Here is a 51840-nt window from a genome sequence, read left to right as displayed (position 1 = left end):
GATGCCAGCTTGTTGCCCTTGGTTTTCTTTCCACCTTTGGCGGCAGCTTTGCGCTTGGCCACGGCTTCGGGCGACAAGTCGAGCTTGCCGTTGTCAGCCACTTGGGCCGTCACGTCACCCAGCATGCCTGCACTGCGGGGCACCAACAGCGCAGAGCCTGCTTTGATCACCATGCGCGGAGGGATGTTGTTGATGGCGCGGAAATCGGCTTCGCTCATGTTTACGCGCTTGGCGGCATCGGCCACTTTCATGGTGGTGGGTGCAATCCAAGCGGTCCAGCTTGCCATGCGGCCCAAGGTGGAGGCTTCGTAGTTGCGTTGGAATACTTCGGCGTTGTCCCAAGGCAGCAAAATTTTGGGCGAGCCCGCAGCCAGCAACACTGGGCGGTGGGCGGAGGGGTTCAGGGCTTTGAAGTCTTGTTCTGAAATATCGGCTAGCTTGGCTACTACGCTGACGTCCATGTCACGGGGCAGGGGCACGCTCTGAAAATAGGGGTGATTGGGGATACTGGGCAGCACCACGCTGAACTGGGGAGGGTTGCCCACAATGTTTTTCATGGCCTGCAATTTGGGCACATACATGCGTGTTTCCATAGGCATGGTCAGGTCGGTGTAGCCGGTGGGTAGGCCTGCCCGTTTGTTGCGTGCAATGGCTTTGCCCACATTGCCTTCACCCCAGTTGTAGGCGGCCAAGGCCAAATGCCAATCACCAAACATTTTGTGCAGGCGTTCTAGGTAGTCCAGTGCGGCACGGGTGGAGGCTTCCACATCGCGACGGTCATCACGAAAAGCGTTTTGTTTCAGGTCAAAACTCTTGCCGGTGGCGGGCATAAACTGCCACATGCCGCTGGCCCGGGCGCTGGAAACTGCTTGTGGGTTGAAGGCACTTTCGATGAAGGGTAGCAAGGCCAACTCGGTAGGCATCTTGCGGGCTTCAATTTCTTCAACGATGTGATACAGGTATTTGTTCGAGCGCTCGGTCATGCGGCTCAAGTATTCGGGTTTGGCGGCGTACCACTGGGTGCGGTCGGTGACGAGGTTTGTGTCCAAGTCAGGCATTGAATACCCCTTGCGGATGCGCTCCCACAGGTCGTTGGGCAAGCTCAGCGTGGCCACGTTGTCGCGTTTGGCGCTGCCTTTGGCAATGGGGCTTAGATCTTCTGGAGGCGTGGGGTTGGTGCTGGCCTGATTGGGCCCGTTCGTGGATTCAGGCAAATTTGCACAGCCGCTCAGCAATGCAAGGCTGAGGCTGAATACGGTCAATAGAAATCTCATCTGAAATCGTTCTTCCATTCACGAAGGGCAGCAAACACAGCCACATCGTCGGTTTGTTCGAGCGCTGAGAGTCCAGCGTGTTGTGCCACGGCTTGCCGCACAGCGGTAAGTCGAGCCCGTAAAAACGGGTTGATTTGCAATTCGTTGCCCAACTGTGCGGGCAGGGTGGGGGTGCCCTGGGCTCTGAGTTGTTGGCACTGCGCCATGTAGGTTTGCAAGACGGTGTTGCTGGGTTCTACGGCCAAGGCGAATCGCAAATTGGACAGAGTGTACTCGTGGGCGCAGCACACCTGGGTGTTGCTTGGAAGGGCTGCAAGGCGGTCAAGTGAGGCCAGCATTTGCGCAGGTGTTCCCTCAAAAATGCGACCACAGCCCCCCGAAAACAAGGTGTCACCGCAAAACAGCACGGGGTTGGGTTGGGCATTGGGTAAGAAATAAGCCACATGGCCGGCGGTGTGGCCGGGCACGTCCAGCACTTGCACGGTTTGGCCGAGCAAATCAAGTCGGTCGCCGTGCATGACGGGCGTAAAGGGCGCAGGCACCTCTTCGAGGGCGGGGCCAAACACTTGGGCGCCCGTGGCAAGGTGCAATTCGCGCACGCCTCCTACATGGTCGGCATGGTGATGGGTCACTAGAATGGCGGCCAACGTCAGACCTTGGTCGGCCAGCGCCTGCAACACAGGTGCAGCGTCGCCAGGGTCGACCGCCACGGCCATTTGGTCTTGTTGCCACAACCACAGGTAGTTGTCAGAAAACGCGGGCAGTGCAATTAGCTTCATGTCATCCACACCTTTAAAAAACGATAGTTTGCCTGACTGGCTCGCGTCCCCTGCTGGCCAGTATTTGTGCGCATGGGAGCAACGCTATTTAGACTGCGCGGTGGCCGATGTGTTTGGTTTTCACGCGCTGCAACTAGGCTTTCCCGCGCTTAACGCTTTGCAAGCCAACCGCATGCCTCACCAATGGCTGGCCTGTGATGCCCAACCCGAGCCATCGCCCGTGGGCCGCGAAGTGTTGATGACCAATTACGAGGCCTTGCCTTTTCCCGATGCCAGCTTGGACTTGCTGGTATTGCCCCACACCCTAGAGCTGAGCTTCGACCCACACGCCACTCTGCGTGAAGTGGGGCGCGTGCTGGTGCCCGAAGGGCGCGTGGTGATTTGCGGCTTCAACCCCAACAGCCTGTGGGGCGTGAGCAAAAGTTGCAAACGCAATTTTTCTGAAGTGGGCGATTTCATTGGTCAGCGCCGCTTGCGCGATTGGCTTCAGTTGTTGAGCTTTGAAGTGGAGTCCACCAGTTTTGGCTGTTACCGCCCAGACGTAAAAACCCAGCGCTGGCTGCAACGATTGGATTGGATGGACCAAGCGGGCGTGCGTTGGTGGCCCATTTTGGGCGCTGTGTACGGCATGGTGGCTGTCAAGCGGGTTCAAGGCATGCGCCTGATCTCGTCCGCTTGGAAAAAAGCGGTGCCGCGTGCGGCCGTGGTGGCAACCACGGCTTCAAGCACGGCAAACAACAGCGCATCTAAAGGAATGGAATGAACACGGTAGAAATTTATACAGACGGCGCCTGCAAGGGCAACCCAGGCCCCGGCGGCTGGGGCGCCTTGCTGCGCTCGCCCTCGGGTCAAGAAAAAGAGTTGTTTGGTGGGGAGTTAGACACCACCAACAACCGCATGGAATTAATGGCGGTGATTGAGGCTTTGCGAGCGCTTAAACGCCCTTGCAATGTGGCTTTGTATTTGGACAGCGAGTACGTGCGCAAGGGCATCACCGAATGGATTCACGGATGGAAAGCCCGCAGCTGGCGAACGGCAGCCAAGCAGCCCGTGAAGAACGCCGACCTTTGGCAGCAGTTAGATGCGCTTACGCATCAAGGCGATCACGACATCGCGTGGCATTGGGTGAAAGGCCATGCCGGCCATGTGGACAATGAGCGCGCTGATGGCTTGGCGAATCGCGGCGTTGAGCAGGTGTTGTCCGCTAGGTGACAGATTTTGCAAAGCCAAGCTAAGTTTGGTGTTTTCTAGATGTCTCACTGGTACATTGCAAAATTGATTCAATCGTAACTAAAAGAATCTCATTCATGGCCTCCAATAAGATGTATTCCGTTGTGGCAGTGGTAGGCATTGTGGTTGCCTCAACCTTGGCTTGGTGGTTGCAAAACCCCAAAACAGATGCAGTTCCTGCTGCCCCAGGTGCGCGTCCAGCGGGCGTGGAAATTAGCCAAGTTAAAAAGCAAACGTTGCGTGACGACGTCGAGGCTGTGGGTACATTGAGGTCATCACAAAACGTCATACTTCGTCCTGAAGTGGCAGGCCGTGTGTTGTCGTTAGGTTTTACCGATGGTGCGCGTGTGCGAGCGGGCCAAGTGTTGGTGCAGATGGACGACACCTTGCAACGCGCTGAGGTGCAGCAATCGCTGGCCCAAATGTCGATTGCCCGCGCCAACCACAAACGCAACCAAGAATTGGTGGCTCAAAACTTCATCGCCCAGCGCTCGCTAGATGAAAGTGCAGCTGCCCTGCAAGTAGCCGATGCGCAGCTGGGTTTGTCATGTGCCCGTTTGGACCGCATGCGTTTGATTGCACCTTTCAATGGTGTGGTGGGTATTCGCAGCATCAACGTGGGTGACTATGTGAAAGATGGCGCAGACTTGATTAACCTAGAAAACATTGGTAGTCTGTATGTGGACTATCGTTTGCCTGAGCGTTATCAAGCCAAGGTGAAACCAGGTCAAACCATTGAGGTGAAACTGGATGCCTTTAGTGGCCGTTTGTTCAAAGCCAGTGTTGAGGCGGTAGACCCACTCATTGATGCCAATGGCCGTTCGATTGGTGTGCGTGCCGTTTTGGCCAATACAGCGGGCGAGCCAATCGTGGTGGGTGGTAGAGGCCCAGGCCCAGGTGCTGGGTCACAAGCAGCTGCTGCGGCGCCAACTGCTTCTTCTGCCTCCGCATCTGCATCCTCTTCGCAAGTCAAAGTTGCTGTGCCTGCTGCTTCAGCACCGGCTGCCAAGAAACCCGATCCTATTAGCCGAGGTGTGGCCTTGCCATCGCCCCAAAGCTTGGGTTGCCCGCCCAATACCTTTGACCGCACGCGGACCAGCGCGGGGGGCGATCAAACAGGCCCCTTGCGTCCTGGCATGTTTGCGCGCGTGACCGCTGTGTTTGCCATCAAGCCCAATGCCTTGGTGGTGCCTGAAGAAGCTATCGTGCCGCAGGCCGGCAAACAGTTTGTCATCAAGGCTATCCCACCCAGTGAGTTGCCTGCGCCTGCTGCTAGCGCGGCGAGTGGCGTTGCCAGTGCGCCTGTTGTGCCGCCAGACACCAAGTTTGTGTCTCTGCGTACCGAGGTGAAGCTGGGTATGCGTCGTGGCGGTCAAGTGGAAATTACCGAGGGCTTGGCGGAGGGTGACACCATCGTGGTGGCAGGTCAGCAACGTCTGCAAAAAGATGGCTCACCCTTGCGTGTCGTCGAGCTTGGTCGTGGTCCGGCCGCAGCTGCATCGGCGTCAGCATCTGGCGCATCGGCTGCCGCCTCTGGGGCTGCTCCCGCAGCTAGCCGATAAACCACAAAGCAAAGAGCTCACATGCAGTTGCCTGAGATATCCATTCGCCGTCCGGTGTTTGCCACCGTGTTGTCCTTGCTCATTGTGTTGGTGGGCGTGGTGTCATACACCCGCTTGAACGTGCGCGAGTACCCCAAGATTGACAACCCCGTGGTGACGGTGGAAACCAAGTACACCGGCGCGTCTAGTGCGGTGGTGGAATCGCAAGTCACCAAGGTGCTGGAAGACTCCCTTTCTGGCATTGAGGGGGTAGACGTCATCACCTCTATCAGCCGCCAAGAGCAGAGCCAAATTACGGTGAACTTTGTGTTGTCACGCGATGCCGACTCGGCCGCTGCCGATGTGCGCGACAAAGTGAGCCGAGTGCGCCAGCGCTTGCCCCAAGGCATTGATGAGCCCGTGATTGCCAAGGTGGAGGCTGATGCTTTTCCGGTCATTTGGTTGTCCTTCAGCTCTGACACTTTGAATGCGCTGCAGCTCACCGACTATGCCAATCGCATTGCCAAGCCCATGTTGCAAACCGCACCCGGCGCCTCGGATGTGCGCGTGTTTGGGGAGCGTAAATACGCCATGCGTATTTGGCTTGACCCCGATCGCTTGGCCGCCTACAAGCTCACCACCCAAGATGTTGAAGATGCCCTGCGTCGCTCCAATGTGGAAGTGCCAGCTGGACGGATTGAAAGCAAGCTGCGTGAATTCAACGTCACGGCATCGACTGACCTGCAAACGCCGCGAGAGTTTGGTAACGTGGTCATCAAGTCTGTCAATGGCACCTTAGTGCGCATGAGCGATGTGGCGCGTGTCGAGCAAGGCCCGCAAGCTGAACGCACCGCCACACGATTTAATGGCAAAGATGCCATTACTTTGGGTGTGATTCGCAACGCCACCGCTAACCCGCTGGACCTCAGTGCGGCGGTGCGCAACATGATCCCGAAAATCAAAGAAAACTTGCCGCCGGGCGTGGAAATTGAAGTTGCCAACGACAACTCTATCTTCATCGAACAATCCATCAAGGCGGTTTATCAAACCATTGTGGAAGCCGCCATTTTGGTGGCCTTGGTTATCTTTTTGTTCTTGCGCACCTTTCGCGCATCCATCATTCCGCTGGTGACCATTCCTGTGTGTTTGATTGGTACGTTCGCTTTGATGGCCATGTTTGGTTTTACGGTCAACACGCTCACCATGCTGGCCTTGGTGTTGGCCATTGGTTTGGTGGTGGACGACGCCATCGTGGTGTTAGAAAATATTTACAGACACATAGAAGAAGGCATGTCGCCCTTTCACGCGGCGATCAAAGGCGCCAAAGAAGTGGGCTTTGCGGTGGTGGCCATGACCATGACCTTGGCGGCGGTGTATGCGCCCTTGGCGTTCACGCCGGGGCGAACTGGAAAACTGTTTACTGAGTTTGCGTTGGCCTTGGCGGGCTCGGTGGTGGTGTCGGGCTTTGTGGCCTTGACGCTCACGCCCATGATGTGTTCCATCATGCTCAAGCACAACCACAAGCCCAGCTGGTTTGACCGCACCATGGAGCATCAGTTGCAGCGCATGTCCAACGCGTATGGACGTTTACTGAAATGGACGCTATCACCCGGCCAATTTTTTGGCCGTTCAATCTCGCGTCGTTGGTTGGTGGTGGCTGTGATGGTGTCGGCTGGTATGGGGACGTGGTCCTTGCTCAAATCGACCAAGAGCGAATTGGCCCCCTTGGAAGACCGTGGCGTGATTTTGACGGTCATCAACGGGCCAGATGGCGCCACCATGGACTACACCCTGCGTTACAGCTTGGCACTCGAAAAAATGGCAGAGAAATACACTGAGTTTGACCGCATCTTCACCGTGGTGGGTAACCCCACCGTGGCTCAAGGTAACGTGTTTTACCGCGCCAAGCCTTGGGAAGATAGAAGTAAAAGCACGCTCGAAATTGCCCGCGAGATGACGCCTATGGTGTCGGGCTTGCCAGGCGTGACGGCGTTTCCCATCACGCCACCATCGCTTGGGCAGCCGTTTCGTGAGCGCCCTATCAACTTCGTTATCTTGACATCGGACAGTTACCAAAACTTGGCGCAAGTGGTGCGTAGCTTTCAAGAAGAAATTGCCAAGAACCCTGGCATCGTGAGTGTGGACACAGACCTGCGTTTGAATAAACCCGAAATCAGTATGGAAGTAGACCGCGAACGAGCCGCCGACATGGGCGTGCCCGTGGATCAAATTGCCCGTGCTGTAGAAACCATGATGGGGGGTCGTCAAGTCACACGCTATAAGCGTGAGGGTGACCAATATGACGTGATTGTGCAAACCGCACCCACTGGCCGCGACACCCCCGACGACATCGAACGCGTGTTTGTTCGCGGCAAAGGTGATGTCATGATTCCTTTGTCTGCCTTGGTCAAAACAAAAGAGGTGGTGGTACCGCGTGAGCTGAACCACTTCAGCCAACGACGCAGCGCAACCATCACCGCCAACTTGGCCCCCACCTATTCGCTGGGCGAGGCCATCACTTTCATGAATGCCACAGCGCAAAAGGTGCTCAAACCCGGTTACTCCACCGACCTCAATGGCACCTCGCGTGAGTTTGTCAAATCATCGGGATCGCTGGTGATCGTATTTGTGCTCGCGCTGTTGTTTATTTTCTTGGTGTTGGCTGCGCAGTTTGAAAGCTTCGTAGATCCGCTGGTCATCATGTTGTCCGTGCCGTTGTCGATGGTGGGCGCTCTGTTGGCACTTCAGTTCAGTGGCGGCACACTCAATGTGTTCAGCCAAATTGGCCTAATCACTCTAGTAGGCTTGATCACCAAACACGGCATTTTGATTGTGGAGTTTGCCAACCAACTGCGTGAAGAGGGCATGGAGTTGTTTGAGGCAGTCACAAAGTCTGCCACCTTGCGATTGCGTCCGATTTTGATGACCACCGGCGCGATGGTGCTGGGCGCGATTCCGTTGGCTTTGGCCAGTGGTGCGGGTGCAGAAAGCCGCAAGCAAATTGGTTGGGTCATTGTGGGAGGTATGAGCTTGGGCACCTTGCTCACCATCTTTGTGGTGCCCACCATGTATACCTTGCTGGCTCGAAAGTCAGTTCCTGGGGCGATCACCATTCGCCATGAAGATGCGGACGTAGGCGCGTAATTACACAGCGCCCTCAAACATCATCACGTCCACCTCGTCCCCTACCACGACATTGCCTTGGCTGTGATGTAGCACGATGAGGCCATTGCCTTGCACCATCGAGCTCAGCACGCCTGAGCCTTGGTTGCCGGTGGTACGTACTTGCAGTGTGCCGTCGGCGGCGCTGCTGACAAAGCCTCGTTGGTACTCGGTGCGGCCTGCTTTTTTTCGCAGAGGTTCTAAACACTTAGCTCGCAGAAGCGGTGCAGGCTGTGCGGTGCTGCCCATCATTTGCAGCAGAGCAGGGCGCACAAAAGCAAGGAAGGTGACCATCACAGCCACGGGGTTGCCAGGCAAACCAAACAACACCGACTTGCCAATGCGGCCCACGGCCATAGGACGGCCTGGGCGCATGGCTATTTTCCAAAAGGCCACATCGCCCAGCTTTTTCATCATGGCTTTGGTGAAGTCGGCTTCGCCTACGCTCACACCACCACTGGTGATGATGGCGTCGGCCTTCAGTGCCGCTTGGGCGAATGCTGCTTCTAAGAGCGCTGGTTCATCACGCACCACGCCCATGTCAATCACTTCGCACCCCATGCGGGTGAGCAGGCCAAACAAGGTGTAGCGGTTGCTGTCGTAAACCGCGCCTTCGCGGGGCGCTTCGCCCAAGCTGAGGACTTCGTCGCCGGTGGAGAAATAGGCCACACGCAATCGGCGATGCACACGCACATCGGGCAGACCTAGGCTGGCAACCAAGCCTAAGGCAGCAGGCGTGAGGTGCTGGCCTGCTTTTAACGCAGACTGGCCTTGCATCAGGTCTTCGCCCATCAAGCGGCGGTTGTCACCGGCTTTCAATAAATTGGGTGGAATGGTGACGGTGCTCACATCGTGTGTGTTGGTCACTTGGCAAAACTCTTGGGGCACCACAGTATCTAGGTTGTCTGGCAGTATGGCGCCTGTCATGATCTTCAAACATTCGCCGGCATTCACCTTGCCTTGCCATGCTTTGCCAGCCAGTGCCGTACCCACCACGCGCAGGATGAGGGGCTGGTCGGCTTGCAGCTGAGTGGCATCGAACGCAAAACCGTCCATGGCCGAGTTGTTGTGCGCGGGCACGTTGATGGTTGAGACCACGTCTTGCGCCAACACGCGACCCAATGCGTCAAACAAAAACACGTCTTGCGATTCGTTGGCAGACAAGGGCTGCACCAACTCAGCCAAAAATGCGTTGACTTGGTCCACGCTCAAGGCTTGTGGGTCATAGCCTTGCAGGGCGGCGGCAATCTCGTCCAAGCTTTTCATGGTGCGGCGTTTTCTAGGGCTTGCAGTTCTGTCAAGGTGTTGACGTTGGCAAAGGCCAGAGGGTCATCGCTGGGGGCGTCAAACGGCACTTCAACCGTTTTGTGTTGCGAGGTCCAAGCATCAATCTTGCGACCACCGGCGTGGGTGAATCTCACCAAACTTTCAGATAGTTCAATCTTCATCAGGCAAAACACAGGCTGCGTGCGCAGCTGGGTTTGGCCGTGCTCATCAGTTTCAGGTGCTGCAGCCATGGCGATATCGGCGTCTTCGCGCACCAAAGCTTCAGCGAGGCGCTGTGCCAAGTCGAGGGGCAGGCGTGGTGTGTCGCAGGGAACGGTCAGCATGTAGGGAGTTTCGGCGCGCTCTAAGCCCACCAAAAAGCCAGACAAGGGGCCCGAAAAGTCGGCAGATGCATCGGGCCACACTGAGGATCCAAACGACTCATACGCCGAGAGGTTGCGGTTGGCATTGACCATCACGCTTTCCACTTGGGGGCCAAGGCGCATAAGGGTGTGCAAGGCGAGCGGGATGCCGTTGAAGTTTTGCAAGCCTTTGTCCACACCGCCCATGCGGCTGCCTCGGCCGCCGGCCAAGATAAGGCCGGTAATGTCTTGAGGCGCGATGGTGTCAGTCATGTCGGTGTATGTTGGTTTCTGTGAGGTGTGTTGCGGTTTAACCGCCGATGTAGCTCATCTCGACGCGGCGCGCAGTGGATGAACCGTTGGGCGCACTGTCAGCAGGCATAGAGGCTCTGAGCTCTGAATATCGGTCGTCGCGGCCTTGCCAAATATGTCCGATGGCCGAGGCAAGGTCTGCATCGGTGGCCTGCGCGCCACGCATGAGGCTGCGCAAGTCGTAGCCTTTTGTGGCAAAAAGGCAGAGGTAGAGTTTGCCCTCTGTGGAGAGGCGGGCGCGGTTGCAGTCTTGGCAGAAAGCTTGGGTCACGCTGCTGATGACGCCAACTTCACCCAAGGTGGGGTCAAACACACCTGCGGCGTTGGCATAGCCCCAACGCTGGGCGGTTTCGCCCAGGGCGCTCGCGTCAAGCGTCACGAGTGGAAATTCTTGTTGGATGTGTTTGATGACCTCGGCCGAGGGCAGCACATCGTCCATGCACCAGCCGTTGGTGGCGCCCACATCCATGTACTCGATGAAGCGCAGGGTGATGCCGCTGCCACGGAAGTGGCGGGCCATGGGCAAGATTTGGTTGACGTTGGTGCGGCGCTTGACCACCATATTGACTTTGAGGCCCGTAAACAACCCGTTGGCATCCAGTCCCAAGCCTGCGTCTTTGGCCGCTGCAATGCCTTCCAACACATCGGCCACCGGAAAGTCCACATCGTTCATTTCGCGAAACACGGCATCGTCCAGACCGTCCAAGCTCACCGTCACGCGGTTCAAGCCCGCGTCTTTGAGCGACTTGGCTTTGCGTGCCAAAAGTGAGCCGTTGGTGGTGAGGGTCAGGTCCAGTGGCGTGCCATCAGGCGTTTTGATATTGGCCAGTTGGTCTACCAAGATTTCAAGGTTTTTGCGCAGCAGAGGCTCGCCGCCTGTGAGCCGAATTTTGCGCACGCCGTGGGCCACAAACACTTTGGCCAGGCGCGTGATTTCTTCAAAGTTAAGCAAGTCGCCGTGTGGCAGGTAGGCGTAGTCTTTGTTGAACACCTCTTTGGGCATGCAGTAATTGCAGCGAAAGTTGCAGCGGTCGGTCACGCTGATGCGCAGGTCGTGCAGCGGGCGGCCCAAGCTGTCGCTAAGAAGCCCCGTGGCGCTGATGGGTTGGGTAGGCAAAGTGGCAGGCAAAGCCAGCAGCCGTTGGTCAACAAGGGGGATCACGCGTTCAGACATAGTTGCGCGATTTTGCCTGAATGGCCAATACCCTAACTGTTGACATAGATCATTGCGACAGCCCTTCAAACGCTGCAAAGTCAAGGCATTGCAATTAATTGGAGTTTCCCTATGAAAGCTTGGATTGATCTTTTTTCTACCGACTACGGGCTAATGAGCGTGGCTGTGATTGTTTTCATCTTGGCAATGGCCGTGTATTTTTTGCGGGTGTTCTTAGGCTTAATGGATGAAACTGGCAAAAGTACCCACGAATAAGAGTTTCAAAGGCCATGTGGCAACGCAAGCCTCATGAAAGTAAAATCGGAGTTAATCCTCCGAGTTTCTTTTTTAACTTTTATAACAAGACACCATGTCCCTGAATCAAGTCACCCCCGGTAGCAAAGTTCCCGAAGCCTTCAACGTGATCATCGAAATTCCGATGAACTCGGACCCTGTGAAGTACGAAGTTGACAAAGAGTCTGGCGCTTTGTTTGTGGACCGCTTCATGGGCACGGCCATGCATTACCCCACCAACTACGGCTATGTGCCACAAACCATCGCTGGCGACGGTGATCCTGTAGACGTGTTGGTTATCACACCATTTCCATTGCCACCCGGCGTGGTGGTGCCTTGCCGTGCGCTGGGCATCTTGATGATGGAAGACGAAGGCGGCGTGGACGGCAAAGTTTTAGCTGTGCCCACTGAAAAAATCCTGGCCCGCTACAGCAACATCAAATCATTGGCCGATATCCATGAGTTGCAACTGCAGCAAATCTCTCATTTCTTTGAGCATTACAAAGATCTCGAAAAAGGCAAGTGGGTCAAGGTCAAGGGCTGGGAGGGTATTGAGTCTGCCCACAAAGAAATCGTGGACGGCATGGCCAACTACAATAAGTAATTCTTCCTTGTGTTCATATAAAGCCCGCTTTAGCGGGCTTTATTGTTTCCGAGGTTTTTTTTGTAGACTATTTATTGCGGCTCTTGGCTTTTAAAAGGGCTGCGCTCGGCCAAGTGGTCGAGGTAGTTGTCGACTCCCGCTGACTCCCGCTCTAAAAAACGCTCTACTGCATCGGCAAACGCAGGGTGGGCCAGCCAATGTGCGCTGTAGGTGGCGACAGGCATAAGGGCGCGGGCCATTTTGTGTTCGCCTTGTGCGCCGCCTTCAAAGCGCTGCACGTCGTTGGCAATGCACCAGCTGAGGGGTTGGTAGTAGCAAGCTTCAAAGTGTAGGCAGTCCACGCGCTCAAGTGCGCCCCAGTAGCGGCCATAGGCAATAGCCTCAGTCGTGCCTAGGCCTTGCACAGCGATCAAGCTGCTCGCGATGGGACGGCCTTCGCGCTGGGCCACAAACATCACCCAGTTTTGAGGCATGTCGTGCTGCATGTGTTCAAAGAACGAGCGGCTGAGGTAGGGGGCGTTACCGTGCTCGAGGTAGGTACGTTCGTAGCACTGGTAAAAAAACTCCCAGTCTTCGCTGCTGATAGAAACCCCTACAGAGGTGCGAAAAGTCACGCCTGCATCGGCCACGCGGCGGCGTTCTTGTTTTATTTTTTTGCGTTTCTCTTGCGCGAGGCTTCCTAAGAAGGCGTCGAAACAATCAAACGGCTGGCCTTGAGGGTTTGCGTTGCACCAATGGAATTGCACGGTTTGACGCTGCATCAAGCCCAGCGCATTGCAAGCTGCACGGTCGTTAGGGCTGGTGAATAGCAGGTGCAAGGATGAGAGCTGGTGCTCCTTTGCAACGTCCAACATGGCTTGAAGCAGGGCTTGACGAGCTGTTGCGTCAATGGCCAACAATCGCGAGCCCGGCACAGGTGTGAAGGGCACGGCGCAGGTGGCTTTGGGAAAGTAGTTCAAGCCGTGGTTGGCATAGGCATTGGCCCAGGCCCAGTCAAACACGTATTCGCCGTAAGAGTGGTCTTTGATGAAGAGCGCACTGGCTCCGGCTAATTGGTCGCCTTGCCAAAGCGAGACAAATTGCGGCGTCCAGCCTGTAACGGGCGAGGCGCTACCGCTGGTGTGTAGGGCAGCCAAATAGGCGTGCTGCATAAAGGGCGAGGGCGCGTCTTGCTGGGCCAACAAAACGTCCCACGCTCCAGCGGGGATATCGAGCGGGCTCGCGTGGATGCGAATGACATAATCCATTTTCTTGTTAGACCTGTTTTACTTTGGACGATGTGCCTGCTGCCATGACTCTCAAAATTTGTGTTGCTCAGTTGAATTTCGTGGTGGGCGACATGGCGGGTAACGCCCAAAAAATTATCGAGTGTGCCACCGCTGCTTATCAAGATGGCGCTCGTTTGGTGCTGACGCCTGAGCTGTCGTTGTGCGGCTATGCCGCCGAAGATTTATTCCTGCGTCCATCATTCATCGAAGCCTGTGATCATGCCCTGAAAACGGTGTCCGCAGCTCTGAGCGGGTTAAAGGGTTTGCATGTGGTGGTGGGTCATCCCTCTGGCGGTGACGAGCGCTCTCGTTCGGTGTCGGTGCAACGGCGCTTCAACATGGCGAGTGTCGTTTGCGAGGGTCAAGTGGTGGCCGCTTATGCCAAGCGCGAGCTGCCCAATTACCAAGTGTTTGACGAGCGCCGCTACTTCGTGGCGGGCAACAAGCCTTGTGTTTTTAGTGTGGCGGGCATGAAAGTGGGCCTGCTGATTTGTGAAGACGCTTGGTTTGATGCGCCTGCGGCGGATGCCAAAGCGGCGGGGGCTGAGCTCTTGGCCGTGATCAACGCCTCCCCCTTCCATGTAGGCAAAGGTGACGAGCGCGAGCAGGCCATGCGTGGTCGCGTGCTAGCCACAGGCTTGCCTTTGATTTATGCGCACTTGGTCGGTGGCCAAGACGAAGTGGTGTTTGAGGGGCGCTCGTTTGCGCTTAACGCCGATGGTGTGCTGGCTGCGCGTGCGCCTAGCTTTGAAGTTGCTTCGTTTGTGGTGGATGTGGTTCGAGGTGATGGGGTGTCACAGGGGCATGACGCGGTGAGTGAGCAAACCACACGTGCCTCAAGTCGATCTCACGCTTCCCATCATCTGTCGGGGGAAGTTGCGCAAGACGGTTCGCTTGAAGCAGACCTCTGGCATGCCTTGGTGCTGGGCGTGCGTGACTACATCCGCAAAAACGGTTTCCCCGGCGTCTTATTGGGCTTGTCAGGGGGCATTGATTCGGCCTTGGTGCTGGCCATCGCGGTGGACGCCTTGGGTGCAGACAAGGTTCGCTCGGTCATGATGCCATCGCCCTACACCGCCGAAATCAGCTGGGTGGATGCGCGTGACATGGCACAGCGCATGGGCGTTCGTTACGACGAGGTGTCCATCGTGCCGGAATTTGAGGCGTTTTTGGGTTCGCTCAAAGCTGACTTTGAGGGCATGCAGCTTGATACCACCGAAGAGAACATCCAAGCGCGTATTCGTGGCACGCTGTTGATGGCTTTGTCCAACAAGTTTGGCTCCATCGTGCTGACTACGGGCAACAAGAGTGAGATGGCGACGGGCTATTGCACGCTTTACGGCGACATGGCAGGTGGCTTTGCGGTGATCAAGGACGTTGCCAAGACCTTGGTTTTTAAGCTGGCACGTTGGCGCAATGCCCATGACCCTTACGGCACGGGTGCCGATCCTATTCCTGAGCGCATCATCACACGCCCCCCTAGTGCTGAGCTGCGCCCAGACCAAACCGACCAAGACAGCTTGCCGCCCTATGAGGTGCTAGACGAGATCGTTTCGCGTTTTATGGAAAACGACCAAAGCTCAGAAGACATCATTGCGGCGGGCTTTGCACGTGCCGAGGTGGAAAAGGTAACCCGCCTCATTCGCATCAACGAGTACAAACGCCGTCAATCGCCGGTGGGAATTCGCGTCACGCACCGCAGTTTTGGCAAAGATTGGCGTTATCCTATAACCAATAAATTTCGTGCCTAAATACGGCCCTCCTCATTGATTTCAAGGACTTTGAACATGAAGCAAATCACCGCCATCATCAAACCATTCAAACTCGAAGAAGTGCGCGAAGCTCTGGCCGAATGTGGTGTGACTGGCTTGACCGTGACCGAGGTTAAAGGTTTTGGCCGTCAAAAAGGCCACACCGAGTTGTACCGTGGCGCTGAGTACGTGGTGGACTTTTTGCCAAAGGTCAAGGTTGAAGTGACTGTAAAGTCTGTTGATGTTGACAACTGCGTGGACGCCATCGTGCGCGCAGCCCGGACGGGCAAAATTGGCGACGGAAAAATTTTCATCACGCCGGTTGAGCGTGTCGTGCGTATTCGTACGGGCGAGTTGGACGAATCAGCCGTTTAATCAGCCAGTAATGGCCGTGGCTTTTTGCGAGTTGAGGTTTAGAGGCCTGCCAGTTGAGGCTCTGGCGCAAAGCCTGCGGCTTGAACCAGTTCTTGCAGCAAGGATGCGGGCTCAGTGCCGCTGAGAATAAGATCCATTTGCCAGTCGTTCAAAAAACCTTGGCTCACGCTGTTATTGACAAATTGAAGTAAGCCATCGTAATAGCCTCGTGTGTTGAGCAGGCCAATGGGTTTGTCGTGGTAGCCGAGTTGTCGCCAGGTCCATACTTCAAAAAACTCTTCAAAGGTACCAATGCCGCCTGGCAGGGCTAAGAACACATCGGCGCGCTCGGCCATCATGTGTTTGCGTTCGTGCATGGTGTCGACCACATGCAACTCGGTGCACGCGGTGCGTGTGTTTTCGATAGTTTGCAGTGCTTTTGGGATGATCCCCACCACAAGGCCACCCGCATCGGCTGTGGCTTGGGCCACGATGCCCATCAATCCGTTGTTGCCACCGCCATAAACGAGTTGGCCGTTGTGTTGCCCAATCCACGTGCCGACTTGGCGCGCCACATTGGCATAGTCCGGCAGGATGCCGTTGCGTGAGCCGCAATAGACGCAAACAGAAAATGCGGGCAGATTCATGATGAATGGTTATTTTTTTGCAACGACGGGCTGTGCGTTGACTAGTCGTGTGCCAGCCAGCGCATCGTGCCAAAACTGCCGCAGTGGGTGAAAGCGGCTCAGCAAAGCCCAAACTCCGACCCATCCCAAAAAAATTAGGGCAGTTTCGCCACCGCTCAGGTCGAAGGGCCCGACGATGGCTAAAGGTGGAATGAACCAAATCCAGCTCAGCAGATAACGTAAAAATGCACGTTTTTGCGTTAGTGCTTGGCCGTGGGCATCAATCACTCGGATGTGCCAAGTTTTCATGGCCAAGGTTTGGCCTTTTTGTCCAAACCAGGTGAAGTAAATGCCGACCACAAGGAATAAAAAGGCTTGCAAGCCTAGGCGGTTATCCATGGCGTGGCGAGTTTGGCTAAGTGTGCTGAATAAGTAGCCAGAGATAAACAGAACAGCAAATATCAGCATGCCCTCGTAAAGCCAGCACGCCATGCGGCGCAACAGGCCAGGGGCGATTAACTCCGACGTCATTGAGGTGTCACTGCGCTTTCAGTGCTGACAGTTGCCGGTGTCGAGCTTGAGACGGGCGTCGGCAGCAAGGTGGCGGGCGCCGCTTGATCTGTTGCGATACGGGGCAGCGGCTTGTTGGCGCTGGCGACAGGCGAAGAGGTGAGTTTGGCGGCAGACACGGGTTTTATCGCCGGTGCTGCACCTTGAATGGGTTGACTTTGCTGCGCTGCAAGTTTTTGTTTGGCCTCTGGCGTGAGGGCTTGATAGGCCTCCCATTTGGCTTTTTTATCTTCTTGCAAGAGCTGTTTAGCGTCTGCGTAATTCAACCGTGCAGCGGTGCGTTGCTGCGGGCTGAGTGCGGCCCACTCGCGCATGCGGCCTTGCACCGTGGCTTGATCTTCTGCAGAGAGTTGACCAAAATTTTGTGAAACAGCCAGCCACTTGCGTTTGTGTGGTTCAGTCATTGTGGGCCAAAGTTGGGCCAATGGGGCGAGTGCTTGTTGTTGTGACTCAGCCAAATCCATCCACAAAGGGCGCCCTGGCAGACTGGGTGCTGGCTTTACACCGACCACAGTTGAAGTTTGTGCACTCACCATTTCGCCAGTGATCAACACCGCACCACTCAGCAAGAGTTGGGCAATGAATGTCGTGTTGGTCAAGCGTTGAAACAGCATGCAGGAAGTTAATCTTTGCTATCAATGGCGATGGGGTTCTTCAAAAACTGAAGAAAACCGGGGTCAGCGTAAGCGGCAGGTGGCAAGTCGTCGACCAGCAAGGCAGAGTCGACTTCGGCCAATTCGTTGGCGCGGTCTTCATCCATGATGTTTTGAATCAGCGCCAGGCCTGCTACCAATGCAATTAGAGGTAAGAGGGATGCCACGCGGCTCCATATGTTCAGACCTTCGTCACCGCCGAAGTTCAGCAAGGCTGCACCGTTTTGGTGAACCACGGCCGTGCTGGTTTGTAGACGGGTTTGGGGCTTCAAGCGAGCGGCCACAGCGCGTGTGCGTGCGGCTCGCAGGCGCTCAGTGATGTCGTGGGGTAGAGCAAGGCTAGCTGAATTCAGTTGTGCAGCAATGCGCAAACCAAAATTGTCTTGGGTATTTGCGGTATTGGTCATGGTTGAATCCCCTTTAATTTAAGCGCTTTGCTGAGTGCCAGAACAGCCCGAGAGCAATGTGTTTTGACGCTTCCTTCCGAACAACCCATGGCAGCGGCAGTCTCGGAAACATCTAGATCCTCCCAATAACGCAGTAGGAACGCTTCTCGTTGACGTGCTGGCAAGTTTTGTATTTCTACCTCAATATCGTGAACATTTGATACGCTAGCAAAATTATCTTCTGCACTTTGGGTGGTTTGACTGTCATTTTCGACGGCCAAGGCCTCTAAAAGATTAAATTCACCATCGTCACTGCCTGATTCAAAGTCGCTAAAGTTGCTAAACAAGGCCTTTCGAGTTTTGTTGCGCCTAAACCAGTCAAGTGTGGTGTTGGACAAGATTCTGTGAAATAGCATGGGCAGCTCTGCTGCTGGCTTGTCACCGTAATGTTCGGCGAGTTTCATCATGCTGTCTTGAACGATATCTAACGCCGCTTCGTCGTCACGAACGTGATACACCGAGCGTTTGAAGGCACGCTTCTCGACGCTTTTTAGAAAGTCTGACAGTTCTTGTTCGGTGGCCACTGACGATGGGGTTTCAAGTTTGAATCGGGCGCGATTATGGCACTAGCCTATGGTTTTTATGTCCAAAAGAGTGAATTCGTTTAAAGAAGGTGTCATAATCTAAGGCTGCAATTCGACAAAAAAGGCAAACGGGTCTCGGTCCGGCGCGAACCATGCGCTTATGGCTACAGGTCCAAAGTTTCGATGCTGCCCCACAAGGGTTCGCCAAGAAGCACCCAAGGTTTTTCGTTGACGAAATTCACTCAGGTTAAAAGGTAAACAAATGGACATTACAAAGTCGGAATCGCATTCCGCAACCGCTTCTGGCGGTCAGTCAAAAGAACTGATGGGCGCCGAAATCCTCGTGAAGGCGCTGCAAGCTGAAAACGTCAAGCACATTTGGGGCTATCCCGGCGGTGCAGTTCTCTACATCTACGACGCGCTTTACAACCAAAACACAATTCAGCACGTATTGGTTCGCCATGAGCAAGCAGCAGTTCACGCTGCCGATGGCTACGCGCGTGCCACGGGTGATGTGGGTGTGGCTTTAGTTACATCTGGGCCAGGCGCCACCAATGCCGTGACCGGCATCGCCACGGCTTATATGGACAGCATCCCCATGGTGATCATCACCGGTCAAGTGCCAACGCACGCGATTGGGTTAGATGCTTTTCAAGAGTGCGACACCATTGGCATCACGCGTCCAATCGTCAAACATAACTTCTTGGTCAAAGACGTTCGCGACTTAGCTTTGACGATGAAAAAAGCGTTCCATATTGCACGCAGTGGTCGCCCGGGGCCTGTGGTGGTGGACATTCCAAAAGATGTGTCATTTAAGAAGACCGCTTACGAAGGCTATCCCGCAGAAGTTCATATGCGCTCTTACAACCCTGTGCGCAAGGGTCATGGCGGTCAAATACGCAAGGCTTTGCAACTGTTGATGGCGGCCAAACGTCCCTACATTTATACCGGTGGCGGTGTGTTGCTGGGTAATGCGTCGCAAGAGTTGCGCACCTTGGTAGACATGCTGGGCTATCCCGTCACCAATACTTTGATGGGCCTTGGTGCTTATCCCGCCAGTGCGCCTAAGTTTTTGGGCATGTTGGGCATGCATGGCACGATTGAGGCTAACAACGCCATGCAAAACTGCGATGTGTTGCTAGCTGTTGGCGCCCGATTTGATGATCGCGTGATTGGCAACCCTAAACACTTTGCCCTAAACGAACGAAAGATCATCCACATCGATATCGATCCGTCCAGTATTTCCAAGCGCGTGAAGGTTGATATCCCTATCGTGGGCGATGTCAAAGACGTACTGGTCGAGATGATCGACATGATCAAGGAATCAGCCTTGAAGCCAGACGCCACTGCGTTGTCTGAGTGGTGGGAAACCATCGAAGGATGGCGTAAGCGCAACTGCTTGAAATATGACCGCAGCAACACAGAAGTCATCAAGCCTCAGTATGTCATCGAGACTCTGCACAACATGACCAAGGGCACTGATACCTACATCACCTCTGATGTGGGTCAGCACCAAATGTGGGCTGCTCAGTATTACGGTTTTGATGAGCCACGCCGCTGGATCAACTCAGGTGGATTGGGCACCATGGGCGTGGGCATTCCTTACGCCATGGGTATTAAGTTGGCTAAGCCAGATAGCGAAGTTTTTTGTGTGACAGGCGAGGGCTCGGTGCAAATGTGTATCCAAGAACTCTCCACCTGCTTTCAGTACAACACACCCATTAAAGTGTTGGCACTGAACAACCGCTACCTTGGCATGGTGCGTCAGTGGCAAGAAATTGAATACGAAAGTCGCTATAGCAGCAGTTATATGGACGCTTTGCCTGACTTCGTAAAGCTTGCTGAAGCCTATGGCCATGTGGGTATGTTGATTGAGCGTCCTGAGGATGTGGAGCCCGCTTTGCGTGAAGCCCGTCGCCTCAAAGACCGTACGGTGTTCATTGATTTCCGTACCGATCCCACCGAAAACGTGTTCCCCATGGTGAAAGCCGGCAAGGGCATCACCGAAATGCTGCTTGGCAGCGAAGACCTCTGAGCGGGAAAGATGACACCATGAAACACATCATTTCCCTGATGCTTGAAAACGAACCTGGAGCGCTGTCTCGTGTGGTGGGTTTGTTCTCTGCACGTGGCTACAACATTGAATCTCTGACCGTGGCGCCGACTGAAGATGCAAGTTTGTCTCGTATGACTATTCAAACGCATGGCTCAGACGAGGTGATTGAACAAATTACCAAGCACCTGAACCGTTTGATTGAAGTGGTAAAAGTGGTCGATTTGACCGAAGGCGCTTACACCGAACGCGAGCTGATGCTGGTTAAAGTGCGTGCCGTAGGTAAAGAGCGCGAAGAAATGAAGCGCATGGCCGATATCTTTCGTGGTCGCATTATTGATGTGACTGAAAAGAGCTACACCATTGAGTTGACAGGCGACCTGTCTAAAAACGATGCGTTCTTAGAGGCGATTGACCGTAGCGCTATTCTTGAAACTGTTCGCACGGGCGCTTGCGGTATTGGCCGCGGTGAGCGCATCTTGCGTATTTAAATACCAACCCTTTTCAAAGTATTTTTTAGGAGAACCCTGTGAAAGTTTTTTACGACAAAGATTGTGATCTGTCCCTTATCAAAGGCAAGACTGTGGCCATCATTGGCTACGGCTCACAAGGCCACGCACACGCACAAAACTTGAACGAAAGCGGCGTCAAAGTCGTGGTCGGTTTGCGTAAAGGCGGGGCTTCATGGGACAAAGTCGCCAAAGCTGGCTTAAACGTTTTGGAAGTCAATGACGCGGTGAAAGCGGCTGACGTGGTCATGATTCTGTTGCCTGACGAAAATATCCCAGACGTGTACAACAACAATGTTGCCCCCAACATGAAGCAAGGCGCTACTTTGGCGTTTGCTCACGGTTTCAATGTTCACTACAACCAAGTGATTCCACGTGCTGATTTGGACGTGATCATGGTCGCTCCAAAAGGTCCAGGCCACACCGTGCGCTCTGAGTACCTCAAAGGCGGCGGCGTGCCCTCGTTGATCGCTGTTTACCAAGACAAGTCGGGCAAAGCCCGTGACTTAGCTTTAAGCTACGCGATGGCGAACGGTGGTGGCAAGGGCGGCATCATCGAAACCAACTTCAAAGAAGAAACAGAAACCGACTTGTTCGGTGAGCAGGCCGTGTTGTGCGGTGGCGCTGTGGAGTTGGTCAAGATGGGCTATGAGACTTTGACCGAAGCTGGCTATGCTCCTGAAATGGCTTACTTTGAGTGCTTGCACGAGTTGAAGTTGATCGTTGACTTGATGTACGAAGGCGGCATTGCCACCATGAACTACTCGATCTCGAACAATGCAGAGTACGGTGAGTATGTCACCGGCAAAGAGATCATCAACGAGCAATCACGCGAAGCCATGCGCAATGCATTGAAGCGCATTCAAACTGGCGAATACGCCAAGATGTTCATCTTGGAAGGTAAGACCAATTACCCAAGCATGACGGCACGTCGTCGCTTGAATGCCGAGCATTCGATCGAAATCGTGGGTGAAAAATTGCGCGCCATGATGCCTTGGATTTCCAAGAACAAACTGGTTGACCAAACCCGCAACTAAGCGCACGCTGTTTGTACCGACAAAGGCCACTTTGGTGGCCTTTGTCGTTCTTGGCGGTCTTTGGTGCAGCGCTTACACTCAAGGTCAACTTTTCGGAATGACTCGAATGACAGAACAGCAAGACCACGCAGAAGAATTTGTGCCACGCAAACCCAGCAAAGGCATTTATGTCTTGCCCAACTTGTTCACTTTGGCTGCATTGTTCGGTGGTTTTTACGCCATCGTCATGGCCATGAATGAGCGCTACGAAATGGCCGCCATTGGTGTGTTTTGTGCCATGGTGCTTGACAGTTTAGACGGCCGCGTTGCCCGCATGACCAACACGCAAAGTGCGTTTGGTGAACAAATGGACTCCTTGGCTGACATGGTGTCATTTGGTGCGGCGCCTGCCTTGATTTCTTATGAGTGGGCGCTTAAGGGCTTAGGTCGCTGGGGCTGGGTGGCTGCCTTTGTTTACATATCCTGCGCGGCTTTGCGTTTGGCGCGCTTTAATGTCAATACCGCCGTGGTGGACAAGCGTTTTTTCCAAGGCTTGCCTTCGCCAGCTGCCGCGGCTTTGGTGATGGGCTTCATGTGGCTGATGACTGAGATGGGCATCTCAGGCCCTGAGGTCGCTTGGCCCATGTTTGCTTGGTGTTTGTACTCTGGTTTGACCATGGTGACCAACGTTCCGTTTTACAGCTTCAAAGATGTACAAATGAAGAAAAGTGTGCCATTTGCTGTCATTGTGATGTTGGCTTTGGTGATCGCGGTGATTAATATTCATCCACCCATCGTGTTGTTTGCTTTGTTTATGTTTTATGGTTTGAGCGGCTATGCTTTGTATGCATGGCGTCGGGCCAAGGGCATTCAAACCAGCCTGATCAGCACATCCACAGATGAGCCCGATGAAGCGGGTTTGCACAAATAAGACACAATGTGCAACAAATGTTTTCGCTTTGTGCTAAATTGATGGCATGAATAATTTTTCGCTAGTACTACTACTTCTATCCCCCACCGGGCGGAGTTGTTAGCGCACGCGCAAACACCACAAGGCCCGTATGCACATGCAGCGGGCCTTTTGCTTTGGGGCTAAAACAAACGTTGCTAGTTATTTGGAAATATAGGAGTCCTGACCATGACCGATAAACTTATCATTTTTGACACCACCTTGCGCGACGGCGAACAATCGCCCGGCGCTTCTATGACGCGCGATGAAAAACTGCGCATCGCCCGTCAGTTGGAACGTTTGGGGGTGGATGTCATTGAGGCTGGTTTTGCGGCCAGCTCTAATGGTGACTTTGAGGCGGTGCAGGGCATTGCCAACGCCATCAAGGATGCCACCATTTGCTCTTTGTCACGCGCCAATGACCGCGACATCAGCCGCGCTGCCGAGGCCCTCAAAGGTGCCAACAGCGCCCGCATTCATACCTTCATCGCCACATCGCCCTTGCACATGGAGAAGAAGTTGCGCATGTCACCTGAACAGGTACTTGAGCAAGCCAAGCAATCGGTGCGTTTTGCACGTAACTTGGTGGGTGATATCGAGTTCAGCGCAGAAGACGGCTATCGCAGCGAGATGGACTTTTTGTGCCGCGTGGTTGAGGCGGTGATTGCTGAAGGTGCGACCACCATCAACATTCCCGACACTGTGGGCTACGCCATTCCAGAGTTGTATGGCAACTTCATCAAAACTTTGCGCGAGCGAGTGCCTAACTCTGACAAGGCCATTTGGTCCGTGCATTGCCACAACGACTTGGGCATGGCGGTGGCCAACTCTTTGGCCGGTGTGAAGATTGGAGGCGCACGTCAGGTCGAATGCACGATCAACGGTTTGGGTGAGCGCGCAGGCAACTGCTCGTTAGAAGAGGTGGTCATGGCCATCAAAACCCGCCGTGATTACTTTGATCTCGCCATGAACATCGACACCAAGCAAATCTTGGCTGCCAGTCGCATGGTCAGTCAGACCACAGGTTTTGTGGTGCAGCCCAACAAAGCCGTGGTGGGCGCGAACGCTTTTGCGCACGCATCAGGCATTCACCAGGATGGCGTGCTTAAAGCGCGTGACACATACGAAATCATGCGTGCGGAAGATGTGGGCTGGAGCGCCAACAAAATTGTGTTGGGCAAGCTCAGCGGCCGCAATGCGTTCAAGCAACGCTTGGAAGACTTGGGCGTTCTGTTGGAAAGCGAAGCGGAGATCAATGCTGCTTTTGCTAAGTTCAAAGAGCTGGCTGACCGTAAGAGTGAAATTTTTGACGAGGATATTTTGGCCTTGGTGAGCGAAGAGTCGGTCAGCAATGCCAGCGAGCAGTTTGCGTTTGTGTCTTTGTCGCAACACAGCGAAACCGGCGAGCGCCCGCACGCTAGCGTGGTGTTCACCGTGGCGGGCAAAGAAGTGAGGGGGGATTCTGATGGCAACGGTCCAGTAGACGCTTCGCTTAAAGCGATTGAGTGCCACGTCAAAAGCGGTGCCGAAATGGTGTTGTATTCAGTGAACGCCATCAGTGGCTCGACAGAGAGCCAAGGCGAGGTCACGGTTCGTCTGCAAAACAGCGGTCGCGTGGTCAACGGGGTCGGCTCTGACCCCGACATCGTGGTGGCATCAGCCAAGGCATATTTGAGCGCTCTGAACAAACTTCAAAGTAAGTCTGACCGAGTTGCTGCTCAAGGCTAAATTACAAAAACTGTCACACAGCATCAATTTTGTTAAATAAGTCGCGCAAGTCATTGATCTTGCGCGACTTTTCTTGTTAGACTAGTCGCAATTGTGTTTTTCAAGATTAAGGAACACCACTTGAAACGACTCCTCATTGCGACTTCACTCGGTTTCCTAGTTTCTTTTTGCTCTGTGCATGCCCAGGCTGCACCTAATCAAAAAAAACCAACTGTTCAAAAAACCAAGCCCTCAGTGCTCAAGGCGCATGTACGTCGCGCCAAAGTGGTCAAGGCTGCACCCTTGATTCCCTCTTTTGGCCAAAAAGCCGGATTGCACGCCACCAGTGATCTGTTGGATTTGAAATCCAGCGTGGCTTATGTGATTGACCAAGACACACACGAAGTGTTGATCAGCAAGAACGATAACGCCGTGTTGCCGATTGCTTCCATCACTAAGCTGATGACCGGTTTGATCATCAGCGAAGCTAAATTACCGATGGATGAATCCATCACCATCACTCAAGATGATGTGGATACAGAAAAAGGCAGCAGCTCACGCCTACGTGTAGGTGCCACCTTGACACGTGGCGAATTGCTTCACTTGGCTTTGATGGCCAGCGAAAACCGTGCCGCTCATGCTTTGGGTCGCACTTATCCAGGCGGCATGCCTGTGTTTGTGAACTTGATGAATTCCAAGGCTCATCAATGGGGTATGCGTGACACGCGTTACGTTGAGCCAACAGGCCTGTCTAGCCAAAACCAATCCAGCGGAAAAGATTTGGCCACTTTGGTGGGCTATGCATACCTTGATGACATGGTGCGTCAATTGTCTACATCTCCCAGCCATAGCGTTGAGGTGGGTAACCGCACTTTGCAGTACAACACCACCAACCGATTGGTAAAAAATCCCAACTGGGATATCGGTTTACAAAAAACTGGCTATATCTCGGAAGCTGGCCAATGTTTGGTGATGCAAGCAAAGGTTTCTGGCCGTAAATTGATCATGGTGTTCTTGGACTCTGCGGGCAAACTCAGTCGTATTTCAGATGCTGAGCGCGTTCGCAAGTGGGTAGAGACGAACCACGGGAGCAACGGGCGTCCACAGACTTAACTGTTAATAGATATTCAAAAAAGCCAGCAATGTTGCTGGCTTTTTTAACATTTAGACTTCGTTTAGTTTGAAGCCTAGTGAATGCGATATCGCTTGCGTGGTGGCCTGAAGCTTTGGTAGCCACTCATCATCCAGCCGATCAGCTGGGGCTGAAATGGAAAGACCAGCAACCAACTTGCCTTGGTCGTCGTAAATGCCAGAAGCCATACACCGCACACCGAGCTCAAGCTCTTCGTTGTCACGGGCTACGCCGTATTGCCGGGCTTTGGATAGTTCGCGCTCTAAGGCAGGTAACTGTGTGAGGCTGTTGCGGGTTTGCCCACTCAGGCCTGTGCGCGTCGCATAGGCGCGTACACGTTGCGGGTCGTCTAAGGCTAAAAATAGTTTACCGACCGATGTCAGGTGCAGGGGGGCACGCCCACCGATGGCGCGCACCACCTGCATGCCCGAGCGTTCGCTGAAGGCGCGTTCAATGTAGACAATTTCGTCACCTTGACGCACGCTAAGGTTGACTGGCTGCTGAATGAGTTTGTGTAACTCACGCATAGGCTGGAAGGCGACATCGCGCACATTTAAACGGCCTTTGACCAGGTTGCCAAGCTCCAACAAGCGCATGCCGAGACGGTAGCTGCCAGCTTCTGGACGATCGACAAAGCGGCCCACGGCCAAGTCATTCAAAATGCGGTGCGTGGTGGATGGGTGGAGGCCTGTGCGCTCACTGATTTCCTTGAGAGAAATGGCTTCTTCTCGTGAGGCGAGTACATCGATGAGTGTGAACATGCGCTCAATGACTTGAATATTGGGCGTGGTGGGCACAGTAGTTTTACGCATGATTGAATTTTATCATGTGAAATCAGCTTTCGCCCATGCTTCGTCTACCAAGTATTCGTGAGGGTGAAAGTCGGCTTTGTAGCGCATCTTGGGGCTGTCTTCTATCCAGTAGCCCAAATAGGCGTAAGGCAGGTTCAGCTTTTTTGCTTGTGCAATTTGCCACATCACGTTAAAGGTGCCGTAGCTGGTGTGCGACTCTGGATCGTAAAAAGTGTAGACGGCAGACAAGCCATCATTGAGCACATCCACAATCGAGACCATTTTGAGCGACCCCGCTTCCTTTGAGTCAGAAGGCTCGCGAAACTCGACAAGCCGCGTGTTGACACGGCTCTGTAGCAAAAACTGGCTGTATTGCTCTGTGCTGTCATCATCCATGCCGCCGCCAGCGTGGCGAAGGGTTTGGTAGCGCAGATACAAGTTGTAATGTTCAGGGTCAAAGCCCAGCTTCAAGACCCGCACGTCCAAGTGTTGGTGCTGAGCCCAAGCGCGACGTTGGCTTCGATTGGGTTTGTAATGTTGTGCATCCACGCGCAAGGGTTTGCAGGCCCGGCAGCTGTCGCAATACGGGCGATAGGTAAAAAGGCCGCTACGCCGAAATCCAACGTTCACCAACTCTGTATAAAGATCGTTGTTAACCATGTGGCTGGGTGTTGCCACTTGTGAGCGTGCTGTTTTGTTGGGTAAGTAGCTGCAGGGGTAGGGCGCCGTGGCGTAAAACTGCACGGTTTGCATGGGCAAATCACGGGCGTGGGTCATAGCGGGGCTCTGGTAGAAATAAGAGTTTGCCAATACATGGGGTGGAACAACCACGCGCGAAGGGCGTCTTTGCGAGCGCTTCGTACTTGTTTTAAAAACTCAGGTCGTGGCATTTCAAGTGCGCCTAAAGATGCAAGGTGTGGGGTGTTTTGTTGGCAGTCTATCCAAGGCAGCTCATGCGTGCGTGCAAACGCCACCAAGGCGGCAAGGGCGATTTTTGATGCGTCCGTTTGCACGGCAAACATGGACTCGCCAAACAAGGTATTACCGATGGAGACGCAATACAAGCCTCCTACCAATTGACCGCCGCGCCAAGTCTCAACACTGTGCGCAAAGCCTGCGATATGCAGAGCTTCATAGGCCGAGATCATCTCATCCACAATCCAAGTGCCGGGTTGACCTTTTCGGCTGGCATGTGCGCATTGTCGAATCACGGTGTTGAAATCATGATCAATCCTAATTTCACACGCGCTGTTGCCGATGAACTGCTGCAAGGTTTTGCGAAGCGAGCGATGAAGTTTGAAATCTGCCGTTTTGAGCACCATGCGCGGATCTGGGGACCACCACAGTACAGGTTGTCCCTGGCTGAACCACGGAAACATACCTTGTTGGTAGGCCTCGCACAAGCGTTCAACCGACAGCCCGCCACCAGCGGCAACCAATCCATCCAAATCGCTGCCTTTTTTTTGTGCAGCTTCAGGAGGCGGAAGTGACGTATTTTGCTCTAACCACGGGATGTTCATTTAGTTATTTCATTCGTTTATGTCTATTTTTATGGATTTTTTGAGTTCAAAGGTGTTCTTTATGTTTCTTGACTTTTTACTTCAAATTTAAATGACTTTCGTGAATAGAACTCCCTACAATTCTCACTCCAACTGCGAGCCATCTCACAGCATCCCTGACAAGTTTCGGAGCGACATATGCAATTGATGTGGGTGTCTGGACCCACCGCCTCGGTGCGGACCATTTCTATTACAGCGAAAAAAGTGCTGACTGCAGTCTGCGCCTCAGCGTTTGTGCTGGTGACGTTTGGCGTGTTGTTGCACTTTATCGGTTTTCGAATCGCGATTGAAATGAGTCCTGGCTTAGCGCGCAGCATGGGCGGCGTCACCACAGAGGCCGAGCAGCAAAAAGTTGAGGCGGTTTACCGTGAGCGTCTAGACAATTTGCGCCAAACAATGAGCGCTACTGTTCAAGAAATTCGTCAGCTTGAAACACTTAAAAATCGTTTCATGGAAGTTGCAACGCCAACCAGTTTGCGCGATAAATACATCAAAAAAGATGATGCGCGTGGCGGTCCTTGGCTGCCACTGCGATTTCAAAGCAGTCCATCTCGTGATTTGATTCAAGATTTTGCTTCTGCCATAGATGAATTCAGTCAAACTGAAGCGGCTGTGAAAAATCTATCTCAAAATTGGTCTTCTCAGCTTAGCTGGCTTCATGCCTTGCCCACAGGCATTCCGATGGCAAAGGACTTTCGTGTGACCAGCGGCTTTGGTATTCGCAATGACCCCTTCACAGGGCAGCTGGCGATGCATGAAGGTTTAGACTTTGTGGCCGAAATTGGTTCGCCCATCGTCGCTTCAGCTGCTGGCTTAGTGTCCCGTTCTGGGTGGGATACCGCCTACGGCAATGTGATTGAAGTAAGCCATGTGGAGGGCTTCGTCACCCGTTATGCGCATTTAAGTAAGCGCTTGGTGGAGGTGGGCCAAAAGGTTCAGCGTGGCGAAACAATTGCCCAACTGGGCAGCACGGGTCGTTCGACTGGGCCACATTTGCATTACGAAGTGCTACGCAACGACCGTGTTTTGAACCCCACCCAAATGTTGTTACAAGCCACTGCCACTGCGCCGTGATTGATCTGACTCTCAAGAAGGCCAACCATGTTTGAAAAACTCAGAGATAAATCACTGTCCCCCTCGCAAGAGCGCTTCGACACTATCATTGGCCGTACCACTCAAATCTATGGACGCTTGGTCTTGCTCGACAGTGTGCGCATTGACGGTAAAGTGGTTGGCAACATTGAAACCACCAAAGACAACAAGGTCACTGTCGCCATTGGCAAAACCGGCGAGGTTTCAGGTGACATCACAGCACATCGTGTGATGGTGGCTGGCAAGGTAGAAGGCAATATCTACGCTGCAGAGCGCGTGGAATTCCACAAAGATTCAGTGGTGCAGGGCGATATCTCTTATGGCTCGATCGCCGTCGAGCATGGCGCACGTTTGTTGGGCTTAGTGATTCAAAACCCCATCAGCTCAGCGGCTGCTAACAGCAACGTTGATGCCAAGAATGTCATTAGGAAAGCTCAAGAAAGCAGCAGTTGATGCTTATATGGCCAGCCTAGCCAGTCAATAGCTCTCAAATCGAGATTCATCTGCATCGAAAAATTAAAAAAGCTCCATTAGGAGCTTTTTTTAAGATGAAAGGGTATTGTGATTAGTCAGCCCATTGGCTGATTTGAAATTAATTAGTGGCGGAGCAAGAGGGATTCGAACCCTCGGTGGGCTATTAACCCACACACGCTTTCCAGGCGTGCGACTTAAACCACTCATCCATCGCTCCGAAGCACAACATTGTAACAGTGGGCGAGTACACTTCGCCGCATTCGTTTTGTCTTGCATCACACGCCCGGAGCTCCGCATGAAATTTCGCTTTCCCATCGTCATCATTGATGAAGATTTTCGTTCTGAAAATACGTCAGGTTTGGGCATTCGTGCGCTAGCCGATGCGATTGAAGGTGAGGGCTATGAGGTCATGGGAGCCACGAGCTATGGTGACCTTAGCCAGTTTGCGCAACAGCAGTCTCGCGCCAGTGCTTTCATCTTGTCGATTGACGACGAAGAGTTCACGCCTGGCCCCGATCTGGATCCTGCGGTGTTGAATCTGCGTAACTTCATCGAAGAAGTTCGTCGCAAGAATGCAGACGTGCCGATTTATGTTTACGGCGAGACCAAAACCTCGCGCCACTTACCCAACGACATCTTGCGCGAGTTGCACGGCTTCATTCACATGTTTGAAGACACGCCTGAATTTGTGGCGCGTCACATCATTCGTGAAGCCAAAAGTTACCTAGAAGGTGTGCAGCCGCCGTTTTTCAAGGCTTTGCTCGATTACGCAGAAGACGGTTCGTATTCATGGCATTGCCCTGGTCATTCCGGCGGCGTGGCGTTTCTGAAGAGCCCTGTGGGACAGATGTATCACCAGTTTTACGGCGAAAACATGTTGCGTGCCGACGTGTGTAACGCAGTGGAAGAGTTGGGTCAGCTGTTGGACCACAACGGCGCGATTGGCGAGAGCGAGCGTAATGCAGCCCGTATCTTCAACGCCGACCATTGCTTCTTTGTGACCAACGGCACGAGCACTTCTAATAAAATCGTGTGGCACCACACCGTTGCGCCCGATGACGTGGTGGTGGTGGACAGAAACTGTCACAAGTCGGTACTGCACGCCATCATCATGACCGGGGCTGTGCCGGTTTTTTTGAAGCCTACGCGCAACCACTATGGCATCATCGGCCCGATTCCTCAAAGCGAGTTTGAGCCTGCTGCGATTCAAGCCAAGATCAAGGCCAACCCTTTGCTCAAAGGGGTCGATGCCAAAAAGGTCAAGCCCCGCGTTTTGACCCTCACTCAGTCCACCTACGACGGCGTGTTGTACAACACTGAAACCATCAAGAAGATGTTGGACGGTTATGTGGCCAACTTACACTTTGACGAGGCGTGGTTGCCACATGCGGCTTTCAATTCGTTTTACGGCACTTACCACGCGATGGGTAAAAAGCGCGAGCGTCCCATGCATTCGGTGGTGTATGCCACTCAGTCGATTCACAAGTTGCTGGCGGGTATCAGCCAAGCCAGCCATGTATTGGTGCAAGACTCACAGAAAACCAAGTTGGACCGTCATCTGTTCAACGAAGCGTATCTGATGCACACCAGCACCAGCCCCCAGTACAGCATCATCGCCAGCTGCGACGTAGCCGCTGCCATGATGGAGCCGCCCGGTGGCGCTGCCTTGGTCGAGGAGAGCATTGCTGAAGCCCTAGACTTTCGCCGCGCCATGCGCAAGGTGGACGACGAGTACGGCAAAGACTGGTGGTTCAAAGTGTGGGGGCCGGATGAGTTGGTAGACGACGGCATTGGCCGCGCCGACAGCTGGATCATCAAAGGAAAAGGCAAGTCGTCTAAGTGGCATGGCTTTGGCAACCTAGCCGATGGCTTCAACATGTTGGACCCCATCAAAGCCACCATCGTCACGCCTGGTTTAGATTTGACGGGCAAGTTTGATAAAAACGGCATTCCCGCAAGCATCGTCACCAAGTTTTTGGCTGAAAACGGCGTGATTGTGGAGAAGACGGGCTTGTATAGCTTCTTCATTATGTTCACCATCGGTATCACCAAGGGCCGTTGGAACTCGTTGTTGACGGCTTTGCAGCAGTTTAAGGACGACTACGACCGCAACCAACCGATGTGGCGCATCCTGCCCGAGTTTTGCCAAAAGCACCGTGCCTACGAGCGCATGGGTTTGCGCGACTTGTGTCAGCATGTGCACACGCTTTACGCCAAGTACGACATTGCACGTTTGACCACTGAGATGTACTTGAGCGACCTCACGCCCGCCATGAAACCTAGCGATGCTTATGCACAAATCGCACACCGCAACACCGAGCGCGTGCCCGTGGACGAATTGCTTGGCCGCATCACCACCAGCTTGGTCACGCCCTACCCACCGGGTATTCCGTTGCTTATTCCTGGTGAAGTATTCAATAAGAAGATCATCGATTACCTCAAGTTCGCACGCGAATTCAACCTGCAGTGCCCTGGGTTTGAAACCGACATACACGGTTTGGTTGAGGTCGATGGTGAAGATGGTGTGAGGCGTTATTTCGCTGACTGCGTAAAAGTCTAAGCCGGGCTAAAGACTTTAGGCGTCAACGTTCAATAGTGGGCCTGATGCGAACAAAGCTGCCAAAACGCGGTAGGCCTTTGTCAGTCAATCCGCGAAAGCGGTAAGTGACCCACTGGCCCACAGCGGGTGGGTTTTGCCTTTGGGCATCACTCAAGCCCGTTCCTAGCTTAAAGCGCAAGCCTTGCGGCGTTTCCACCCACAACGCGCCCGTGCTTCCTGTATTTTTACCTTGGCCTGCCTCGTGCCCCACCACTTTGGCTTCGGCATCTTCGTGCTGTTTGACTTTGAGCACTTCGCCGTTACGGCCGCTTTGGTACATGCTGTTGCCTCGGTGTAGTACCAAGCCTTCGCCGCCTTTTAGAACCGTTTTTTGCAGCAATGTTTTTAACTCTGCATGCAATTGAATTTGGTTTTGCGCCACCGCTTGCACCCATGGTTTTCCAATTTGCTTGACTAAGCCTTGGTAGAGGGCAATACGTTCGCTAAATGGCTGGGCGGAGGTTGGTGCGTCAAACACCATGAATCGCAAGGCATGCCATTCGTTGTCTGGCGCCTGTTTTTGCTGAATCACGGATGCCGCTTGTTCAAACTGGCCTAGCCCCGCCCAAAGCTCGCCTTCAAATGGAGTTGAGGGCCAGCCTTGCACAAACCAAGCGGGTGGGTTGAGCACTTTGCCGCTTCGACTCAGAAGTTGTTGGCCGTCCCAATAGCCTCGAATACCGTCGTATTTTTCGCTCACCCAATAGTCGGTGAGACTTTCATTGCCTTGATAAGGGCTAGCCAGCCAAATCGTGGGAGCCTCTAAAGCTGAGGCCTGCCGTAAGGCTAGGCAGCCCAGACAACCTAGGGAAAAGCGTGAAAGTAAATCACGGCGTTGCATGGCCTTCTCCTTGGGGCAGATCGCCCGCAAAATTGGCCACCCTCGTGGCCAGGAGCGCCAGCTTACTCGCCTACTGGCTCTGCAATGCCACCTACAACTTGGCTAAATCCGCCGTCCACATAGGTAATTTCGGCAGTCACGCCGGCTGCCAAGTCAGACATTAAGAACGCAGCCACATTGCCCACATCTTCGATGGTCACGTTGCGGCGAATGGGTGAGGCTTCAGCCACCACGCTTAAAATTTTGCCAAAGCCCTTGATTCCGCTGGCTGCCAAGGTTTTGATGGGGCCGGCGCTGATGCCGTTGGCGCGCAGTTTGCGGCCTTTGGCACCCAAGGATTCGGCCAAATAACGCACCGAGGCTTCAAGCGATGCTTTGGCCAAGCCCATGGTGTTGTAGTTAGGTACGGTGCGGATGGCGCCAAGGTATGACAGGGTCAGCACGGCAGAGTTGTCGTTGAGGTAGGGTAAAGCGGCTTTGGCCATGGCGGGGAAGCTGTAAGCGCTGATGTCGTGCGCTATGGCAAAGCCTTCGCGAGACAAACCTTCCAAGAAATCGCCAGCGATGGCTTCGCGTGGCGCATAGCCAATGCTATGCACAAAGCCATCAAACGTTGGCCAGTGGGCCGACAGGTCTTTGAACATTTGGTTTATTTGGTCATCGCTGCCCACATCGCAATCAAAAATCAGCGTCGAGTCGAAGTCGGCGGCAAACTCTGTGATACGGTCCTTAAAGCGTTCACCCACATAGCTAAATGCCAACTCGGCACCCTGTTCGTGGCAAGCTTTGGCGATGCCATAAGCGATGGAACGGTTAGACAACACGCCCGTGATGAGCAGCTTTTTGCCAGACAGGAAACCAGTTTTTATACTCATGAAATCTCTCCAAAAAAATCTTGCAGAATTGTCGCATGCGTAGCTTCTTCATTTTGTTGGCGTTTCTGTGTTCTGGCCCCTCGTGGGCGGGGCATGCGTACGCCCAATTTGGGGACATCAAATACCCTGCCAACTTTAAAAATTTTGACTATGCCAACCCGCTTGCACCCAAAGGTGGCGAACTGGTTCTGGTGCCTCCTTCACGCTTGTCGAGCTTTGACAAATACAACCCCTTCACCCTCAAAGGCAATGCAGCCCCTGGCTTGGCCGGTTTGGTGTTTGAGTCTTTGCTCACGGGCACCATGGACGAGCCCACCACTTCTTACGGGTTGTTGGCAGAGGACGTGAACGTGGCGGCGGACCGCCGCTCAGCTACTTTCAAGCTTCGTGCGCAAGCCCGTTTCCACAATGGCGAAGCAGTGATGGCGGAGGATGTGAAATATTCGTTTGAGCAGCTCATTAGCAAACTGGCCGCACCGCAGTTCAGAACGTTGTATGCAGAAGTGGCGGCCGTGACCGTGTTGGACCCGCGAACCGTGCGTTTTGATTTCAAACGTGTCAACCCAGAGTTGCCATTGATTGTGGGTGGTATGCCTGTGTTCAGTCGATATTGGGGGGCTGAGGAGGGGCGTGCCAAGCCGTTTGACAAAATCGTCACAGATATTCCGATTGGCAGCGGCCCCTACAAAGTTGGACGCGTGGTGTTTGGTCGCGACATAAGCTACGAACGCGACAACAACTACTGGGCGCGTGACCTCAATGTCCGCAAAGGTTTGTTCAATTTTGACCGGATCACCTACCGCCTTTACAAAGACAGCACGGCACAACTTGAGGGATTCAAGGCGGGCGAATTTGATTTGGTGCAGTCGTTCATCGCACGCGAGTGGGCAAGGGGTTTTACTGGCAAGCAGTTTGTCAGCCGTGAGCTTATGAAGAGCGAGTTTAAACACGGCAATGCGGGCGACTTTCAGGGCTTTATGTTCAACACCCGTCTATCCAAGTTCAAAGATGCCCGAGTGCGCGAGGCCATTGGCTTGGCCATGGACTATGAGTGGATGAACCGGCAGTTGTTTTATGGTGCTTACCAGCGCGTGCGCGGCTATTTTGTGGCCAGTGATTTTGAAGCCACAGGTGTTCCTGATGCAGCCGAGCTGGCCTTGCTACTTCCCTTGCGTGACAAACTTTCTCCCGGTGTTTTCAAAGATGCAGTGCCACAACCGCCGCACACTTCTCTAGACCCCATTTCAGGCGAAACCTTGCGTGACCATTTGCGACGCGCCAAGGCTTTGCTGGAAGAGGCTGGCTGGACCTACCGCGACGGCGCTTTGCGTAACCCACAAGGCGAGCCTTTCACGGTGGAGTTTTTAGACAACTCCGGCTCAATGGGACGAGTGATTACGCCCTACACCAAGAACTTGGAGAAGCTGGGTTTTAAAGTGACCTACAAAGTCATTGACTTTGCGATTTTGCAAAAACGCTTGGATGTGTTTGACTTCGAAATTATCAGCAACCGCATTGTGGGCAGCGAGTCGCCGGGCACAGAGTTGATGGAGCGCTTTGGCTCTAAGGCCGCCACCACCGAGGGCTCAGGCAACTTCATTGGCATCCAAGATCCGGCGGTCGATGCTTTGCTAGAAAACGTCATTTCAGCTAAAACTCGGCCCCAACTTATCACTGCGGTGCGAGCCTTAGACCGCGTGCTGCGCCACGGACACTACAGCGTGCCGCATTGGTATGGCGGCGTGCATCGAGTGGCATGGCGCAATGGTCGCTTCGAGTTGCCTGCGGTGACACCGCGGTATTACCAGCCAGAAACTTGGGCTTCCAACACGTGGTGGGCCACCATTGATAACCGCGCCACCTTGGCTGCCACCAAAAGAGCGGAGCGTGCACCATGAGTTCGTACATTCTCAAACGTTTGCTGTTGATGATCCCCACCTTGTTTGGTGTGCTGTTGATGACCTTTGCGGTGATCCAGTTTGTGCCGGGCGGACCAGTTGAACAGATGGTGTCGCAGTTGCAAGGGCGAGACAGTGGCGGTGAGGGCGCCGCCGTAGCGGGTGCGGGCTACCGTGGCCGTCAAGGTGTGGACGCGGCACGCATCGAAGAAATTCGTCAGCAATACGGCTTTGACAAACCACCCACAGAGCGATTTTGGCAAATGCTTAAACAGTTTGCGGTGTTTGATTTGGGCAAAAGTTTTTTCTATCCCAAAACTGTGTGGGAGCTGGTGAAAGAAAAAATGCCAGTTTCCATCAGCTTAGGGCTGTGGACTTTTTTCTTGAGTTATCTCATCTCTGTGCCACTGGGCGTAGCCAAGGCTGTCCGAGCGGGATCCGCCTTTGACTTGGTCAGCAGCTTGGTGGTGTTGATTGGGTTTGCTATTCCCGGATTTGTGTTGGGCGTAGCACTCTTAGTTGTGTTTGGTGGCCAACTGCAATGGTTTCCGCTGCGAGGTTTGACCTCTGCCAATTGGGAGCAACTTTCGTTTGGTGCGCGCATCACCGACTATCTGTGGCACATCGTGCTGCCCGTGACCTCCAGTGTTTTGGGCGCGTTTGCTGTCATCACGCTGCTCACCAAAAACGCCATGTTGGAAGAGATTCGCAAGCAATATGTGCTGACCGCCCGCGCCAAAGGTTTGTCTGAGCGACGGGTCATTTGGAGTCATGTGTTTCGCAACGCGCTTATCCCATTGGTCACCGGTTTTCCAGCAGCCTTCATTGGCGCATTTTTCACAGGCTCACTTTTGATTGAAACTCTGTTCTCGCTCGATGGTTTGGGGTTGTTGAGTTACGAGAGTGTGATGCGCCGTGACTACCCCGTAGTGTTGGGCACTTTGTATTTGTTTACGTTGATTGGCTTGGTCACCAAGTTGATTAGCGACCTTTGTTATGTCTGGGTGGACCCACGTGTCAAATTTGACTGAAGCCACTCTATCGCCCACACAGCGTGCTTGGCTAAGGTTTAAGCGCAATCGCTTGGGCTTTTACAGCTTGGTGTTATTTGTGTTTTTCTTTAGCCTCAGTTTGTTGGCCGAAGTGCTCTGCAACGACAAGCCCTTGCTAGCTCGTTACAACAGCAGTTTTTACATGCCCATTGTTTTTAACCAGCCCGAGACCACCTTTGGTGGCGACTTTGAAACGCCCACCGACTACCTCGACCCCTTCATCCAAGCCCAATTTGACAAGCCCGGTAACTGGGCTTTGTACCCGCCCGTTCCCTACCATCACAGCACGTTGAACTACTTTGCCAAAGTGCCAAACCCTGCGCCTCCGTCGTCCGATAACTGGGTGGGGACCGATGATCGTGGGCGCGATGTGTTGGCGCGCTTGCTATATGGGTTTCGCATCTCGGTGTTGTTTGCCTTGTCGCTCACCTTGTTTGGTACGGTGATCGGCATTTTGACGGGCGCTTTGCAAGGCTTCTTTGGAGGTAAGACTGACCTTGCCATGCAGCGCTTCATCGAGGTGTGGAGTGCCATGCCAGAGCTCTATTTGCTTATTATTTTTTCAGCGGTGTTTGACCCTAGCATCACCTTGCTGTTGATTTTGCTGGGCCTGTTCGGGTGGATGGGCTTGTCTGACTACGTTCGTGCGGAGTTCTTGCGCAACCGCCAACTTGACTACGTGCGTGCCGCACGTGCGTTGGGTTTGTCAGATACACAAATCATGTGGCGTCACGTGTTGCCCAACAGCTTAACGCCCGTCGTCACCTTTTTGCCCTTTCGCATGAGTGCCGCCATCTTGTCGCTCACCTCGTTGGACTTTTTGGGTTTGGGCGTGCCGCCTGGTACGCCAAGCTTGGGGGAGTTGTTGGCACAAGGCAAAAATAACATTGATGCATGGTGGATTTCCTTGTCCACCTTTGCCGTACTGGTGCTCACCTTGATGCTGCTGACCTTCATGGGTGATGCGCTGCGCGACGCGCTAGATCCGCGAAAGACCCGCTCATGAGATTGCCTTTGCTTCAAGTGCGTGATTTACGGATTGGTTTTCAAACCGAAGATGTTGTCAAAGGCATCAGTTTCAACTTAGACCTTGGCGAGAAAATGGCCTTGGTGGGTGAATCAGGCTCAGGCAAAAGCGTGACTGCACTGAGCTTTGTCAAGCTGCTCGAAGGTGCGCGCGTGTCTGGCCGCGTGTTGTGGACCGCGCAAGACGCAGAATCTTTACAGCCTGACGCCACCGATGCGCCGCAAACATGGGATTTGGTAAAACTCACTGAGCGCGAATTGGTGAACATCAGGGGGCAAGACATTGCGTTTGTGTTTCAAGAGCCCATGACAGCTTTGAACCCCCTCATGATGGTGGGCGAGCAAATTTCAGAAGTCCTTGAAGTTAAGCGCGGTATGTCGCGTGAAGAAGGTTGGCATGAAGCTATCGAGCTGCTTAAGCTCACTGGTATTCCTGAGCCCGTGCGTCGTGCCAGAACCTACCCGCATCAGTTGTCGGGAGGGCAGCGCCAACGCGTGATGATCGCCATGGCATTGGCATGCCGCCCACGCTTGTTGGTGGCTGATGAGCCCACTACTGCGTTGGACGTTTCTTTGCGTGGGCAGATTTTGGATTTGCTGAATGACTTGCAAAAGCGCTTCGGCATGGCCGTGCTACTGATCACACACGACCTCAATACCGTTCGCCGCTTTGCCGACCAAGTCTTGGTCATGGAAAAAGGGGTGATCGTGGAGTCGGGTCAGGTCGATGTGGTGCTGACTCATCCCAGCCATCCCTACACTCAAAAACTGATTGATAGCCAACCACCGCGCAACGTAGTGGCAGCTAAAAGTAATGCGCCTGTGGTGATGCAGGCAAGAGCGCTGCGTGTGCGCTATCCCATCCGTCTCTCGGGTTGGCGAGGTTGGTTTAAGGCCGGAAACTTTGTGGCAGTGCAGGGCGTGAGCTTTGATTTGCGGGCGGGTCAAACCCTAGGTGTGATTGGCGAATCGGGTTCGGGTAAAACCACACTGGCTTTGGCTTCGCTTGGCCTGATACCCTCTGAGGGCACACTGACCATTGACGGGGCGGCTTGGCAAGGTAAAGCTGCTCAAGATTTGCCGCTGCGCCGCAAAGTGCAGGTCGTGTTCCAAGACCCGTTTTCCTCGCTGTCGCCGCGTATGAACGTGCAAGAGTTGGTGTCTGAGGGTTTAACCCTGCACGCCCCTGAGTTGGATGAACTGGGCCGTTTGCGCCGTATGTTGGTCACCTTGGCAGCGGTGGGGTTGACCGAAACCGAGTTTCCCGGTTTGTTGCAGCGTTACCCACATGAGTTTTCTGGTGGTCAGCGTCAGCGCTTGGCGATTGCCAGGGCTCTGGTGGTCGAACCGCAGGTGCTGGTGTTGGACGAACCCACCAGTGCCTTGGATGCCACTATTCAGCTCCAAGTGTTGCAACTCTTGCAAAAGCTCCAGCGGGAGCGGGGCTTGAGCTATTTGCTCATCACCCACGATGTATCCGTTATCCGTGCCATGGCGCATCATGTGATGGTCATGAAATCCGGCAAGGTGGTGGAGGCGGGTTCATTTGAGCAAGTTTTGAACAATCCTCAAGCTGCCTACACCAAGATTTTGGTGGGGGATGAGGTTTAAAAAGTCCTTTTATCCTTTGATAATCAAGCATTTAGGCGCTACAATATGCGCTTCACGACCAAACGGGCGGGTAATTACCGCTCGTTTTTTTTGGTCGTTTGTTTTTCGAACATTTAATTTAAAGGCTATTTCTCGACGTGAGTTTGCAGCAAACCGTAGAACAAACAGTGACCGGCTTAGGTTACGACCTGGTAGAGATTGAACGCTCCGCCGGAGGTCTCTTGCGCATCACGATCGACATGCCTTGGACGGCTGGCACACCTGCGCAGCCTATCAATGTGGAAGATTGCGAGCGCGTGACACGCCAGCTGCAATTTGCACTCGAAGTCGAGGGTGCTGAATACGCCCGACTTGAGGTGTCCTCTCCTGGTATTGATCGACCCTTGCGTCACCAAGCTGATTTCGAGCGCTTTGTGGGCGAAGAGGTTGACCTCACCCTTAAGGCGCCCATTGGTGCTGCTGCCGTGGGCCAAGTGGCAGCGAGTCGTAAAAAATTTCGTGGCACCTTAGAGCGCACCGATGATGGTGCAGGCTGGCAAATCACTTGGTGTGACGAAGTCAAGGCCAAGCCCGGTCAAAAAATTAGCCCCAAAAGATTAGCCGAAATGCCAGTGCACGCACTGGGTTTCACGCTGGACGAGCTGCGAGAAGCACGTTTGGCTCCGATAGTGGATTTCAAGGGCAAACAGCCCCGTTGAACTTAGGTAAGAGAAGGAGTAACCGATCATGAACCGCGAAATGTTGATGCTGGTCGAGGCAATCTCGCGCGAGAAAAACGTCGAACGCGATGTGGTGTTTGGCGCCGTCGAGTTGGCGCTGGCCCAAGCTACCAAGAAGTTGTACCAAGGTGAAGTGGACATTCGCGTAGCGGTGGACCGCGACACGGGCGAGTACGAAACCTTCCGTCGTTGGTTGGTCGTGCCTGACGAAGCTGGTTTGCAAAACCCGGAATCTGAAGAAATGTTGATGGACGCTCGCGAACGCGTGGCTGACGTTGAAGAGGGCGAGTACATCGAAGAAGGCATCGAGTCTTTGCCGATCGGCCGTATCGGTGCGATGGCGGCAAAGCAAGTAATTTTGCAAAAGATCCGTGATGCCGAGCGCGAAATGTTGCTTAACGACTTCATGTCCCGCGGCGACAAGATTTTTGTCGGAACGGTCAAACGAATGGACAAGGGCGATTTGATCGTTGAGTCCGGTCGCGTCGAGGGCCGCTTGCGTCGCAGCGAAATGATTCCTAAGGAAAACTTCCGCAGTGGTGACCGCGTGCGCGCCATGATCATGGACGTAGACCTGACCTTGCGCGGCGCCCCCATCATCTTGTCGCGTTCGTCGCCTGAGTTCATGGTGGAGTTGTTCCGCCACGAAGTGCCGGAAATCGAACAAGGCATGCTCGAAATCAAATCATGTGCCCGTGACTCCGGTTCGCGCGCCAAGATTGCTGTCATCTCTCATGACAAACGTGTGGACCCTATCGGTACATGCGTGGGTGTGCGTGGCACTCGCGTGAACTCCGTGACCACCGAACTCGCTGGCGAGCGCGTGGACATCGTTTTGTGGAGTGAAGACCCAGCGCAGTTTGTGATTGGTGCTTTGGCGCCTGCCAACGTCAGCTCCATCGTGGTGGACGAAGAGCGTCACGCCATGGATGTGGTGGTGGATGAGGAAAACCTCGCCATCGCCATTGGCCGCGGTGGTCAGAACGTGCGTTTGGCAGCTGAGCTGACGGGCTGGAAAATCAACATCATGGATGCGGCTGAGTCGGCTCAGAAGCAAGCTGACGAAACTTTCAGCATCCGTGAATTGTTCATGGCCAAGTTGGACGTGGACCAAGAAGTGGCTGACATCTTGATTGAAGAAGGCTTCACCAGCCTTGAGGAAGTGGCCTACGTGCCCTTGCAAGAGATGTTGGAAATTGAAAGCTTTGACGAAGACACTGTCAACGAGTTGCGCACACGTGCCAAGGATGCGCTGCTCACCCTAGAAATTGCACGCGAAGAGAGCGTCGAAGAAGTTTCGCAAGATTTGCGTGACCTCGAAGGATTGAATGCGGAGCTCTTGCCCCAGTTGGCTGAGAGCGGCGTACACACCCGTGACGATTTGGCCGATTTGGCCGTAGACGAGCTCACAGCCATCACCGGCCAAAGCGAAGAAGAGGCCAAAGCCCTGATCTTGAAGGCACGTGAACATTGGTTCACGGGTCAAGAGTAATGGTCATGGCGAGGAACAACAGATATGTCCAGTACGACCGTAGCCGAGTTTGCCAGCGAACTCAAAAAACCAACCGACACCCTGCTTGATCAACTCAAGGCAGCCGGTGTCGCCAAATCTTTGGCCAGCGATGTGCTGACCGAAGGTGACAAACAAAAGCTCTTGAGCCACTTGCAAGCCAGCCATGGCACTGCATCGCCCGAGCGCAAGAAAATCACCCTGGTCAAGAAATCGACCACCGAGATCAAACAAGCCGACGCCACAGGCAAAGCGCGCACCATTCAAGTGGAAGTGCGTAAGAAGCGCACCTTCGTCAAACGCGATGAAGACGAGAGTTCTGACGTGCCAGTCGAGCCCGCTGTCGTGCATGAGCCTGTTGTGCCGGCGATTGATCATGCCGAGTTGGCCCGCCGTGAAGAAGAAGCACGCCGCCAAGCTGAGCTGATCCGTCGCCAAGAAGAAGAACTGGCCGAAAAACGCCGCTTGCGTGAAGAGCAAGAAGCCAAAGAGCAAGCCAAGCAAGAAGCAGTGAAAGCCAAGGCGCTAGCCGAATCTACAGCCGTGATTGCCACTGCTGCATCTGAAACCAAAGCTGCAGAAGCTCTGTCGGATGGCCAAGCGCAAGCCGCACAAGCTGCTGCTCGTTTGGAGGCTGTTGAAACGGCCCGTTTAGCCGCTGCTGCTGTCTCTAAAGCGCGTGCCGACGAGGACACAGCCCGTGCGGTTGATTTGGATACCCGTCGTCGCAAAGCTTTGGCTGAGGCTGAAGGCATTCGCTTGATGATGAGCACGCCACAAAAGCAAATGGTGGCCAAAAAGCCTGAGCCAACTCCTGACCCCAAAGCCCTCAAAGGCACTTTGCACAAGCCCGCTGGAACACCGGGTGCGGGTGCACGTTCTGTTGCACCTGCAGCCCCCGGTGCAGCCACGCCTGCCAACAAAGAAGTCAAGAGCGCCAAGCTGTCTTCAAGTTGGGCCGATGATCAAGCCAAAAAGAAAGCCATCAAAACACGCGGTGACGCAAGTGGTGGCGTGGGCCGTAATAGCTGGCGTGGAGGCCCTAAAGGCCGACGTGACCGCGACCGTGACGATGATCGCGCACCACAAGCCGCCGTCGAAGCACGCGTGCTGGAAGTGCACGTACCCGAAACCATCACCGTGGGCGAATTGGCCCACAAGATGGCGGTCAAGGCTTCTGAAGTGATCAAGCAGTTGATGAAGCTCGGCCAAATGGCCACCATCAACCAGCCTTTGGACCAAGACACCGCCATGATTTTGGTTGAGGAACTGGGTCACAAAGCGGTAGTTGCCGCGTTGGATGATCCTGAGGCATTTACTGAAGAAGAAGCGTCCGCGCATCAATCTGAATTCCTGACTCGCGCCCCTGTGGTGACGGTCATGGGTCACGTTGACCACGGCAAAACATCGTTGTTGGATTACATCCGTCGCGCCAAAGTCGCTTCGGGCGAAGCCGGTGGTATTACCCAGCACATTGGTGCCTACCACGTGGAAACAGCACGCGGCATGATTTCGTTCTTGGACACGCCCGGTCACGAGGCCTTCACGGCCATGCGTGCCCGAGGTGCCAAAGCAACCGACATCGTGATCTTGGTGGTTGCTGCGGATGACGGTGTGATGCCGCAAACCAAAGAAGCCATTAAGCATGCGAAAGCTGCTGGCGTTCCAATCGTGGTCGCGGTCAACAAGATTGACAAACCCGGTGCCAACCCAGAACGCGTCAAAGGCGAACTGGTGTCCGAAGAGGTCGTGCCTGAAGAGTTTGGTGGAGATTCACCTTTCTGCGAAGTCTCCGCCAAAACCGGTGCAGGTATTGATGAGTTGCTCGAGCAAGTGCTTTTGCAAGCCGAAATTTTGGAACTCAAAGCACCTGTCGATGCCATGGCCAAAGGCTTGGTGATTGAAGCGCGTTTGGACAAAGGTCGCGGTCCAGTGGCCACGGTACTGGTTCAGTCCGGTACGCTCCATGTGGGCGACGTGGTTCTGGGCGGTCAAACCTATGGCCGCGTGCGCGCCATGCTGGACGAGAACGGCAAATCCATCAAATCAGCGGGCCCGTCGATTCCTGTCGAGATTCAAGGTCTCACGGAAGTGCCACAAGCCGGCGACGAATTCATGGTTATGACAGACGAACGTCGTGCCCGCGAAATCGCAACCTACCGTGCTGGCCGTGTGCGCAATACCAAGTTGGCCAAGCAACAAGCGTCGAAGTTGGAGAACATGTTCTCCGACATGACGTCTGGTGAGGTCAAACTCTTGCCCATCATCGTCAAAGCCGACGTGCAAGGTTCGCAAGAAGCTTTGGCAGCCTCGTTGCTCAAGTTGTCAACCCCCGAAGTCAAAGTTCAGTTGGTGTACGCCGCTGTGGGCGGCATCAGCGAGAGCGATGTGAACTTGTCGATTGCTTCAAAGGCCGTGATCATCGGTTTCAATACGCGTGCCGATGCCGGTGCGCGCAAATTGGCCGAGAACAATGGCGTGGATATTCGCTACTACAACATCATTTATGACGCTGTAGACGAACTCAAAGCGGCCATGTCAGGCATGCTCACACCCGACAAGAAAGAAGAAGTTATCGGTACTGCCGAAATCCGCCAAGTGCTGCGCGTCAGCAAGATTGGTGCGATCGCGGGTTGTATGGTCACCTCAGGTCTGGTGCGACGTACCGCCAAGTTGCGTTTGTTGCGCAATAACGTGGTCATCTTCACGGGCGAACTCGACAGCTTGAAGCGTTTCAAAGACGACGCCAAAGAAGTCAAAGAGAACTTTGAGTGCGGTTTGACGGTTAAGAACTACAACGACATCGTCGAAGGCGATGTGTTGGAGTTCTTCGAAATCAAAGAAGTGGCACGTACGCTGTAAAGCGTGAGTGGCACTTTCAATAGGCAATCCAGCATGGCACGCAAACCGACCAGCACCCCCAACCGGAGCTACCAAGTGGCCGACCAGATCCAACGTGATCTGGCCGACTTGATCGCGCGTGAGTTGAAAGACCCACGCGTGGGCATGGTCACGCTGCAAGGTGTGGAAGTCACGCCGGATTACGCCCATGCGAAAGTGCACTTCAGTGTTTTGAATGGTGACCCAGTCAAAACAAGCGAGGGCTTGAACCAAGCCGCTGGTTTTCTGCGCAATGGGTTGTTCAAACGCTTGCACATTCACACTGTTCCGACCTTGCATTTTGTTTACGATCGCACGCCCGAACACGCGTCTGATATGAACGCTTTGATCGCCAAGGCAGTCGCCTCCAAAGCGAAGGACGACTGACATGAGCGATATGGCTGCCAGCACTCGCACACCACGTGCCAAGGTGCAACGACGCCCTGTGCACGGCGTGTTGCTGCTAGACAAACCTTTGGGTTTGTCTAGCAATCAGGCCTTGCAAAAAGTCAAGTGGTTGCTGCGCGCTGAAAAAGCGGGACATACTGGCACCCTAGACCCTTTGGCCACGGGGGTGTTGCCTTTGTGTTTTGGTGCTGCGACCAAATTCAGCCAACTCCATTTGGATGCTGATAAAACTTATGAAACCACCGTTCGCTTAGGGCTTAAAACCACCACGGCGGATGCCGAAGGTGAAGTCATTTCAAAGCGTCCCGTCACCTGTACGGTGGGGCAAGTGGTGGAAGTGCTCGACCGTTTCATGGGGCCGATTGCTCAAGTGCCGCCCATGTACAGTGCCTTGAAAAAAGACGGCAAAGCTTTGTACGAATACGCCCGTGCCGGCGAAACGGTTGAGCGCGAAGCCCGCCAAGTGGTGATTCACGATTTAGAGTTGCTAGAGATGCAACTCGAGGGCGAAGCACCATTTTTACGTTTACGCGTGACGTGCAGCAAAGGCACTTACATCCGAACCTTGGGTGAAGACATTGCCGAAGCCTTGGGCTGCGGCGGCCATTTGAGCGCCTTGCGTCGTGTCGTGACGGGTCCGTTTGAAGTATCGGAATGCGTGACCTTGGAAGACTTATCAGCCATGGATGAGCCCCAACGCGAAGCGCGCTTGATGCCTGTGCAGTGCCTGCTGCCTGATCACACAACCGTCACTTTGGATAGCGAAAATTCAGGTCGATTCCTAAGCGGCGTTCGTCGACGTGGTAACTGGCCGGATCTTGATCGCGTGTCTGTATTTGGAGAAAACCCTCCGGCTTTGTTGGGCAGTGCCCATGTCAAAGCGGGAGAACTGATTCCGGGACGATTGTTGAGTCCCCTTGAAATTCAACAAATTTTGAAAAGATCGCCTGTCAACCAGCCCGCGCTGGCTAAGCAGGCATAAAGGAAGAGAAAAGCATGAGTAAACAAATCCGTAACATTGCGATCATCGCCCACGTTGACCACGGTAAAACCACCATGGTCGACCAGTTGCTGCGTCAGTCCGGCACCTTTGCCGAGCACGAAAAAGTGGTCGACACCGTGATGGACAACAACGCCATCGAACGTGAACGCGGCATCACCATCTTGGCCAAGAACTGCGCTGTAAGCTGGGAAGGTACGCACATCAACATTGTCGACACTCCTGGCCACGCTGACTTTGGCGGCGAAGTTGAACGTGCCTTGTCAATGGTTGACGGCGTCGTGTTGTTGATCGACGCGCAAGAAGGCCCCATGCCTCAAACACGTTTCGTGACCAAGAAGGCGTTGGCCTTGGGTCTGAAGCCAATCGTGGTGGTGAACAAAGTGGACAAGCCGGGTGCAAACCCAGACAAAGTGGTGAACGCCGCTTTTGACTTGTTTGACAAACTTGGTGCCACCGACGAGCAGTTGGATTTCCCCGTGGTGTACGCCTCGGGTATCAACGGCTGGACCTCGATGACCGAAGGTGCGCCTGGTGAACAGTGGGGCCCAGATATGTCGGCCTTGTTCAACACGGTTCTGAACCATGTGCCGCCACAACAAGGTGACCCTGCAGCACCCTTGCAGTTGCAAATTTCCGCACTCGACTTTTCGACCTTCGTCGGCCGTATCGGTGTTGGCCGTATCAGCCAAGGCACGATCAAACCCATGATGGACGTGCTTGTCATGGAAGGACCTGATGGCACCGCAACCAAAGGCCGTATCAACCAAGTCTTGAAGTTCCAAGGTTTGGACCGCGTGCAAGCGACGGAAGCAGGCCCTGGCGACATCGTCTTGATCAACGGTATTGGCGATCTGAACATCGGCGTGACGGTGACTGATCCGACAAACCCAGCACCCTTGCCTATGCTCAAAATTGACGAGCCCACACTGACCATGAACTTCTGCGTGAACACCAGCCCATTGGCTGGCCGTGAAGGCAAGTACGTGACCAGCCGTCAAATTTGGGACCGTTTGCAGAAAGAACTGCAACACAACGTGGCGCTGCGCGTCAATGAAACTGACGAAGAAGGCATCTTTGAAGTCATGGGCCGTGGTGAATTGCACTTGACGATTTTGTTGGAAAACATGCGCCGCGAAGGCTACGAATTGGCGGTGTCTAAGCCTCGCGTGGTGTTCCGCGATGTGGACGGTGTGCGCAATGAGCCTATCGAATTGGTCACGGCTGACATCGAAGAAACTCACCAAGGCGGCGTGATGCAAGCTTTGGGTGAACGCAAAGGTGAACTGGTGAACATGGAGCCTGATGGCCGTGGTCGTGTCCGTTTGGAATACCGTATCCCCGCGCGTGGTCTGATTGGTTTCACCAACGAGTTCTTGAACTTGACACGTGGTTCCGGACTGATCTCCAACATCTTCGACAGCTACGAGCCACACAAAGGCGACATCGGTGGTCGTAAGAACGGCGTGTTGATCTCCATGGATGCGGGTGAAATTTTTACTTACGCCTTGGGCAAGTTGGATGACCGTGGTCGCATGTTCGTCAAGGCGAACGACCCTGTCTATGAAGGCATGATTGTGGGTATCCACAGCCGTGACAATGACTTGGTGGTTAACGCCACACGTACGAAGCAGCTGACCAACTTCCGCGTTTCTGGCAAAGAGGATGCGATCAAGATCACGCCTCCGATTGACCTCACACTCGAATACGGCGTCGAGTTCATTGAAGACGACGAGTTGGTTGAAATCACACCTAAGAGCGTTCGTCTGCGTAAGCGTTTCTTGACTGAAAGCGATCGCAAGCGCAACAAGTAATTTATTTGTTCTGCACTAAAAGCCGAGGCCTACCTCGGCTTTTTTATGTCTCGATCTTTCATGTGTCGCGCGGGTTCATGTGATGCTCGCGTGACGATTTTTTATTGAAGAAAATACGGCTTTATTTAAGGAGTCATCATGACCACCTTCACCACTGATGTTCACGCAGAACGCGTGGGCCATTTAGGCTTGATCACGCTTAACCGCCCCAAGGCTTTGAATGCGTTGTCACTGGCTATGGTGCGCGAGCTGAATCACGTGTTGCAGCAGTGGCAAGACGATGCACAGGTAAGGGCAGTGGTGGTGCGCGGCAGCAACAAAGAAGGCCCATTTGGTGCCTTTTGTGCAGGCGGTGACATACGTTATTTTCACCAAGCGGCTTTGAGCGGCGATGCGACGCTGGAAGACTTCTTCACTGAGGAATACAGCCTCAACTATTTGATTCAAAATTACACCAAACCCTACATCGCGTTGATGGACGGCATCGTCATGGGCGGCGGCATGGGCATCAGCCAAGGCGCTGCGTTGCGCGTGGTGACCGAGCGCACCAAGATGGCGATGCCTGAGACGCACATTGGTTTGTTCCCAGATGTGGGGGGCGGTTATTTCTTAAGTCGTTGTCATGGCGTTGCATGTCCTCACCACTTTGGCGAATACTTGGCTCTGACGGGCCATGTGTTGCGCGGCGGCGATGCACTTCACGTTGGCTTGGCTGATATGTGTGTGGATTCTTCCGCTTTGCCTGAGATGTGGGAAACCTTGCGTCAGCAAGACTGGACCAGTGGCGAGGCGGTAGTAGCTTGGCTGCGTGAACAATGCCAAGCCAGTACGGCAACATCCATGGCTAAATCGCCGGTATGGCTCAACGCGCCGATTGATTGTGTGTTTGGATTGGCTACGGTTGCTGCGATGGAACAAGCCTTGCAGGGTACAGATGATTGGTCAATTCAAACCTTGAAAGCCTTGCACCATCAGTCGCCCTTGATGTTGTGCGTCACGCTAGAGCAAATTCGCCGTGGCCGCCACATGACGCTTGCACAAGACCTTCGCATGGAACGAGACTTGGTGCGTCATTGTTTTCAAACAGATCATCTGTCCCGCCGCGGTGTGAGCAGCGAGACGGTGGAGGGCATTCGCGCTTTGGTCGTGGACAAAGACAACGCACCCAAATGGCAACCCGAACGCATTGCTGATGTCACGCCTGAGATGGTGCTGCCGTTTTTCGAAAGTCCTTGGCCTGCAGCGGCGCATCCTTTGCGACATTTGAGCTGAGCCTGCACTTTGCATGGTTGGTGCATTAGCCAGCCAGTGCTAAGTGATGTTGTTCGGACCTTGATCAGCGCGGTAATGTGTGTAGCGGTATGTCTTTGTTGCTAGCCAGCTTCTCGAGTTGTGCGCGTGTTTGTGTAGCTAAGAACTTTGCAATGCCCTCGTGCGTACTGCGCTTGTGCATTTGCGTGGTAGCTTCTTTGGCTAATCCTGCTGCTTCGCATAAACGCACACCAAAGTGCGGTTCAAGTGCTGCCAAGGCAACACGTCCATTTTTACAGGGGTAGACCTTGTAGCCTGCATGTGCGCCGCCCACATCGCCATTTGGCAGTGTGAGGCCCCACGTTCGCGGCAGAGCGAGATAGGCTGAGGCTTCGCTTAACGCTACTTCGTGGAACACGCCTTTGCCATGAGCGCGGCCTGGTCGTTGACGCAGCAGCAAAGCTTGTAATACTGCCTCCGTGGTGAGTAGCGAGCCACCCATGTCGGCATACAGGCTTGCAGGCATGTCGAGGCCATTCACCAGACCACTCTCAGCTTGATATGTCAAGTCGTGTCCAGCTTCTTCTGCACGCGCACCCAGTGCACCCACGATGCTCACCACGCACAAGGCAGGATAGCTCTTGTGTAATTCTTTCCAAGCCAAACCCAGTTTGACCAATGCTGATGGACGGAACGACGTAATCAGCACATCGGTTTGCGACAGCTGATTGTGAAGCGTTGCTTGTCCTCGCTCAGATTTCAAATCGGCTTGCAGCACCTTCATGCCTTTGTGCATTTCTTCGTAGGCTTCAGGCTTGTAAATCCCCATCGGGTCTGCGGTGCTCATGCCAGTGGGTGCAAGTGGTTCAAGCTTGGTGCATTTGGCGCCCATGGTTTGCAGCCGCATCACTGCGGCTGGGCCGGGAAGGTTCAAGGCGAGGGTGAGGACGCGCACCCCTTTGAGAGGGCTCAGTTGAGTAGCCGAATTAGAAATCATCAACATATTATGAGTTAGAATATCCGAATCGGGGCGTAGCGCAGCCTGGTAGCGCATCTGGTTTGGGACCAGAGGGTCGTAGGTTCGAATCCTATCGCCCCGACCAAAAAAGCAAAAAAGGCCTCGAATTTCGGGGCCTTTTTTCATTTCTGTCCGTAGCTCAGTTGGATAGAGCAACAACCTTCTAAGTTGTGGGTCACAGGTTCGATTCCTGTCGGACAGGCCAATTTTTTAAAGCAATTGCTTAGTTGAAAAGCCAATCAGGGTTCAACACCACATAGCAATGCTTTTCGCCCAACAGTTGGCCTTCAGGGCTAACACAGAAATTGGCGCGGCGAAACTTCTTTTCATCCGTCAGCACGTAGGACCGATAAAGTTCCTGGCTCTTTTTGCCGGTCTTGTCTTTTGGGTGCAGCATCATCAGACGCGTAGAGCCGCATTCGCCCTTTTTGATGCACGCCTTCTCAGCCTTGTCATCCACATAAAACTCAATGTAGATTGACCCTGGGAATTTTGTATTCGCTTTTGCTACTTTGATCATGCAAGGCATATCTTGGGCTCGAGGAATTCCCATGCGGTCAGCAAACGTGTTCATCTCGGCTAGAACGGTGTCGCGGTACTTTGCTTTGATGGTCTTGTGACACACAAAGTAGTCGGCATACGCATTGGTAAACGCAACCGGTGTGAACGGACGGTTGTTGGGATCGAGTTTGATCACAGACGCGTCATAAACGGCGCTAAGAGCTGCGACTTCGGGCTTCTTTGCGTCTTTGCCATGACCGCCGCCATGCCCATCATCTTTTTTCTTTTCATCTTTTTTGGGATCGGCCCCTTTACCTTCGTCCTTCTTTTCTTCCTTTTTAGGCTCTCCATGCCCGCCGTCTTTTTTACCAGAGTCTTCCTTTTTGGGTGGCTCAGGAGGCTTAGGAAACGGTGGCTTAGGTAGAGGCTCGGGTTCCTCAAACTTAGGTTTGGCCACTCGCTTGTAAACGTTGCCTCGGCGCCCAAGTTCGCCTTCCTCTTCTACATAGATGATTTTGGGCTCCTCCTTGACTTCCGGCTTTTTGGGAGGGTCGCTGGCCCACGCTGACGCGCCAAATAGGTTAGTCAGAACAAGAGAGAAAGCAAAGAATGTGGAAGTAGAAAAACGCATATCTCTACAAGATCGGCTTTTCAAGGTGGGGCTTTAGCACCTGTGGTCAAAAAGGCTTATTGGACGCTGTAACACGTGGTGTCAGTGTGAAGTTTGCCCTTGTCAGTCACACACTGCTGGGAAATCAGCTTACGCGACATGTCTGACAAAAAGTAAGAACGATACAACACAGTGTCTTTCGGTATCAGACTGATGCTACGAAATACGGGGCATTGCTCATTGCGCACACAGGCGTTCAGGCGTTGTTCGTTGACGTACAGATGAATATTGATGCGACCAGGTGTCAGGCTTTTTTCGGTGCCAATACTCACCACGCAGGCGTCGCCTTTGACGAAAGGCAGCTCGACCAATTCGGCAAAATAGTTCATCTCGGCCACGATAAGCTCACGAAACCAAGGTGCAACGATGCCCTTGCAATCGAAGTAGTCCAGTTTGGTGGTGTGCACCAAGATCTCAGAGTAGGGACGATTTTTGGGGCCCAGCAGCAACATGGGTTCAGCCCCTGACTGAGGCGGTCGAGCCAGTAGGGCGCGAGGTGCCGCTGGTTTGTCTTGCGCGAGCACACCTGTCCACACAGTTAGGAGCAGGCAGGTCAATAGGAAAAACTTTTTAAACATGACGAATTACCCATCGGTTGCAACAGTGTCAACTTTATCAGTTTGTGTTGAGCATCTTTGTTCTATCAAGTAAAGTGCATCAAAACCGATTCAAGGTTTAGGATGAAAACTATCAAAATAATTCTTGTGATTTTGCTG

47 protein-coding genes and 3 tRNA genes are annotated in these 51840 nt (G+C 53.8%); 30 read left to right on the top strand and 20 right to left on the bottom strand.

Translation table 11 applies throughout. From position 1 onward, the window contains the following. A partial coding sequence (locus ABWP81_RS05590; RefSeq protein ID WP_353140164.1) for a transglycosylase SLT domain-containing protein occupies positions 1–1274 on the bottom strand: 1274 nt, incomplete at its 3' end. Further along, positions 1271–2053, bottom strand: coding sequence for a hydroxyacylglutathione hydrolase (gene gloB / locus ABWP81_RS05585; protein ID WP_353140162.1), 783 nt, complete (start codon positions 2051–2053; stop codon positions 1271–1273). The genes gloB and ABWP81_RS05590, both read right to left, overlap by 4 nt. On the opposite strand from gloB, the gene ABWP81_RS05580 reads away from it, so the two are divergent. The 4 genes from ABWP81_RS05580 (at position 2052) to ABWP81_RS05565 (ending at position 7968) form a co-directional block, all read left to right on the top strand. Then, on the top strand, positions 2052–2816 hold the full coding sequence (locus ABWP81_RS05580) for a class I SAM-dependent methyltransferase (protein ID WP_353140160.1): 765 nt from the start codon (positions 2052–2054) through the stop codon (positions 2814–2816). The two genes, gloB and ABWP81_RS05580, sit on opposite strands and share 2 nt — an antisense overlap. Continuing rightward, a complete protein-coding gene (gene rnhA, locus ABWP81_RS05575) occupies positions 2813–3265 on the top strand; it encodes a ribonuclease HI (RefSeq protein ID WP_353131760.1) in 453 nt (150 codons plus the stop codon). The genes ABWP81_RS05580 and rnhA overlap by 4 nt, the downstream gene beginning before the upstream one ends. A gap of 95 nt (positions 3266–3360) precedes the next feature. After that, positions 3361–4845 (top strand): efflux RND transporter periplasmic adaptor subunit, encoded by a 1485-nt coding sequence (locus tag ABWP81_RS05570; protein WP_353140158.1) that lies wholly within the window; start codon positions 3361–3363, stop codon positions 4843–4845. 21 nt (positions 4846–4866) lie between these two features. Then, the gene (locus ABWP81_RS05565) at positions 4867–7968 is read left to right on the top strand and encodes an efflux RND transporter permease subunit (RefSeq protein ID WP_353140156.1); all 3102 of its coding nucleotides are present in this window, start codon (positions 4867–4869) and stop codon (positions 7966–7968) included. On the opposite strand, the gene moeA is transcribed toward ABWP81_RS05565, so the two are convergent. The 3 genes from moeA to moaA are packed head-to-tail and all read right to left on the bottom strand — an operon-like array spanning position 7969 to position 11100. Next, the gene (moeA, locus tag ABWP81_RS05560) at positions 7969–9252 is read right to left on the bottom strand and encodes a molybdopterin molybdotransferase MoeA (protein WP_353140154.1); all 1284 of its coding nucleotides are present in this window, start codon (positions 9250–9252) and stop codon (positions 7969–7971) included. Continuing rightward, complete coding sequence (gene mobA / locus ABWP81_RS05555) at positions 9249–9887, bottom strand: molybdenum cofactor guanylyltransferase MobA (RefSeq protein WP_353131756.1); 639 nt, start codon at positions 9885–9887, stop codon at positions 9249–9251. The genes moeA and mobA overlap by 4 nt, the downstream gene beginning before the upstream one ends. A 37-nt stretch (positions 9888–9924) precedes the next feature. After that, entirely contained in the window at positions 9925–11100 is a 1176-nt protein-coding gene (gene moaA / locus ABWP81_RS05550) for a GTP 3',8-cyclase MoaA (protein WP_353140152.1), read from the bottom strand. Positions 11101–11211: 111 nt separating this feature from the next. Here moaA and ABWP81_RS05545 point away from each other — a divergent pair, with 111 nt between their 5' ends. Continuing rightward, positions 11212–11355 carry a DUF3149 domain-containing protein gene (locus ABWP81_RS05545; protein ID WP_104797323.1) on the top strand — a complete coding sequence of 48 codons (144 nt, stop codon included), beginning with the start codon at positions 11212–11214 and terminating at the stop codon, positions 11353–11355. 94 nt (positions 11356–11449) lie between these two features. Next, positions 11450–11977 carry an inorganic diphosphatase gene (gene ppa, locus ABWP81_RS05540; protein ID WP_353140150.1) on the top strand — a complete coding sequence of 176 codons (528 nt, stop codon included), beginning with the start codon at positions 11450–11452 and terminating at the stop codon, positions 11975–11977. A gap of 71 nt (positions 11978–12048) precedes the next feature. Here ppa and ABWP81_RS05535 read toward each other — a convergent pair whose 3' ends face one another. After that, positions 12049–13224 carry a GNAT family N-acetyltransferase gene (locus ABWP81_RS05535; RefSeq protein WP_353140148.1) on the bottom strand — a complete coding sequence of 392 codons (1176 nt, stop codon included), beginning with the start codon at positions 13222–13224 and terminating at the stop codon, positions 12049–12051. A 44-nt stretch (positions 13225–13268) separates the two neighbouring features. Between ABWP81_RS05535 and ABWP81_RS05530 the strand changes: the two genes are divergently transcribed. Both ABWP81_RS05530 and ABWP81_RS05525 read left to right on the top strand, forming a co-directional pair. After that, the gene (locus ABWP81_RS05530; protein ID WP_353140146.1) at positions 13269–14996 is read left to right on the top strand and encodes an NAD+ synthase; all 1728 of its coding nucleotides are present in this window, start codon (positions 13269–13271) and stop codon (positions 14994–14996) included. Positions 14997–15032: 36 nt separating this feature from the next. Further along, a complete protein-coding gene (locus ABWP81_RS05525; protein ID WP_353131751.1) occupies positions 15033–15371 on the top strand; it encodes a P-II family nitrogen regulator in 339 nt (112 codons plus the stop codon). Positions 15372–15409: 38 nt separating this feature from the next. Here the strand turns inward: ABWP81_RS05525 and ABWP81_RS05520 are convergent, their stop codons facing one another. The 5 genes from ABWP81_RS05520 to ABWP81_RS05500 are packed head-to-tail and all read right to left on the bottom strand — an operon-like array spanning position 15410 to position 18169. Next, positions 15410–15997 (bottom strand): LOG family protein, encoded by a 588-nt coding sequence (locus ABWP81_RS05520; RefSeq protein ID WP_353140143.1) that lies wholly within the window; start codon positions 15995–15997, stop codon positions 15410–15412. A gap of 9 nt (positions 15998–16006) precedes the next feature. Beyond that, positions 16007–16507, bottom strand: coding sequence for an RDD family protein (locus tag ABWP81_RS05515; RefSeq protein ID WP_353131749.1), 501 nt, complete (start codon positions 16505–16507; stop codon positions 16007–16009). After that, the gene (locus tag ABWP81_RS05510) at positions 16504–17160 is read right to left on the bottom strand and encodes a DUF3106 domain-containing protein (protein ID WP_353131748.1); all 657 of its coding nucleotides are present in this window, start codon (positions 17158–17160) and stop codon (positions 16504–16506) included. Before ABWP81_RS05510 ends, ABWP81_RS05515 begins: the two co-directional genes overlap by 4 nt. Positions 17161–17168: 8 nt before the next feature. Then, entirely contained in the window at positions 17169–17606 is a 438-nt protein-coding gene (locus ABWP81_RS05505; protein WP_353140141.1) for a DUF3619 family protein, read from the bottom strand. Beyond that, positions 17603–18169, bottom strand: coding sequence for an RNA polymerase sigma factor (locus ABWP81_RS05500; RefSeq protein ID WP_353131746.1), 567 nt, complete (start codon positions 18167–18169; stop codon positions 17603–17605). The genes ABWP81_RS05505 and ABWP81_RS05500 overlap by 4 nt, the downstream gene beginning before the upstream one ends. Before the next feature lie 262 nt (positions 18170–18431). Here ABWP81_RS05500 and ABWP81_RS05495 point away from each other — a divergent pair, with 262 nt between their 5' ends. The 6 genes from ABWP81_RS05495 (at position 18432) to ABWP81_RS05470 (ending at position 25516) form a co-directional block, all read left to right on the top strand. Next, positions 18432–20204, top strand: coding sequence for an acetolactate synthase 3 catalytic subunit (locus ABWP81_RS05495; protein ID WP_353131745.1), 1773 nt, complete (start codon positions 18432–18434; stop codon positions 20202–20204). 17 nt (positions 20205–20221) lie between these two features. After that, positions 20222–20713, top strand: a complete 492-nt coding sequence (gene ilvN / locus ABWP81_RS05490; RefSeq protein ID WP_353131744.1) for an acetolactate synthase small subunit — start codon at positions 20222–20224, stop codon at positions 20711–20713. A gap of 38 nt (positions 20714–20751) precedes the next feature. Next, positions 20752–21768, top strand: coding sequence for a ketol-acid reductoisomerase (ilvC, locus tag ABWP81_RS05485; protein WP_353131743.1), 1017 nt, complete (start codon positions 20752–20754; stop codon positions 21766–21768). Between the two features lie 106 nt (positions 21769–21874). After that, entirely contained in the window at positions 21875–22678 is an 804-nt protein-coding gene (gene pssA / locus ABWP81_RS05480) for a CDP-diacylglycerol--serine O-phosphatidyltransferase (protein ID WP_353131742.1), read from the top strand. A gap of 207 nt (positions 22679–22885) precedes the next feature. Next, positions 22886–24424, top strand: coding sequence for a 2-isopropylmalate synthase (locus ABWP81_RS05475; protein WP_353140139.1), 1539 nt, complete (start codon positions 22886–22888; stop codon positions 24422–24424). 120 nt (positions 24425–24544) lie between these two features. Continuing rightward, on the top strand, positions 24545–25516 hold the full coding sequence (locus tag ABWP81_RS05470; RefSeq protein WP_353140137.1) for a serine hydrolase: 972 nt from the start codon (positions 24545–24547) through the stop codon (positions 25514–25516). Between the two features lie 51 nt (positions 25517–25567). On the opposite strand, the gene ABWP81_RS05465 is transcribed toward ABWP81_RS05470, so the two are convergent. From ABWP81_RS05465 to aat, 3 genes are read right to left on the bottom strand one after another with little or no spacing between them, the layout of a single operon-like run. Beyond that, positions 25568–26347, bottom strand: a complete 780-nt coding sequence (locus tag ABWP81_RS05465; protein ID WP_353131739.1) for an IclR family transcriptional regulator — start codon at positions 26345–26347, stop codon at positions 25568–25570. Between the two features lie 12 nt (positions 26348–26359). Next, positions 26360–27103 carry an arginyltransferase gene (locus tag ABWP81_RS05460; protein WP_353140135.1) on the bottom strand — a complete coding sequence of 248 codons (744 nt, stop codon included), beginning with the start codon at positions 27101–27103 and terminating at the stop codon, positions 26360–26362. Next, the gene (gene aat / locus ABWP81_RS05455; protein ID WP_353140133.1) at positions 27100–27846 is read right to left on the bottom strand and encodes a leucyl/phenylalanyl-tRNA--protein transferase; all 747 of its coding nucleotides are present in this window, start codon (positions 27844–27846) and stop codon (positions 27100–27102) included. The genes ABWP81_RS05460 and aat overlap by 4 nt, the downstream gene beginning before the upstream one ends. 177 nt (positions 27847–28023) lie before the next feature. On the opposite strand from aat, the gene ABWP81_RS05450 reads away from it, so the two are divergent. Next, positions 28024–28959: a peptidoglycan DD-metalloendopeptidase family protein gene (locus tag ABWP81_RS05450; RefSeq protein WP_353131736.1), complete on the top strand. Its 936-nt coding sequence runs from the start codon at positions 28024–28026 to the stop codon at positions 28957–28959. Between the two features lie 27 nt (positions 28960–28986). Beyond that, positions 28987–29430: a bactofilin family protein gene (locus ABWP81_RS05445; RefSeq protein ID WP_353131734.1), complete on the top strand. Its 444-nt coding sequence runs from the start codon at positions 28987–28989 to the stop codon at positions 29428–29430. Between the two features lie 147 nt (positions 29431–29577). Here ABWP81_RS05445 and ABWP81_RS05440 read toward each other — a convergent pair. Further along, a tRNA-Ser gene (locus ABWP81_RS05440) sits at positions 29578–29668 on the bottom strand. A gap of 78 nt (positions 29669–29746) precedes the next feature. Between ABWP81_RS05440 and ABWP81_RS05435 the strand changes: the two genes are divergently transcribed. Beyond that, positions 29747–32011, top strand: coding sequence for an Orn/Lys/Arg family decarboxylase (locus ABWP81_RS05435; protein WP_353131733.1), 2265 nt, complete (start codon positions 29747–29749; stop codon positions 32009–32011). Positions 32012–32033: 22 nt separating this feature from the next. Here ABWP81_RS05435 and ABWP81_RS05430 read toward each other — a convergent pair whose 3' ends face one another. Next, positions 32034–32891, bottom strand: a complete 858-nt coding sequence (locus ABWP81_RS05430; RefSeq protein ID WP_353140131.1) for a DNA ligase — start codon at positions 32889–32891, stop codon at positions 32034–32036. A 62-nt stretch (positions 32892–32953) separates the two neighbouring features. Continuing rightward, on the bottom strand, positions 32954–33766 hold the full coding sequence (fabI, locus tag ABWP81_RS05425) for an enoyl-ACP reductase FabI (RefSeq protein WP_353131731.1): 813 nt from the start codon (positions 33764–33766) through the stop codon (positions 32954–32956). 35 nt (positions 33767–33801) lie between these two features. On the opposite strand from fabI, the gene ABWP81_RS05420 reads away from it, so the two are divergent. The 11 genes from ABWP81_RS05420 (at position 33802) to ABWP81_RS05370 (ending at position 48956) form a co-directional block, all read left to right on the top strand. Then, on the top strand, positions 33802–35664 hold the full coding sequence (locus ABWP81_RS05420) for an extracellular solute-binding protein (protein ID WP_353140129.1): 1863 nt from the start codon (positions 33802–33804) through the stop codon (positions 35662–35664). Further along, positions 35661–36695 carry a microcin C ABC transporter permease YejB gene (locus tag ABWP81_RS05415; RefSeq protein ID WP_353140127.1) on the top strand — a complete coding sequence of 345 codons (1035 nt, stop codon included), beginning with the start codon at positions 35661–35663 and terminating at the stop codon, positions 36693–36695. The genes ABWP81_RS05420 and ABWP81_RS05415 overlap by 4 nt, the downstream gene beginning before the upstream one ends. After that, positions 36661–37722, top strand: a complete 1062-nt coding sequence (locus ABWP81_RS05410) for an ABC transporter permease (RefSeq protein WP_353140125.1) — start codon at positions 36661–36663, stop codon at positions 37720–37722. Before ABWP81_RS05415 ends, ABWP81_RS05410 begins: the two co-directional genes overlap by 35 nt. Continuing rightward, complete coding sequence (locus ABWP81_RS05405) at positions 37719–39353, top strand: ABC transporter ATP-binding protein (RefSeq protein WP_353140123.1); 1635 nt, start codon at positions 37719–37721, stop codon at positions 39351–39353. The genes ABWP81_RS05410 and ABWP81_RS05405 overlap by 4 nt, the downstream gene beginning before the upstream one ends. 137 nt (positions 39354–39490) lie before the next feature. After that, positions 39491–40051, top strand: coding sequence for a ribosome maturation factor RimP (rimP, locus tag ABWP81_RS05400; protein WP_353131726.1), 561 nt, complete (start codon positions 39491–39493; stop codon positions 40049–40051). Between the two features lie 28 nt (positions 40052–40079). Next, positions 40080–41564, top strand: a complete 1485-nt coding sequence (gene nusA, locus ABWP81_RS05395) for a transcription termination factor NusA (protein WP_353140121.1) — start codon at positions 40080–40082, stop codon at positions 41562–41564. A 24-nt stretch (positions 41565–41588) separates the two neighbouring features. Next, entirely contained in the window at positions 41589–44444 is a 2856-nt protein-coding gene (infB, locus tag ABWP81_RS05390; RefSeq protein WP_353140119.1) for a translation initiation factor IF-2, read from the top strand. A gap of 33 nt (positions 44445–44477) precedes the next feature. Beyond that, complete coding sequence (rbfA, locus tag ABWP81_RS05385) at positions 44478–44849, top strand: 30S ribosome-binding factor RbfA (RefSeq protein WP_353136532.1); 372 nt, start codon at positions 44478–44480, stop codon at positions 44847–44849. 1 nt (position 44850) lies between these two features. Next, positions 44851–45852, top strand: coding sequence for a tRNA pseudouridine(55) synthase TruB (truB, locus tag ABWP81_RS05380; protein WP_353140117.1), 1002 nt, complete (start codon positions 44851–44853; stop codon positions 45850–45852). A 14-nt stretch (positions 45853–45866) separates the two neighbouring features. Further along, positions 45867–47684 (top strand): translational GTPase TypA, encoded by a 1818-nt coding sequence (gene typA, locus ABWP81_RS05375; RefSeq protein ID WP_353136526.1) that lies wholly within the window; start codon positions 45867–45869, stop codon positions 47682–47684. A 138-nt stretch (positions 47685–47822) separates the two neighbouring features. Then, on the top strand, positions 47823–48956 hold the full coding sequence (locus ABWP81_RS05370) for an enoyl-CoA hydratase/isomerase family protein (RefSeq protein ID WP_353140115.1): 1134 nt from the start codon (positions 47823–47825) through the stop codon (positions 48954–48956). A gap of 64 nt (positions 48957–49020) precedes the next feature. Here ABWP81_RS05370 and ABWP81_RS05365 read toward each other — a convergent pair whose 3' ends face one another. After that, on the bottom strand, positions 49021–49932 hold the full coding sequence (locus ABWP81_RS05365; RefSeq protein ID WP_353140113.1) for a CoA transferase: 912 nt from the start codon (positions 49930–49932) through the stop codon (positions 49021–49023). A 29-nt stretch (positions 49933–49961) separates the two neighbouring features. On the opposite strand from ABWP81_RS05365, the gene ABWP81_RS05360 reads away from it, so the two are divergent. Together ABWP81_RS05360 and ABWP81_RS05355 are read left to right on the top strand one after the other, a co-directional pair. After that, positions 49962–50038: transfer RNA gene (locus tag ABWP81_RS05360), tRNA-Pro, on the top strand. Between the two features lie 43 nt (positions 50039–50081). Then, positions 50082–50158, top strand: a tRNA-Arg gene (locus tag ABWP81_RS05355). Positions 50159–50176: 18 nt separating this feature from the next. Here ABWP81_RS05355 and ABWP81_RS05350 read toward each other — a convergent pair. Both ABWP81_RS05350 and ABWP81_RS05345 read right to left on the bottom strand, forming a co-directional pair. Next, positions 50177–51085: a hypothetical protein gene (locus ABWP81_RS05350; protein ID WP_353140111.1), complete on the bottom strand. Its 909-nt coding sequence runs from the start codon at positions 51083–51085 to the stop codon at positions 50177–50179. A gap of 56 nt (positions 51086–51141) precedes the next feature. After that, positions 51142–51681, bottom strand: coding sequence for a hypothetical protein (locus ABWP81_RS05345; protein ID WP_353140109.1), 540 nt, complete (start codon positions 51679–51681; stop codon positions 51142–51144). Between the last annotated feature and the right edge of the window lie 159 nt (positions 51682–51840).

The organism is Limnohabitans sp. (assembly GCF_040401135.1).
Classification (GTDB): domain Bacteria; phylum Pseudomonadota; class Gammaproteobacteria; order Burkholderiales; family Burkholderiaceae_C; genus Limnohabitans.
This window is presented reverse-complemented; position numbering and strand designations above follow the sequence as displayed.

Excerpts from the sequence above, each read along its gene's own strand:
- aat (WP_353140133.1), bottom strand. The coding sequence starts at position 27,846 with ATGAACATCCCGTGGTTAGAGCAAAATACGTCACTTCCGCCTCCTGAA.
- ABWP81_RS05370 (WP_353140115.1), top strand. The coding sequence starts at position 47,823 with ATGACCACCTTCACCACTGATGTTCACGCAGAACGCGTGGGCCATTTA.
- gloB (WP_353140162.1), bottom strand. The coding sequence starts at position 2,053 with ATGAAGCTAATTGCACTGCCCGCGTTTTCTGACAACTACCTGTGGTTG.
- ppa (WP_353140150.1), top strand. The coding sequence starts at position 11,450 with ATGTCCCTGAATCAAGTCACCCCCGGTAGCAAAGTTCCCGAAGCCTTC.
- ABWP81_RS05445 (WP_353131734.1), top strand. The coding sequence starts at position 28,987 with ATGTTTGAAAAACTCAGAGATAAATCACTGTCCCCCTCGCAAGAGCGC.
- ABWP81_RS05520 (WP_353140143.1), bottom strand. The coding sequence starts at position 15,997 with ATGAATCTGCCCGCATTTTCTGTTTGCGTCTATTGCGGCTCACGCAAC.
- rnhA (WP_353131760.1), top strand. The coding sequence starts at position 2,813 with ATGAACACGGTAGAAATTTATACAGACGGCGCCTGCAAGGGCAACCCA.
- fabI (WP_353131731.1), bottom strand. The coding sequence starts at position 33,766 with ATGAGTATAAAAACTGGTTTCCTGTCTGGCAAAAAGCTGCTCATCACG.
- ABWP81_RS05515 (WP_353131749.1), bottom strand. The coding sequence starts at position 16,507 with ATGACGTCGGAGTTAATCGCCCCTGGCCTGTTGCGCCGCATGGCGTGC.
- ABWP81_RS05545 (WP_104797323.1), top strand. The coding sequence starts at position 11,212 with ATGAAAGCTTGGATTGATCTTTTTTCTACCGACTACGGGCTAATGAGC.
- ABWP81_RS05430 (WP_353140131.1), bottom strand. The coding sequence starts at position 32,891 with ATGCAACGCCGTGATTTACTTTCACGCTTTTCCCTAGGTTGTCTGGGC.
- mobA (WP_353131756.1), bottom strand. The coding sequence starts at position 9,887 with ATGACTGACACCATCGCGCCTCAAGACATTACCGGCCTTATCTTGGCC.
- ABWP81_RS05460 (WP_353140135.1), bottom strand. The coding sequence starts at position 27,103 with ATGACCCACGCCCGTGATTTGCCCATGCAAACCGTGCAGTTTTACGCC.
- ABWP81_RS05475 (WP_353140139.1), top strand. The coding sequence starts at position 22,886 with ATGACCGATAAACTTATCATTTTTGACACCACCTTGCGCGACGGCGAA.
- ilvN (WP_353131744.1), top strand. The coding sequence starts at position 20,222 with ATGAAACACATCATTTCCCTGATGCTTGAAAACGAACCTGGAGCGCTG.
- ABWP81_RS05530 (WP_353140146.1), top strand. The coding sequence starts at position 13,269 with ATGACTCTCAAAATTTGTGTTGCTCAGTTGAATTTCGTGGTGGGCGAC.
- ABWP81_RS05495 (WP_353131745.1), top strand. The coding sequence starts at position 18,432 with ATGGACATTACAAAGTCGGAATCGCATTCCGCAACCGCTTCTGGCGGT.
- ABWP81_RS05435 (WP_353131733.1), top strand. The coding sequence starts at position 29,747 with ATGAAATTTCGCTTTCCCATCGTCATCATTGATGAAGATTTTCGTTCT.
- infB (WP_353140119.1), top strand. The coding sequence starts at position 41,589 with ATGTCCAGTACGACCGTAGCCGAGTTTGCCAGCGAACTCAAAAAACCA.
- ABWP81_RS05410 (WP_353140125.1), top strand. The coding sequence starts at position 36,661 with ATGTCTGGGTGGACCCACGTGTCAAATTTGACTGAAGCCACTCTATCG.
- ABWP81_RS05510 (WP_353131748.1), bottom strand. The coding sequence starts at position 17,160 with ATGCTGTTTCAACGCTTGACCAACACGACATTCATTGCCCAACTCTTG.
- pssA (WP_353131742.1), top strand. The coding sequence starts at position 21,875 with ATGACAGAACAGCAAGACCACGCAGAAGAATTTGTGCCACGCAAACCC.
- ABWP81_RS05535 (WP_353140148.1), bottom strand. The coding sequence starts at position 13,224 with ATGGATTATGTCATTCGCATCCACGCGAGCCCGCTCGATATCCCCGCT.
- ABWP81_RS05580 (WP_353140160.1), top strand. The coding sequence starts at position 2,052 with ATGTCATCCACACCTTTAAAAAACGATAGTTTGCCTGACTGGCTCGCG.
- moaA (WP_353140152.1), bottom strand. The coding sequence starts at position 11,100 with ATGTCTGAACGCGTGATCCCCCTTGTTGACCAACGGCTGCTGGCTTTG.
- ABWP81_RS05405 (WP_353140123.1), top strand. The coding sequence starts at position 37,719 with ATGAGATTGCCTTTGCTTCAAGTGCGTGATTTACGGATTGGTTTTCAA.
- ABWP81_RS05420 (WP_353140129.1), top strand. The coding sequence starts at position 33,802 with ATGCGTAGCTTCTTCATTTTGTTGGCGTTTCTGTGTTCTGGCCCCTCG.
- ABWP81_RS05565 (WP_353140156.1), top strand. The coding sequence starts at position 4,867 with ATGCAGTTGCCTGAGATATCCATTCGCCGTCCGGTGTTTGCCACCGTG.
- ABWP81_RS05450 (WP_353131736.1), top strand. The coding sequence starts at position 28,024 with ATGCAATTGATGTGGGTGTCTGGACCCACCGCCTCGGTGCGGACCATT.
- truB (WP_353140117.1), top strand. The coding sequence starts at position 44,851 with ATGAGCGATATGGCTGCCAGCACTCGCACACCACGTGCCAAGGTGCAA.
- ABWP81_RS05350 (WP_353140111.1), bottom strand. The coding sequence starts at position 51,085 with ATGCGTTTTTCTACTTCCACATTCTTTGCTTTCTCTCTTGTTCTGACT.
- moeA (WP_353140154.1), bottom strand. The coding sequence starts at position 9,252 with ATGAAAAGCTTGGACGAGATTGCCGCCGCCCTGCAAGGCTATGACCCA.
- ABWP81_RS05525 (WP_353131751.1), top strand. The coding sequence starts at position 15,033 with ATGAAGCAAATCACCGCCATCATCAAACCATTCAAACTCGAAGAAGTG.
- ABWP81_RS05415 (WP_353140127.1), top strand. The coding sequence starts at position 35,661 with ATGAGTTCGTACATTCTCAAACGTTTGCTGTTGATGATCCCCACCTTG.
- ABWP81_RS05465 (WP_353131739.1), bottom strand. The coding sequence starts at position 26,347 with ATGCGTAAAACTACTGTGCCCACCACGCCCAATATTCAAGTCATTGAG.
- ABWP81_RS05505 (WP_353140141.1), bottom strand. The coding sequence starts at position 17,606 with ATGACCAATACCGCAAATACCCAAGACAATTTTGGTTTGCGCATTGCT.
- ABWP81_RS05365 (WP_353140113.1), bottom strand. The coding sequence starts at position 49,932 with ATGATTTCTAATTCGGCTACTCAACTGAGCCCTCTCAAAGGGGTGCGC.
- typA (WP_353136526.1), top strand. The coding sequence starts at position 45,867 with ATGAGTAAACAAATCCGTAACATTGCGATCATCGCCCACGTTGACCAC.
- ABWP81_RS05570 (WP_353140158.1), top strand. The coding sequence starts at position 3,361 with ATGGCCTCCAATAAGATGTATTCCGTTGTGGCAGTGGTAGGCATTGTG.
- rbfA (WP_353136532.1), top strand. The coding sequence starts at position 44,478 with ATGGCACGCAAACCGACCAGCACCCCCAACCGGAGCTACCAAGTGGCC.
- nusA (WP_353140121.1), top strand. The coding sequence starts at position 40,080 with ATGAACCGCGAAATGTTGATGCTGGTCGAGGCAATCTCGCGCGAGAAA.